At 67.4% G+C, this 57124-nt stretch carries 48 protein-coding genes and 2 tRNA genes (2 of these 50 running past the window's edge); 35 read left to right on the top strand and 15 right to left on the bottom strand.

All coding sequences use genetic code 11. From position 1 onward, the window contains the following. The 11 genes from murF to lpxC form a co-directional block, all read left to right on the top strand. Positions 1 to 1272 carry the end of a bifunctional UDP-N-acetylmuramoyl-L-alanyl-D-glutamate--2,6-diaminopimelate ligase MurE/UDP-N-acetylmuramoyl-tripeptide--D-alanyl-D-alanine ligase MurF gene (murF, locus tag AVE30378_RS02935; protein WP_129239273.1) on the top strand. It extends 1590 nt beyond the left edge of the window, so 1272 of the gene's 2862 nt are visible here — the last part of the coding sequence; its start codon lies off the left edge, out of view; it ends in the stop codon at positions 1270 to 1272. Then, positions 1262 to 2431, top strand: a complete 1170-nt coding sequence (gene mraY, locus AVE30378_RS02930) for a phospho-N-acetylmuramoyl-pentapeptide-transferase (RefSeq protein ID WP_129239272.1) — start codon at positions 1262 to 1264, stop codon at positions 2429 to 2431. Before murF ends, mraY begins: the two co-directional genes overlap by 11 nt. Then, on the top strand, positions 2428 to 3960 hold the full coding sequence (murD, locus tag AVE30378_RS02925; RefSeq protein WP_129239271.1) for a UDP-N-acetylmuramoyl-L-alanine--D-glutamate ligase: 1533 nt from the start codon (positions 2428 to 2430) through the stop codon (positions 3958 to 3960). Before mraY ends, murD begins: the two co-directional genes overlap by 4 nt. Next, entirely contained in the window at positions 3957 to 5150 is a 1194-nt protein-coding gene (gene ftsW / locus AVE30378_RS02920) for a putative lipid II flippase FtsW (protein ID WP_129239270.1), read from the top strand. The genes murD and ftsW overlap by 4 nt, the downstream gene beginning before the upstream one ends. Next, positions 5147 to 6223: an undecaprenyldiphospho-muramoylpentapeptide beta-N-acetylglucosaminyltransferase gene (gene murG / locus AVE30378_RS02915; protein WP_129239269.1), complete on the top strand. Its 1077-nt coding sequence runs from the start codon at positions 5147 to 5149 to the stop codon at positions 6221 to 6223. Before ftsW ends, murG begins: the two co-directional genes overlap by 4 nt. Beyond that, the gene (murC, locus tag AVE30378_RS02910) at positions 6220 to 7626 is read left to right on the top strand and encodes a UDP-N-acetylmuramate--L-alanine ligase (protein ID WP_129239268.1); all 1407 of its coding nucleotides are present in this window, start codon (positions 6220 to 6222) and stop codon (positions 7624 to 7626) included. Before murG ends, murC begins: the two co-directional genes overlap by 4 nt. After that, positions 7623 to 8573 (top strand): D-alanine--D-alanine ligase, encoded by a 951-nt coding sequence (locus AVE30378_RS02905; RefSeq protein WP_129239267.1) that lies wholly within the window; start codon positions 7623 to 7625, stop codon positions 8571 to 8573. The genes murC and AVE30378_RS02905 overlap by 4 nt, the downstream gene beginning before the upstream one ends. 12 nt (positions 8574 to 8585) lie before the next feature. Continuing rightward, on the top strand, positions 8586 to 9410 hold the full coding sequence (locus tag AVE30378_RS02900) for a cell division protein FtsQ/DivIB (protein WP_129239266.1): 825 nt from the start codon (positions 8586 to 8588) through the stop codon (positions 9408 to 9410). A gap of 4 nt (positions 9411 to 9414) precedes the next feature. After that, a complete protein-coding gene (gene ftsA / locus AVE30378_RS02895; RefSeq protein WP_129239265.1) occupies positions 9415 to 10641 on the top strand; it encodes a cell division protein FtsA in 1227 nt (408 codons plus the stop codon). A 188-nt stretch (positions 10642 to 10829) separates the two neighbouring features. Continuing rightward, positions 10830 to 12011, top strand: a complete 1182-nt coding sequence (gene ftsZ, locus AVE30378_RS02890; RefSeq protein WP_129239264.1) for a cell division protein FtsZ — start codon at positions 10830 to 10832, stop codon at positions 12009 to 12011. A 241-nt stretch (positions 12012 to 12252) separates the two neighbouring features. Continuing rightward, the gene (gene lpxC / locus AVE30378_RS02885) at positions 12253 to 13176 is read left to right on the top strand and encodes a UDP-3-O-acyl-N-acetylglucosamine deacetylase (protein ID WP_129239263.1); all 924 of its coding nucleotides are present in this window, start codon (positions 12253 to 12255) and stop codon (positions 13174 to 13176) included. A gap of 197 nt (positions 13177 to 13373) precedes the next feature. Here lpxC and AVE30378_RS02880 read toward each other — a convergent pair whose 3' ends face one another. Continuing rightward, a complete protein-coding gene (locus tag AVE30378_RS02880; protein WP_129239262.1) occupies positions 13374 to 13781 on the bottom strand; it encodes a DciA family protein in 408 nt (135 codons plus the stop codon). 127 nt (positions 13782 to 13908) lie between these two features. Here AVE30378_RS02880 and AVE30378_RS02875 point away from each other — a divergent pair, with 127 nt between their 5' ends. The 9 genes from AVE30378_RS02875 to AVE30378_RS02835 all read left to right on the top strand — a co-directional run bounded on the left by AVE30378_RS02875 (position 13909) and on the right by AVE30378_RS02835 (position 24552). Then, complete coding sequence (locus AVE30378_RS02875) at positions 13909 to 14877, top strand: M23 family metallopeptidase (RefSeq protein WP_129239294.1); 969 nt, start codon at positions 13909 to 13911, stop codon at positions 14875 to 14877. 191 nt (positions 14878 to 15068) lie between these two features. Continuing rightward, positions 15069 to 17804, top strand: a complete 2736-nt coding sequence (gene secA / locus AVE30378_RS02870; protein ID WP_129239261.1) for a preprotein translocase subunit SecA — start codon at positions 15069 to 15071, stop codon at positions 17802 to 17804. Positions 17805 to 17820: 16 nt separating this feature from the next. Next, positions 17821 to 18540, top strand: a complete 720-nt coding sequence (locus AVE30378_RS02865; RefSeq protein ID WP_129239260.1) for a VOC family protein — start codon at positions 17821 to 17823, stop codon at positions 18538 to 18540. Positions 18541 to 18879: 339 nt separating this feature from the next. Continuing rightward, a complete protein-coding gene (locus AVE30378_RS02860; protein ID WP_129239259.1) occupies positions 18880 to 19635 on the top strand; it encodes a GntR family transcriptional regulator in 756 nt (251 codons plus the stop codon). After that, positions 19632 to 20618, top strand: a complete 987-nt coding sequence (locus AVE30378_RS02855) for a tripartite tricarboxylate transporter substrate binding protein (RefSeq protein ID WP_129239258.1) — start codon at positions 19632 to 19634, stop codon at positions 20616 to 20618. Before AVE30378_RS02860 ends, AVE30378_RS02855 begins: the two co-directional genes overlap by 4 nt. Positions 20619 to 20668: 50 nt before the next feature. Next, positions 20669 to 22363: a thiamine pyrophosphate-binding protein gene (locus tag AVE30378_RS02850; RefSeq protein ID WP_129239257.1), complete on the top strand. Its 1695-nt coding sequence runs from the start codon at positions 20669 to 20671 to the stop codon at positions 22361 to 22363. Between the two features lie 103 nt (positions 22364 to 22466). Then, positions 22467 to 23249 (top strand): SDR family NAD(P)-dependent oxidoreductase, encoded by a 783-nt coding sequence (locus tag AVE30378_RS02845; RefSeq protein WP_129239256.1) that lies wholly within the window; start codon positions 22467 to 22469, stop codon positions 23247 to 23249. A gap of 71 nt (positions 23250 to 23320) precedes the next feature. Next, positions 23321 to 23779, top strand: a complete 459-nt coding sequence (locus AVE30378_RS02840; RefSeq protein ID WP_129239255.1) for an Lrp/AsnC family transcriptional regulator — start codon at positions 23321 to 23323, stop codon at positions 23777 to 23779. A 161-nt stretch (positions 23780 to 23940) separates the two neighbouring features. Further along, positions 23941 to 24552: a gamma-glutamylcyclotransferase gene (locus tag AVE30378_RS02835; protein WP_129239254.1), complete on the top strand. Its 612-nt coding sequence runs from the start codon at positions 23941 to 23943 to the stop codon at positions 24550 to 24552. A 17-nt stretch (positions 24553 to 24569) separates the two neighbouring features. Here the strand turns inward: AVE30378_RS02835 and pagP are convergent, their stop codons facing one another. The 4 genes from pagP to AVE30378_RS02815 form a co-directional block, all read right to left on the bottom strand. Further along, the gene (gene pagP, locus AVE30378_RS02830) at positions 24570 to 25124 is read right to left on the bottom strand and encodes a lipid IV(A) palmitoyltransferase PagP (RefSeq protein WP_129239253.1); all 555 of its coding nucleotides are present in this window, start codon (positions 25122 to 25124) and stop codon (positions 24570 to 24572) included. A 136-nt stretch (positions 25125 to 25260) separates the two neighbouring features. Next, entirely contained in the window at positions 25261 to 26733 is a 1473-nt protein-coding gene (gene mgtE, locus AVE30378_RS02825) for a magnesium transporter (RefSeq protein WP_129239252.1), read from the bottom strand. Between the two features lie 10 nt (positions 26734 to 26743). Beyond that, positions 26744 to 27154 (bottom strand): acyl-CoA thioesterase, encoded by a 411-nt coding sequence (locus AVE30378_RS02820; RefSeq protein ID WP_129239251.1) that lies wholly within the window; start codon positions 27152 to 27154, stop codon positions 26744 to 26746. A gap of 106 nt (positions 27155 to 27260) precedes the next feature. Further along, the gene (locus AVE30378_RS02815) at positions 27261 to 28346 is read right to left on the bottom strand and encodes a YeiH family protein (RefSeq protein WP_165360055.1); all 1086 of its coding nucleotides are present in this window, start codon (positions 28344 to 28346) and stop codon (positions 27261 to 27263) included. 114 nt (positions 28347 to 28460) lie between these two features. Between AVE30378_RS02815 and AVE30378_RS02810 the strand changes: the two genes are divergently transcribed. Then, positions 28461 to 29354: a LysR family transcriptional regulator gene (locus tag AVE30378_RS02810; protein WP_129239250.1), complete on the top strand. Its 894-nt coding sequence runs from the start codon at positions 28461 to 28463 to the stop codon at positions 29352 to 29354. A gap of 3 nt (positions 29355 to 29357) precedes the next feature. Here AVE30378_RS02810 and AVE30378_RS02805 read toward each other — a convergent pair whose 3' ends face one another. Beyond that, entirely contained in the window at positions 29358 to 30554 is a 1197-nt protein-coding gene (locus AVE30378_RS02805; RefSeq protein ID WP_129239249.1) for a M20 aminoacylase family protein, read from the bottom strand. Positions 30555 to 30633: 79 nt separating this feature from the next. On the opposite strand from AVE30378_RS02805, the gene AVE30378_RS02800 reads away from it, so the two are divergent. After that, positions 30634 to 32331 carry an AMP-binding protein gene (locus AVE30378_RS02800; RefSeq protein ID WP_165360054.1) on the top strand — a complete coding sequence of 566 codons (1698 nt, stop codon included), beginning with the start codon at positions 30634 to 30636 and terminating at the stop codon, positions 32329 to 32331. 7 nt (positions 32332 to 32338) lie between these two features. Here the strand turns inward: AVE30378_RS02800 and AVE30378_RS02795 are convergent, their stop codons facing one another. Further along, a complete protein-coding gene (locus AVE30378_RS02795) occupies positions 32339 to 33214 on the bottom strand; it encodes an inositol monophosphatase family protein (protein ID WP_129239247.1) in 876 nt (291 codons plus the stop codon). Positions 33215 to 33356: 142 nt separating this feature from the next. On the opposite strand from AVE30378_RS02795, the gene mnmC reads away from it, so the two are divergent. The 7 genes from mnmC to AVE30378_RS02760 all read left to right on the top strand — a co-directional run bounded on the left by mnmC (position 33357) and on the right by AVE30378_RS02760 (position 43957). Continuing rightward, positions 33357 to 35228: a bifunctional tRNA (5-methylaminomethyl-2-thiouridine)(34)-methyltransferase MnmC2/FAD-dependent 5-carboxymethylaminomethyl-2-thiouridine(34) oxidoreductase MnmC1 gene (gene mnmC / locus AVE30378_RS02790; protein WP_129239246.1), complete on the top strand. Its 1872-nt coding sequence runs from the start codon at positions 33357 to 33359 to the stop codon at positions 35226 to 35228. 269 nt (positions 35229 to 35497) lie between these two features. After that, a complete protein-coding gene (locus AVE30378_RS02785; RefSeq protein WP_129239245.1) occupies positions 35498 to 37723 on the top strand; it encodes a glycoside hydrolase family 31 protein in 2226 nt (741 codons plus the stop codon). 209 nt (positions 37724 to 37932) lie between these two features. Next, the gene (locus AVE30378_RS02780; protein ID WP_129239244.1) at positions 37933 to 39021 is read left to right on the top strand and encodes a methionine ABC transporter ATP-binding protein; all 1089 of its coding nucleotides are present in this window, start codon (positions 37933 to 37935) and stop codon (positions 39019 to 39021) included. Continuing rightward, complete coding sequence (locus tag AVE30378_RS02775; RefSeq protein WP_129239243.1) at positions 38978 to 39631, top strand: methionine ABC transporter permease; 654 nt, start codon at positions 38978 to 38980, stop codon at positions 39629 to 39631. The genes AVE30378_RS02780 and AVE30378_RS02775 overlap by 44 nt, the downstream gene beginning before the upstream one ends. A gap of 39 nt (positions 39632 to 39670) precedes the next feature. Next, positions 39671 to 40468, top strand: a complete 798-nt coding sequence (locus tag AVE30378_RS02770) for a MetQ/NlpA family ABC transporter substrate-binding protein (protein ID WP_129239242.1) — start codon at positions 39671 to 39673, stop codon at positions 40466 to 40468. A 132-nt stretch (positions 40469 to 40600) separates the two neighbouring features. Further along, a tRNA-Lys gene (locus tag AVE30378_RS02765) sits at positions 40601 to 40676 on the top strand. 389 nt (positions 40677 to 41065) lie between these two features. Then, positions 41066 to 43957 (top strand): autotransporter family protein, encoded by a 2892-nt coding sequence (locus AVE30378_RS02760; RefSeq protein ID WP_279636171.1) that lies wholly within the window; start codon positions 41066 to 41068, stop codon positions 43955 to 43957. Between the two features lie 20 nt (positions 43958 to 43977). Here the strand turns inward: AVE30378_RS02760 and AVE30378_RS02755 are convergent, their stop codons facing one another. The 3 genes from AVE30378_RS02755 to AVE30378_RS02745 form a co-directional block, all read right to left on the bottom strand. Continuing rightward, entirely contained in the window at positions 43978 to 44265 is a 288-nt protein-coding gene (locus AVE30378_RS02755) for a ClpX C4-type zinc finger protein (protein ID WP_129239240.1), read from the bottom strand. 125 nt (positions 44266 to 44390) lie between these two features. Next, positions 44391 to 44810, bottom strand: coding sequence for a hypothetical protein (locus AVE30378_RS02750; protein WP_129239239.1), 420 nt, complete (start codon positions 44808 to 44810; stop codon positions 44391 to 44393). Next, positions 44807 to 45247, bottom strand: a complete 441-nt coding sequence (locus AVE30378_RS02745) for a Fur family transcriptional regulator (RefSeq protein WP_129239238.1) — start codon at positions 45245 to 45247, stop codon at positions 44807 to 44809. The genes AVE30378_RS02750 and AVE30378_RS02745 overlap by 4 nt, the downstream gene beginning before the upstream one ends. A gap of 103 nt (positions 45248 to 45350) precedes the next feature. Here AVE30378_RS02745 and AVE30378_RS02740 point away from each other — a divergent pair, with 103 nt between their 5' ends. Further along, on the top strand, positions 45351 to 46130 hold the full coding sequence (locus AVE30378_RS02740) for a helix-turn-helix domain-containing protein (protein ID WP_129239292.1): 780 nt from the start codon (positions 45351 to 45353) through the stop codon (positions 46128 to 46130). 37 nt (positions 46131 to 46167) lie between these two features. Here the strand turns inward: AVE30378_RS02740 and AVE30378_RS02735 are convergent, their stop codons facing one another. Then, positions 46168 to 46632 carry a YkgJ family cysteine cluster protein gene (locus tag AVE30378_RS02735; RefSeq protein ID WP_129239237.1) on the bottom strand — a complete coding sequence of 155 codons (465 nt, stop codon included), beginning with the start codon at positions 46630 to 46632 and terminating at the stop codon, positions 46168 to 46170. 188 nt (positions 46633 to 46820) lie between these two features. Here AVE30378_RS02735 and AVE30378_RS02730 point away from each other — a divergent pair, with 188 nt between their 5' ends. Next, positions 46821 to 47426 (top strand): DNA-3-methyladenine glycosylase I, encoded by a 606-nt coding sequence (locus AVE30378_RS02730; protein ID WP_129239236.1) that lies wholly within the window; start codon positions 46821 to 46823, stop codon positions 47424 to 47426. Positions 47427 to 47429: 3 nt separating this feature from the next. On the opposite strand, the gene AVE30378_RS02725 is transcribed toward AVE30378_RS02730, so the two are convergent. Next, positions 47430 to 49337 carry an LTA synthase family protein gene (locus AVE30378_RS02725; protein WP_129239235.1) on the bottom strand — a complete coding sequence of 636 codons (1908 nt, stop codon included), beginning with the start codon at positions 49335 to 49337 and terminating at the stop codon, positions 47430 to 47432. A 349-nt stretch (positions 49338 to 49686) separates the two neighbouring features. On the opposite strand from AVE30378_RS02725, the gene AVE30378_RS02720 reads away from it, so the two are divergent. Continuing rightward, positions 49687 to 51762, top strand: coding sequence for an AsmA family protein (locus AVE30378_RS02720; protein ID WP_129239234.1), 2076 nt, complete (start codon positions 49687 to 49689; stop codon positions 51760 to 51762). Between the two features lie 6 nt (positions 51763 to 51768). Here AVE30378_RS02720 and AVE30378_RS02715 read toward each other — a convergent pair whose 3' ends face one another. Together AVE30378_RS02715 and AVE30378_RS02710 are read right to left on the bottom strand one after the other, a co-directional pair. Beyond that, positions 51769 to 53358, bottom strand: coding sequence for a sensor domain-containing diguanylate cyclase (locus AVE30378_RS02715; protein ID WP_129239233.1), 1590 nt, complete (start codon positions 53356 to 53358; stop codon positions 51769 to 51771). An 11-nt stretch (positions 53359 to 53369) separates the two neighbouring features. Then, a complete protein-coding gene (locus AVE30378_RS02710) occupies positions 53370 to 53996 on the bottom strand; it encodes a TetR/AcrR family transcriptional regulator (protein ID WP_129239232.1) in 627 nt (208 codons plus the stop codon). 116 nt (positions 53997 to 54112) lie between these two features. On the opposite strand from AVE30378_RS02710, the gene AVE30378_RS02705 reads away from it, so the two are divergent. From AVE30378_RS02705 to AVE30378_RS02695, 3 genes are all read left to right on the top strand, one after another. Next, positions 54113 to 54859 (top strand): 3-oxoacyl-ACP reductase family protein, encoded by a 747-nt coding sequence (locus AVE30378_RS02705; RefSeq protein WP_129239231.1) that lies wholly within the window; start codon positions 54113 to 54115, stop codon positions 54857 to 54859. Between the two features lie 152 nt (positions 54860 to 55011). Beyond that, a tRNA-Lys gene (locus tag AVE30378_RS02700) sits at positions 55012 to 55087 on the top strand. A gap of 147 nt (positions 55088 to 55234) precedes the next feature. Next, the gene (locus AVE30378_RS02695; RefSeq protein WP_129239230.1) at positions 55235 to 55930 is read left to right on the top strand and encodes a pentapeptide repeat-containing protein; all 696 of its coding nucleotides are present in this window, start codon (positions 55235 to 55237) and stop codon (positions 55928 to 55930) included. A 24-nt stretch (positions 55931 to 55954) separates the two neighbouring features. Here AVE30378_RS02695 and AVE30378_RS02690 read toward each other — a convergent pair whose 3' ends face one another. After that, a protein-coding gene (locus tag AVE30378_RS02690) for a TonB-dependent siderophore receptor (RefSeq protein WP_244234947.1) crosses the window boundary here: on the bottom strand, positions 55955 to 57124 show its 3' portion. The gene runs 1155 nt beyond the window's last position; only the last 1170 of its 2325 coding nucleotides appear in the window; its start codon lies beyond the right edge, outside the window; the stop codon is at positions 55955 to 55957.

Here is a 57124-nt window from a genome sequence, read left to right as displayed (position 1 = left end):
GTGGCGCTGGTGGGCGAGAATTTCGACGCGCACGATTATCTGGACCAGGCCGAGGCGCGCGGCGCCTGCGCGGCCGTGGTGGCGCACGCCGTGGCCGGCGCCCGGCTGCCGCAGTTGGTGCTGGGCGACACCCGCGTGGCGCTGATGCGCATCGGCGCGGCCTGGCGCGCGCAGTTCTCCCTGCCGGTGATCGCGGTGACCGGCAGCAACGGCAAGACCACGACCAAGGAAATGATCTCGGCCATGCTGGCCGACTGGCGCGGCGAAGCGGGCCGCCTGGCCACCGCGGGCAACCTCAACAACGACATCGGCGTGCCGCTGACGCTGCTGCGCCTGCGCCCCGAGCACCGCGCGGCGGTGTTCGAGCTGGGCATGAACCACCCCGGCGAAATCGCCCAACTGGCCGCGATGGCGGCGCCCTCGGTGGCGCTGGTGACCAACGCGCAGCGCGAGCATCAGGAATTCATGCACAGCGTGGAAGCGGTGGCGCACGAGAACGGCGCCGCGATCGCCGCGCTGCCCGAGGACGGCGTGGCCGTCTATCCGGGCGACGAACCGTATTCCACGGTCTGGGATGCCCTGGCCGAGCCGCGCCGCGTGTTGCGCTTCGGCTTGCAGCCGGGCCTGGACGTCTATGCGGAGCAGATCCTGGCCGACGTGGACGCCACGCGCTGCCGCGTGGTGACGCCGGTCGGCACCGCCGACCTGGCGCTGCCGGTGCCCGGCCTGCACAACCTGCGCAATGCGCTGGCGGCCATCGCCAGCGCCATCGCGGCGGGCGTGCCGCTGGACAGCGCGGTGCGCGCGCTGGCGGGCTTCAGCCCGGTCTCCGGCCGCATGCAGCACAAGAAAATGAGCGATGGAACTTTGCTCATCGACGACACCTACAACGCGAACCCCGATTCGGTTCGCGTGGCCATCGACGTGCTGGCGCGCATCGCCGGCACGCGCGTCCTCGTACTGGGCGACATGGGCGAGGTCGGGGACAACGGCCCCGCCATGCATGTCGAAGTGGGCAATTACGCGCGCGAGCAGGGGCTCGACGCGCTCATCACGCTAGGCGACGCCAGCCGGGCGGCATCGGCCGCATTCGGAGAGGCCGCGCACGCCTGCGCATCGGTAGACGAAGTGGTTGCCGCGTTGCGCGGCTTGCGCCCGTCCTGCGTATTGGTAAAGGGATCGCGCTTTATGCGCATGGAGCGGGTAGTGACGGCTTTTTCCACGAATGAAGGCACGGCGGCCAAGGGGCAGGGAGAGCACGATGCTGCTTGAAATCGCCCGTTTGCTTTCCGATGATGTGCGCGCGCTTGGGGTGTTCGAATACATCACCCTGCGCGCGGTCCTGGCGTGCGCGACGGCGCTGCTGATCGGCCTGGTGGCCGGCCCGCGCGTGATCCGCAAACTGACCGAAATGAAGATCGGCCAGGCCGTGCGCTCCTACGGCCCGGAATCCCACCTGGTCAAGACGGGCACCCCCACGATGGGCGGCGTGCTGATCCTGATCTCGATCGCCATCAGCACCTTGCTGTGGGCGGACTGGACCAACCGCTTCGTGTGGGTGGTGCTGCTGGTGACCTTCGGTTTCGGCTGGATCGGCTGGATGGACGATTACCGCAAAGTGGTCTATCGCGATCCGGAAGGCATGCCGGCGCGGCAGAAGTTCTTCTGGCAGGCCACGATCGGCATGGTGGCCGCGGTGTACCTGGCGTTCGCGGTGTCGGCGCCGGCCAATACCGAGCTGTGGCCCTTGTTCAAGGCGTGGGTGGGCAGCGGCTTCACGATGTCGCTGCCGACGCGCGCCGACCTCATCGTCCCGTTCTTCAAGACGGTGAGCTACCCCCTGGGCGTGCTGGGGTTCGTCGCGCTGACCTGGGCGGTCATCGTCGGCACCAGCAATGCCGTGAACCTGACCGACGGCCTGGACGGCCTGGCCATCATGCCCACCGTGATGGTGGGCAGCGCGCTGGGCATCTTCGCCTACGTGGTCGGCCGCGTGGACTATTCGAAGTACCTGCTGTTCCCCTACATCCCCGGCGCATCGGAATTGATGGTGCTGTGCGCCGCGATCGGCGGCGCCGGGCTGGCGTTTTTATGGTTCAACGCGTATCCGGCGCAGGTCTTCATGGGCGACGTCGGCGCGCTGGCGCTGGGCGGCGCGCTGGGCACCATCGCCGTCATCGTGCGCCAGGAAATCGTGCTGTTCATCATGGGCGGCGTGTTCGTGGTCGAGACGCTGTCCGTGATGATCCAGGTGACTTGGTTCAAGTACACCAAGCGACGTTATGGAACAGGTCGACGCATTTTCCGCATGGCCCCGCTGCATCATCACTTTGAAGTGGGCGGCTGGAAGGAAACCCAGGTGGTCGTGCGTTTCTGGATCATCAGCATGATGCTGGTGCTGATTGGCCTCTCTACCCTGAAGTTGCGATGAATACGATGGAAACCTCCCGTGCCGGCGCGCCGCTCGTCCTGATCCTCGGATTGGGCGAGACGGGCGCGGCCGCCGCAAGCTGGTGCGCCCGCCAGGGTGCCCGCCTGCGCGTGGCCGACACGCGCGCCGAACCGGGCGGGCTGGCCGCGCTGCGCGAGACGCTGGCGCAGAGCGAGGTGGAATACCGTCTGGGTTGCGACGAGTCCTTCGACACGGCGCTGCTCGATGGCGTGGACCAGGTGGTGCTGAGCCCCGGCCTGGCGCCGGCGCAGGCCCCCGCCGCGAATCTGCTGCGCGAGGCCGAAGCCCGCGGCATCGAGATCGTCGGCGAGATCGAACTGTTTGCGCGCGCCCTGGCTGAATTGGCCGAGACGCGCGAGTACCGGCCGCGCCTGCTGGCCGTGACCGGCACCAACGGCAAGACCACCGTCACCGCGCTGACGCGCCAGTTGATCGAGGCCAGCGGCCTGTCGGTCGTGGCGGCGGGCAATATCAGCCCCGCGGCGCTGGCCGCGCTGATGGCGGCGCTGGATGCCGATTCGCTGCCGCAAGTCTGGGTGCTGGAGCTGTCCAGCTTCCAACTGGAAACGACGCGCTCGCTCATGGCCGACGCGGCCGTCGTGCTGAACGTCACGCAGGACCATCTGGACTGGCATGGCGGCATGGAAGCCTATGCGCACGCCAAGGCGCGCCTGCTGAAGATGGCCCGCGTGGCCATCGTGAACCGCGAAGACTCGTACACGGTCGGCATGGTGCCCGCCCTGAACGCCATGAACGTGCGCAGCTTCGGCCGCGACGTGCCGGAACTGGTCGGCGACATGGGCCTGGAGCTGGGCCAGGGCGTGGCCTGGCTGGTGGCAAGCGAGCCGAACGACTTCGACGAGCCCGCGCCGCCTCCGCGCCGCAAGAAGGACGCGCCCGAGCCCGTGCGGGCCAAGGGCCGCATGAGCCGCCTGATGCCGGTGGATGCCCTGCGCATCCGCGGCATCCACAATGCCTTGAACGCGCTGGCCGCCCTGCAGCTTGCCCGCTGCCTGGACCTCGGCTGGGGCGCCATGCTGCGCGCGCTGCGCGAATACGCCGGCGAACCGCACCGCGCCGCGTTCGTGCGCACCATCGGCGGCGTGGACTACATCAACGACAGCAAGGGCACCAACGTCGGCGCCACCGTGGCCGCGCTGGAAGGCCTGGGCCAGCCGGTCGTGCTGATCGCCGGCGGGCAGGGCAAGGGCCAGGATTTCTCGCCGCTGATTCCCGTGGTGTCGCGCCATGCGCGCGCCGTGATGCTGATCGGCGTGGACGGACCCGAGATCGGGCGCGTGCTGGCTTCGACGGGCGTGAATTGCGTGGCGGTCGATACGCTGCGCGACGCCGTGCGCGGCGCCGCCGACCTGGCGCAGCCCGGCGACGCCGTGCTGCTGTCGCCGGCCTGCGCCAGCCTCGACATGTTCCGCAACTACCCGCATCGCGGGCAGGTGTTCGTGGAAGAGGTCGAAGACCTGGCCCGCGACCGGGGAGAGGTGGCATGAGCCTCATCGCCGATCTCACCGCCAGCGTCAACGCCGTACGGCCCGGCCGTACCCGCATGCGCAACTTCGATCTGCCGCTGGTCATCGCGGCGTCGACGTTGCTGCTGCTCGGCTTGCTGATGGTGTATTCGGCGTCGATCGCGCTGGCCGACGGCCCGCGCTACGCGTCCTATGGACGCTACTATTTCGTGATCCGCCATGGCTTGTTCATCAGCGCCGGCCTGGTCGGCGCGGCCGTGGTGCTGGCGATTCCCATCCGCGTCTGGCAGCGCATGGCGGTGCCGATGTTCGTGCTGGCCATCATCCTGCTGGTCGCCGTGCTGATCCCGGGCATCGGCCGCGAAGTGAACGGCGCGCACCGCTGGATCCCGCTGGGGCCGCTCAACTTCCAGCCTTCCGAACTGATGAAGCTGGCCGCGCTGCTCTACGCCGCCGACTACACCGTGCGCAAGCAGGAACACATGCAGGCCTTCGCCCGCGGCTTCCTGCCCATGGCGTTCGCGCTGGCCGGCGTGGGCATGCTGCTGTTGCTGGAGCCCGACCTGGGCGCCTTCATGGTGATCGTGGCGATCGCCATCGGCATCCTGTTCCTGGGCGGGATCAACGGCAAGTACTTCAGCAGCCTGCTGGCCGTGCTGGTCAGCACTTTCCTGATGCTGATCTGGCTGTCGCCCTGGCGCCGCGCGCGCCTGTTCGCGTACCTGGATCCCTGGAACGAAGACAACGCCTACGGCAGCGCCTACCAGCTATCGCATTCGCTGATCGCGCTGGGCCGCGGGGAATGGCTGGGCGTGGGCCTGGGCGCCAGCGTCGAGAAACTGCACTACCTGCCCGAGGCGCACACCGACTTCCTGATGGCCGTGGTGGGCGAGGAACTGGGCTTTGCCGGCGTGATGCTGGTCATCACCCTGTTCGCCATCATCGTGTACCGCGGCTTCGACATCGGCCGCCAGGCCATCGCCATGGAACGCACCTTCGCGGGCCTGGTGGCGCATGGCGTGGCCATGTGGTTCGGCGTGCAGGCCTTCATCAACATGGGCGTCTGCCTGGGCCTGCTGCCCACCAAGGGCCTGACCCTGCCGCTGATGAGCTATGGCGGCTCGGGCGTGGTGATGAACCTGTGCGCCCTGGCCATGCTTATCCGGGTCGACGTGGAAAACCGCATCATGATGCGCGGAGGACGGGTATGACCGCGTCTCGCACCATCCTGATCATGGCCGGCGGCACCGGCGGGCACATCATGCCCGGCCTGGCCGTGGCTGACGTGCTGCGCGGGCGCGGCTGGCGCGTGCTGTGGCTGGGCAATCCCGACAAGATGGAAGGCAGGCTGGTGCCGCCGCGCGGCATCGAACTGGTGCCGCTGCGCTTCCAGGGCGTGCGCGGCAAGGGCGTGTCCGCCCTGCTGAAGCTGCCGTTCCTGTTGCTGCGCGCCTTTGCGCAAGCCTGGTCGCGGCTGTCCGAGGTGCGCCCGGACGTGGTGCTGGGCATGGGCGGCTATGTGGCCTTCCCGGGCGGCGTGATCGCCGCGCTGCGCGGCACGCCGCTGGTCGTGCACGAACAGAACGCCGTGGCCGGCACCGCCAACAAATGCCTGGCCAGGATGTCGCGCCGCGTGCTCAGCGGATTCCCCGATGTATTGCCCAAGGGCGAGGCCATGGGCAACCCGGTGCGCGCCGAACTGTGCGCGCTGCCGGATCCGGCGCGGCGCTATGCGGCGCGTACGGGTCCGCTGCGCATGCTCGTCGTGGGCGGCAGCCTGGGGGCGCAAGCCCTGAACACGATAGTCCCGCAGGCGCTGGCGCGCATGCCGCAGGACAGCCGCCCGACGGTGATCCACCAGGCCGGCGAACAACATTTGCCCGCGCTGCAGCAGGCCTACGCCCAGGCGGGCGTCCAGGCCGACTGCCGCGCGTTCATCGACGACATGGCCGGTGCCATGGGCGATGCCGATCTGCTGATCTGCCGCGCGGGCGCCATGACGGTGTCGGAAGTGGCCGCGGCCGGCGTCGCGGCGCTGTTCATGCCGCTGCCGCATGCCATCGATGACCACCAGACCGCCAACGCGCGCTTTCTGAGCGACGCGCAGGCCGCTTGGCTGCAGCCGCAATCCGCGATGACGCCCGAGTGGCTGGCGGATTGGCTGGGCCAGCGTTCCCGACAAGAACTGCAAGCCGTCGCAGAACGGGCCCGCGCGCATGCGCGCCCCGAAGCGGCGGCCCATATCGCCGACGTCTGTGAACAAGCAGCGGGGCGTTCATCATGAAACACAGAATTCAACATATTCATTTCGTAGGCATCGGCGGCTCGGGCATGAGCGGCATTGCCGAGGTGCTGCTCAACCTGGGCTACGCGATCAGCGGCTCCGACCTGAACGAGTCGGCCGTGACGCGCCGCCTGGCCGGCCTGGGCGTGAAGATCGCCATCGGCCACGCGGCCAGCAACGTCACCGGCGCCGGCGCCATCGTGACGTCCACCGCGGTGGCCGGCGACAACCCCGAGGTGATCGCGGCCCGTTCGGCGCGCATCCCGGTCGTGCCGCGCGCCATCATGCTGGCCGAGCTGATGCGCCTGAAGCGCGGCATCGCCGTTGCCGGGACCCACGGCAAGACGACCACGACCAGCCTGGTGGCCAGCGTGCTCGCCGCCGGCGAACTGGATCCGACCTTTGTTATCGGCGGCCGCCTGAATTCGGCCGGCGCCAATGCGCGGCTGGGGCAGGGCGACTACATCGTGGTCGAGGCCGACGAATCCGACGCTTCTTTCCTGAACCTGCTGCCGGTGATGGCCATCGTGACCAACATCGACGCCGATCACATGGATACCTACGGGCACGACGTGGCGCGCCTGAAGAGCGCCTTCATCGAGTTCACGCAGCGCCTGCCGTTCTATGGCAGCGCCGTGCTCTGCTCGGACGACGCGAACGTGCGGGAGATCATGCCCTTCGTGTCGCGTCCGATCACGACCTACGGCCTGAACGAAGACGCGCAGGTGCGGGCCTATGAAGTGCAGCCGGCCGGCACGCGCATGCGCTTCAACGTGCAGCGCACCTATATGGACACGCTGCTGCCGCCGCTGGAAGTGGAACTGAACCTGCCGGGCCTGCACAACGTGCGCAACGCGCTGGCGGCGATCGCGGTGGCGACCGAACTGGGCGTGTCCGACGACGCGATCCGGGACGCGCTGGCCTCGTTCAAGGGCGTGGGCCGCCGTTTCACCCAGACGGGCGAGTTCCCGGTGCCGGCCAGCCACGGCGGCGGCACCTTCACGGTGATCGACGACTACGGCCACCATCCGGTGGAGATGGCGGCCACGCTGGCCGCCGCGCGCGGCGCCTGGCCCGACCGCCGCATCGTGCTGGCGTTCCAGCCGCACCGCTACACGCGGACGCGGGACTGCTTCGAGGATTTCGTGCGGGTGCTGGGCACGGCGGACGCCGTGCTGCTGACCGAGGTGTACGCCGCGGGCGAGCCGCCCCTGGTGGCGGCCGACGGCCGGGCCCTGTCGCGCGCGCTGCGCGTGGCCGGCAAGGTCGAGCCGGTGTTCGTCGAAGACGTGGCGGAGCTGCCGCAGACCGTGGTGGACTTCGTGCGTGACGGCGACGTCGTGATTGTCATGGGGGCGGGTTCGATCAGCAAGGTCCCCGCCCAGGTAGGAGAGCTGGCATGAGCACGCAATTCGGCAAAGTGGGTGTGTTGTACGGCGGGCGTTCCGCCGAGCGCGAGGTGTCCCTGATGTCGGGCGCGGGCGTGCACCAGGCGCTGCTCAGCGCCGGCGTGGACGCGCACCTGTTCGACACCGGCGAGCGCAGCCTGTCCGAACTGGCGGCGCAGGGCTTCGACCGCGTGTTCATCGCCCTGCACGGCCGCTATGGCGAGGACGGCACGATCCAGGGCGCCCTGGAGCTGCTGGGCATCCCCTACACCGGCAGCGGCCCGCTGGCCTCGGCGCTTGCCATGGACAAGACCATGACCAAGCGCGTGTGGCTGCAGCACGGCCTGCCCACGCCCGCATTCGAAGTGCTGGACGCGGACACCGAACTGCGCCTGGTGCCGGACCGCCTGAACCTGCCGCTGATCATCAAGCCGCCGCACGAGGGCTCGACCGTGGGCATCACCAAGGTGGTGGGCTATTCCGACATGAAGGAAGGCTACGCCGCGGCCGCGCGCTTCGACAGCGAGGTGCTGGCCGAGCAGTTCATCACCGGCCGCGAGCTGACCGTGGCGGTGCTGGGCGGCGGCAAGACCGCGCGCGCGCTGCCCGTGATCGAGATCGCCGCGCCCGGCGGCAACTACGACTACGAGCACAAGTACTTCTCCGACGATACCCAGTACTTCTGCCCGGCCACCCTGCCGCCCGAAGTGGCGGAGGAAGTCGCCGAGATCGCCGTCAAGGCGTACCGGGCGCTGGACTGCGAAGGCTGGGGCCGCGCCGACTTCATCCTCGACCGGGACAACCGGCCGTGGCTGCTTGAAATGAATACCTCGCCTGGCATGACCAGCCATTCACTCGTGCCCATGGCCGCCAAGGCGGTGGGGATCAGCTATGCCGATCTGTGCGTGGCGATTTTGTCCGAGGCTGCGTGCAAGGTGCGCAGCCCCGCCCGCAACGCTTGACCTGGATACTCTGTGTGGAACGACGCTCGCACTACCAACCTGATCGCCAACACGCTGGCCGTGCTGGCGGTTTGCGCCATGCTCATCGCGGGCGTGGTGTGGGTAGCGCAACGCCCGTTCTTCACGCTGTCGGCCATCGAGCTGGAGTCCATGCCGGACACCGAGCTGCACTATGTGTCGCCGGGGGCGGTGCGATCGGCGATCGCCGGCCGCTTCAGGGGCAACTTCTTCACGGTGGACCTGGACGACGCGCGGGAGATCTTCGAGTCGGTTCCGTGGGTCCGGCATGCCACCGTGCGGCGGATCTGGCCGAACGTGCTGCGCGTGCGGATCGAGGAACAGCAGCCTTTGGCGCTGTGGAACGAGAACCAGATGATCAACACCTGGGGCGAGGCGTTCACGGCCAATACGGGCGAGGTGGACGACGAGACCGTGCTGCCGCAGTTCTCCGGCCCCGAGGGCACCGAGTCGCTGGTCGTGCAGCGCTATGCCGAACTGGCGCGCTGGTTCGCGCCGCTGGACATGCACGTCAAGCAGTTGGAGCTGAGCCCGCGCTACGCCTGGCGCGTCGTGCTGTCCAACGGCATGTCGCTGGACCTGGGACGCGATCCGGGCGCCGATGCGCCCGACCCGCATGGCTTGCCGGGCGCATTGCCGTTCGCGGCCCGTATTCAACGCTTTGTGCAGGCGTGGCCCGCCGTGGCGGGGCGCCTGGAAGGGCGCACCGTGACGCAGGCCGACCTGCGCTATCCGAATGGTTTCGCCCTGGCGCTGGCCCCGTTGCCGCCGTCGGAAACCAAAACCAAATCCACACCGAAACCTCCCAAGAAACGCTAACGCCATGACCCGTGACATCAAGGACCTTATCGTCGCCCTCGATATCGGCACCAGCAAGGTGGTGGCTGTGGTGGCTGAAATCCTGCCTGAAGGGCGATTCGAAGTGCTCGGCCTCGGCCAGCACGAATCGCGCGGCATGCGCAAGGGCGTGGTCGTCAATATCGAGACCACTGTGAATTCCATCCAGCGCGCGCTTGAAGAAGCCGAGCTGATGGCAGATTGCAAGATTCGCGACGTCTACACCGGCATTGCCGGCAGCCATATCCGCAGCTTCAATTCCAGCGGCATGGTCGCCGTGAAGGACAAGGAAGTCACCGCCACCGACGTCGCCCGCGTCATCGAGACCGCCAAGGCGGTGAACATCCCCACCGACCAGCAGGTGCTGCACGTGCTGACGCAGGAGTTCATCGTCGACGGCCAGGAAGACATCCGTGAGCCCATCGGCATGAGCGGCCTGCGCCTGGAAGTGCGCGTGCACATCGTGACGGGCGCGGTCAGCGCCGCCCAGAACATCGTGAAATGCGTGCGCCGCTGCGGCCTGGAAGTGCAGGACCTGATCCTGCAGCCCCTGGCCTCCAGCCTGGCCGTGCTGACGGCCGACGAGAAGGAACTGGGCGTCGTGCTGGTCGACATCGGCGGAGGCACCACCGACGTGGCGATCTTCACCGGCGGCGCGATCCGCCACACCGCCGTGCTGCCCATCGCCGGCGACCAGATCACCAACGACATCGCGGCGATGCTGCGCACGCCGACGCCCGATGCCGAGGAAATCAAGCTGCGCTACGGCGTGGCCAAGCAGGTCCTGGCCAGCCCGGACGAATCCGTGGAAGTCCCGGGCCTGGGCGACCGCGGCCCGCGCCTGGTCAAGCGCCAGGCGCTGGGCGCGGTGATCGAGCCGCGCGTGGAAGAGCTGTTCACGCTGGTGCAGCAGGTGGTGCGCGACTCCGGCTACGAGGACCTGCTGGCTTCCGGCGTGGTCCTGACCGGGGGCTCGGCGCAATTGCCCGGCATGATCGAACTGGCCGAGGACGTGTTCCTCAAGCCGGTGCGCGTGGCGGTGCCCGAATACGAAGGCAGCCTGGCCGACGTGATGCGCAATCCGCGCTTCTCGACGGTGATGGGTCTGTTGCAGGAAGCGCGGATGCAGCGGGTGCGCGGCCGCAAGGTCGCCGCCCAGACGGGCAACTTCAAGACCCTGCTTGCGCGCATGAAGGAATGGTTCATGAATTAGGTAGAGGGGGGCAGGTTGGGGCCTGCTCCTTGGGTCGGCCGGCAGCGGCACCGCTGGCCGTACCAAAAAGAGGGGAGGCGCTTCAAACCCGTTGCGGGCCAGGCCGGCGACGTGTTTGAGGCGATTCACAAGAAATAGGTTGTTGGGGAATTTTGTGATTTGCAAATCGGACTTGTGAGGGAGTCATCATGATGAACTTTGAGATGCTTGAGAACACCACCAAAGGGACCGTAATAAAGGTCGTTGGTGTGGGCGGTGCGGGCGGCAATGCCGTGGCGCACATGATTCGCAGCGGCGTGAATGGCGTGGATTTCGTCTGCGCCAACACCGATGCGCAGGCACTGGCGGCGACCAACGCCCCGGTGCAGATCCGCCTGGGCCGCACGGGCCTGGGCGCGGGCGCCAAGCCCGAGCAGGGACGCGCATCGGCCGAAACCGCGCGCGAGGAGATCCGTGCCGCGCTGAACGGCGCGCACATGGTCTTCATCACCGCCGGCATGGGCGGTGGCACCGGCACCGGCGCGGGTCCGGTCGTGGCCGAAGTGGCGAAGGAGCTGGGCATCCTGACCGTGGGCGTGGTCACGAAGCCTTTCACCTTCGAAGGCAACAAGCGCATGAAGATGGCCGAGGACGGTATCTCGGAACTGGCCAAGCACGTGCATTCGCTCATCGTGGTGCTCAACGAGAACCTCTATGAACTGATGGACGAGGACGCGACGCAGGAAGACTGCTTCCGTTCCGCCGACGACATCCTGCACAACGCCTGCGCGGGCATCGCCGAAATCATCAACGTCGAAGGCAACGTCAACGTCGACTTCGAAGACGTCAAGACGATCATGGGCGAACAGGGCCAGGCCATGATGGGCACGGCATCGGCTTCCGGCGCGGACCGCGCCCGAGTCGCCGCCGAGCACGCCATTGCTTGCCCGCTGCTGGAAGGCGTGGACCTGAACGGCGCTCGCGGCGTGCTGGTCAACATCACCGCCAGCCGCTCGCTGAAGATGCGCGAAACGCGCGAAATCATGGAAACGATCCGCAGCTACGCTTCGGACGACGCCACCGTGATCTTCGGCACCGCCTACGACGAGTCCATGGGCGAGAACCTGCGCGTGACCGTGGTCGCGACCGGCCTGGGCCGCGCGCAATCGCGTCCGCAACTGGTGCAGAACACCGCTGAAGTGCTGCGCACGGGCACCGACAACCTGCCCATGGGCGGGATGCCGGCCGGCCAGGGCGACTACCGCAACCTGGACATGCCTTCGGTCATGCGCAATCCGCGCAGCCAGGCTTCGGCCCAGGTGCGCGCGCTGGAAAGCTCGGGCATGGATCATTTCGACATCCCGGCGTTCCTGCGCAAGCAGGCGGATTGAACCAAAGAGCCGGCCACAGGCTCTAAAACGCACTCCCTCATCTCCGGCTCGCCTGTCCCCTCGGGCGAGCCGGAGGCGGAGCGGTCCGTGTTTCCCTTGCACGGTATAAATAGGGGACGGAGGTATAGGGCGGCCCGGACGCCAGATGGCGCCAGGGATCGTACAGAGTTACAATACGTCAGTTACGCCGGCAATTTGTTCGCTATCTTGCCGGCTTCCTGGCTCAAATCACCCAAGTCTCATGTTCCGACAGCGCAGCATCCAGAATCTCGTCCGCACGACAGGCGTCGGCGTCCACTCCGGACGGCGGGTCGAGCTCACCTTGCGCCCGGCACAGCCCAACACGGGCATCGTTTTCCATCGCGTCGATCTGCCCCAGGTCGTGGACCTGCCTGCCCAGGCGGCCGGCGTGGGCGACACGCGCATGGCGTCCGTGCTGCAGCAGGGCAACGTCCGCGTTTCCACGGTTGAACACCTCATGTCGGCGCTGGCCGGCCTGGGTATCGACAACCTGCACATCGACCTGACGGCCGAAGAAGTCCCGATCATGGACGGCAGCGCGGCGACGTTCGTCTATCTGCTGCGCTCGGCGGGCATCGTCGAACAGAACGCGCCCAAGCAATTCATCCGCGTGCTGAAGCCCGTGGAAGTGCGCGAAGGCGAAGGCCGCAATGAAAAATGGGCGCGCCTGGAACCCCATGAAGGTTTCGCGCTGGCGTTCTCCATCGACTTCCGGCACCCGGCGATCGACTCCACGGCCAATTTCGCCGAGATCGATTTCGCGACGCACTCGTACGTGCGCGAGATCGCCCGCGCGCGCACCTTCGGTTTCGTGAACGAAGTCGAGGCCCTGCGCTCGATGGGCCTGGCCCGCGGCGGCAGCCTGGACAACGCCATCGTCATGGACGAGTACCGCGTGCTCAACAGCGACGGGCTGCGCTACGACGACGAATTCGTGAAGCACAAGATCCTGGACGCCATCGGCGACCTGTATCTGCTGGGCAAACCCTTGGTGGCGCGCTACGTGGCGTGCAAGTCGGGCCACGGCCTGAACAATCAGTTGGCCCGCGCGCTGCTGGCGCAGCGCGATGCCTGGGAACTGATCACCTATGAATCGCAGGCGGAGGCGCCGCAGGCCTTCCGCCACGAGTGGCAACTGGCCTGATCGGCCCACCCCCTACCCGCGGCGCCTGCGCTGTCATTGTGCGAGGTTAGGCCTCGGACAACTTCCAGAGGATGAGGTGGTCGTCATCCTCTCGCGCTTAAGGCGCAAACCAGCGGCAAACCATAGTATCGATCCGTCCGAGAACTTGGTTTCGCTTCGTTTCCGGGTGCGATTGCCGCCGGACAAGCCTCGCGGCTTCAGCTACTCTTGTGGTGCTTCAGAAGTTTGGCGACCGCGTCGGCCAGCGGCCCGGGACGCAGCTTGTCATGCAGCGTCTCGAACGCGCCCAGGGCGGTTTCGCCCAGGGGCTGCGCCTCTTTGGGAGGGCGCGCCTGGCGGGAGCCGGGTTTGGGCAAACCCGCTTGTACCTTGACGGCGATTTCGTTAAGGTTCCAGCCTTGGTCCGCCAGGGTCCGCGCGATGCGCGGCGCCAACTGACGCATTTTGGCCGCATGAGCGGCACTCGGCACCACCAGGTGCAGGCACTGGTTTTCCAGCTTGCCCACCTGGCACACGGCGCCCAGCGGGGCGGGCAGAACCGCCGCCACCGCGTACTGGATTTGCAAGTGCTTGCGGGCGGTCGCCAAGACGCCGGCGCCCCGCATGTCATGACCCAGCCATCCCAGGGCGGTATTTTCTTTCCGCCGGCTGGAACTGGAACGTTGACGGTATGAAGTGGGTCTATTCATCCCGGCTCTAAGAATTAGGAAGCAAACCTTGAAGATCGTGATTATGCACGCCCGCGACGGGCAGGACGGGCATTTCACCCTGGGCGGCGGGCACCTTGCGCTGTTCCTGGGGCTCGCCTTGATCACGGCGGCCATCTGCGGCGCCGCGCTGCAACGATACCTTACTCCCATCCTGCCGGCCGTACACACCGTGGGCTGGCCTTTGTCGAACCAACCGGGGCGCGACGCCGACTTCCTGCGCGGAAACATGAACCTGCTGGCGGCCAAGGTGGGGGCCCTGCAGGCCAAGCTGGTGAGCATCGACGGCCTGGGCCAGCGCGTGGCCAAGGTCGCCGGCGTGGCCTATACCGATCCCGAGCTGGCCAAGCAACTGGCCCTGGCGCAGCCGGAGGCGCTGATCCAGCCCGAGGCCACCCAGGTCATGGACGACCTGTTCACCGACCATCCGCCGCCCAGCGCGGCGTCGGCCGAGGCCCTGGGCCGCCAGCTCGACGACATCCAGGCCAGGCTGTCCCAGCAGACCGACAACCTGAAGCTGCTGGATGCGGCGCTGACGCGGCGCTCGGCCGACCAGGCCCGCATGCCGACCGCCATGCCCATCACCGATTACCCCTACCTCAGCTCGTCCTACGGCTGGCGCCGCAATCCGGTGACGGGCCGCAGCGCCATGCACGAGGGGCTGGATTTCGCCGCGCCTCCCGGCACGCCCATCCTGGCGGCCTCGGGTGGCGTGGTGCTGGAATCCAAATTCCAGCCGGGCTACGGCAATATGGTCGAGATCGACCATGGCGATGGCCTGGTCACCCGCTATGCCCACGCCTCGTCCCTGCTGGTCAAGCAGGGGCAACTGGTCGAGCGCGGCCAGCAGGTCGCCCGCGTGGGCAGTTCCGGCCGGTCCACCGGTCCGCACCTCCACTTCGAGGTGCGACTCGCGGGGCAGCCCCTCGACCCCCGCCTGTTCCTGGGGCCGCAGCAGAACGCGCCGCCCGCCGTGGCCCACGCCGCGCAGTGAACGGCCGGCGCGCGGGCCGGTCAAACCGGCCAACAGTGCTACCCTGGTGATAGATCCAGGCTATTGCGCTCCATGTGCGTTAAACTGGTTCGTTTCCCAGCGGACCCCCGCTCAACCAATAACATCAAGTCACGGGCGACGCTGCCCAGCCCTTACGCGAGGGTGGCGTGTCCCGTGCGGCCGACATACGCATGGTTTCTCTGCTCAAAAAACTCATAGGTAGCCGCAACGACCGGCTGCTTAAGCAGTATCGCAAGCTGGTAACCCAGATCAACGGGCTCGAGCCCAAGATCTCCGCGCTCTCCGATGAGGAGCTGGCGGCCAAAACCGAGGAATTCCGTTCCCGCCACGCGCAGGGCACGTCCCTGGACGACCTGCTGCCCGAAGCCTTCGCCGTCGTGCGCGAGGCCGGCAAGCGGGTGTTCGGCATGCGCCACTTCGACGTGCAGATGCTGGGCGGCATCGCCCTGCACAACGGCAAGATCGCCGAAATGCGCACGGGCGAGGGCAAGACGCTCATGGCGACGCTGCCCGTCTACCTGAACGCGATCGCCGGCAAGGGCGTGCACGTGGTCACGGTGAACGACTACCTGGCCCGCCGCGACGCGGAATGGATGGGCCGCCTGTACCGCTTCCTGGGCATGAGCACGGGCGTGGTGGTGCCGCAGCAGCCCAACGAAGAGAAGAAGGCCGCCTACGTTGCCGACATCACCTACGGCACCAATAACGAATTCGGCTTCGACTACCTGCGCGACAACATGGAATACCGTGTTGAGGACCGCCGCCAGCGCGGGCTGTTCTACGCGATCGTCGACGAAGTGGACTCGATCCTGATCGACGAGGCCCGCACGCCGCTGATCATCTCCGGCCAGGCCGAGGACCACACCGAACTCTACATCCGCATGAACGCGGTGCCGCCCCTGCTCAAGCGCATGGCGAGCGAGCCGAAGCCGCAGGAGCCGGAACCCGAAGGCGACTACTGGGTCGACGAAAAGAGCCAGCAGGTCTACCTGTCCGAAGCCGGGCACGAGAACGCCGAGGGCATCCTGGCGCGCCTGGGCATCCTGCCCGAAGGCGAATCGCTGTACGACCCGCGCCATATCGCGCTGATGCACCACCTGATGGTGGCGCTGCGCGCCAACACGCTGTTCTTCCGCGACCAGCAGTACGTGGTGCAGGACGGCGAAGTGGTGATCGTCGACGAATTCACCGGCCGCCTGATGGTGGGCCGCCGCTGGTCCGACGGCCTGCACCAGGCGGTCGAGGCCAAGGAAGGCGTGAAGATCCAGCACGAGAACCAGACGCTGGCCTCGATCACGTTCCAGAACTACTTCCGCATGTACGAAAAGCTGTCCGGCATGACCGGCACGGCCGATACGGAAGCGTACGAATTCCAGGAAATCTACGGGCTCGAGACGGTCATCATCCCGACCAACAAGCCCATGGTCCGCAAGGATCAGAATGACCAGGTCTTCAAGACCGACCAGGAAAAGTACAACGCCATCCTGAACGACATCCGCGATTGTCACGAGCGCGGGCAGCCGGTGCTGGTGGGCACCACCAGCATCGAGAACTCCGAGCTGCTGTCGGGCCTGCTGAAGAAGGCCAAGCTGCCGCACGAAGTGCTGAACGCGAAGCAGCACGCCCGCGAAGCCGAGATCGTCGCCGAGGCCGGCAAGCCGGGCCACATCACCATCGCCACGAACATGGCCGGCCGGGGCACCGACATCGTGCTGGGCGGCAGCGTCGACAAGCAGGTCGACCTGATCCGCGCCGACGAGTCGCTGTCCGAGGACGAGAAGAACGCGCGCATCGAGCAGGTGCGCGCGGAATGGAAGCCGCTGAACGAGCAGGTCAAGGCCGCTGGCGGCCTGCGCATCATCGGCACCGAACGCCACGAATCGCGCCGCATCGACAACCAGTTGCGCGGCCGCGCCGGCCGCCAGGGCGACCCGGGCTCTTCCCGCTTCTACCTGTCGCTGGAAGATTCGCTGATGCGCATCTTCGCGGGCGACCGCGTGCGCGCCATCATGGAGCGTCTGAAGCTGCCCGAGGGCGAGCCCATCGAGGCCGGCATGGTGACGCGTTCGATCGAGACCGCGCAGCGCAAGGTGGAAGGCCGCAACTTCGACATCCGCAAGCAGTTGCTCGAATACGACGACGTGGCCAACGACCAGCGCAAGGTGCTGTATTCGCAGCGCAACGACGTGCTGGAAGCCGCCAGCGTGGGCGAAACCGTGCAGAATCTGCGCGACGCCGCCGTGACCGACATGTTCAACGTCCACGTGCCGCCGGAATCGGTGGAAGAACAGTGGGACGTGCCGGCGCTGCAGAAGGCGCTGGAGGCCGATTGGCACCTGCAACTGCCGCTGATGGAGATCCTGGAAAAGGAAACCAGCCTGACCGACGACGACCTGCGCGAACGCGTGGTGGCCGCCGCGCGCGGCGCCTACCAGGCCAAGGTCGACCAGGTCGGCCTGGAATCGTGGTCGCAGTTCGAGCGTTCGATCATGCTGCAGGCGATCGACACGCACTGGCGCGAACACCTGTCCGCGCTGGACTACCTGCGCCAGGGCATCCATCTGCGCGGCTATGCGCAGAAGAATCCCAAGCAGGAATACAAGCGCGAGGCCTTCGAACTGTTCTCGGGCATGTTGGACCGCATCCGCGACGACGTGGTCCGGGTCTTGATGACGGTGCGCGTGCAGTCCCAGGAACAAGTGGACCAGGCCGAAGCCGAAGCGGCGCAGTCGCACGTGCAGAACGTGCAGTACCACCACTCCGACTACGACGAAGCGTTGGCCCAGCCGGAATCGCAAGGCGGCGCGCAACCCGTGCGCAACGCGATGCCCAAGGTCGGCCGCAACGATCCGTGCCCCTGCGGCAGCGGCAAGAAGTACAAGCAGTGCCACGGCAAGCTGGTCTGATCAGGTAGAAGCCATCATGCTGCATTCCGTCGGCCGCACTGAATTCGATCACGCCGTGGTCATGGTGCGCGACCGGCTGGATGCGCTGGCCCCGCATTTCGAGCGCCAGGGTTTTCACCTGAGCGACAAGGCGGTGCACAACCTGGGGTCGTGCAACCGCCTGATCGTCCTGGAAGGGACGTACGTCGAACTGCTGGGCTGGCCGCCGGGCGCGCCGCCCGCGCGCAAGGAAATCGCCGATTCGCCCTTCGGGCTGGAAGCCCTGGTGTTCCGCACCCATGACGCCGAGGCCACCTACCAGCGCCTGCTGGCCGCCGGCTTTGCCGTCAATCCCGTCCAGGAGCTGACCCGCCCGGCGATGCTGGACGGCGAGGAAGTCCAGGCCCGTTTCCATACCGTGCGCTTCGCCGAGCAGCCCCTGCCCGGCATCCGCATGTATTTCTGCCGTCACCTGACGCCGGAGTGCGTGTGGTCGCCGGCGCTGATGGCGCATCCCAACGGCGCGCGCAGCCTGCTGCGCATCGATGCCCGGGCGTCCGACGCCCGCGCGGTCGCGGAGCGGCTGGCGCGGGTGGCCGACGTGGACGCCGAGCCCGCGGGCGACGGCTGGGACGTTCCGCTGGCCAACCTGCGCATCCACGTGAGCCACGACGCGTCGGCCGCCACGCCCGCGCTTTCCACCCTGACCCTGGAAAACCGGGACGGCGCCCACTACACGCTGGATACCGGGTCGTAGGACGGGTAAAGCGCGAGACAACTCGCGCAAAAACCCAATTGCCCATCGCGCGAAACCCATGCGGCCGTGGGCAGACAGTGCCTGGCCGCGGCTGGAAAACACGCTCTTGCGGCCGCATGGGTTTCGCGCGTTGAGCACCTAGGTTCTTACCTGGGAACTGCCGCGCTACACCCATCCTACCCATCCCACGCATCCCACACGGCCCACACGGCCCACACGGGGCCCGCCCATCCCTCGTCACCCTTCGGATTCCGGGCAAACCCTGCTTGCCCACGAAGTGTATGCACTTTAGTATGCACTTCATCTTCCGTTGGCGAACCCTGACACTTTCAGTCCGGTATGACGCAATCTTCCCCCGCTATCCGTCCCGCGGCCCGCACGTCGGCGGGCCAGGCCGAGCTGTACGGCGCCGTCAAGGCGATGGCCGTGCGCTTCGAATTCAAGCCCGGCGAACGCATCAACGAGGTGGACCTGGCCCGCCGGCTGAACGTCAGCCGCACGCCCTTGCGCGAAGTGCTGAACCAACTGATGGTCGAGGGTTTCCTGACCCGCTCGGTGAACCGGGGCTTCATCGCCCGCCTGCTCGACGCCAAGCAGATCCACAGCCTGTACGAATACCGCGCGGTGCTGGAGGCCGGCATCGTGCGCGCCGCCTGCGAGCGCGCCACCGATGAGGAGCTGGCCAGCTTGCGGGCGTTCGTGGAGCGTTCGCGCGACGAACCCGAGGACAGCGAGGCCACGCGCCTGCTGGAGTTGGACGAAGCCTTCCACCTGACGCTGGCCCGCTATTCCCGGAACGAGGAATTCGTGCGGGCGCTGGAAAGCGTCAACGCCCGCATCCATTTCGTGCGCTGGATCGACATGCAGCAGGGCCGCCGCGGCCATACCCAGGGCGAGCACCTGCGCATCGTCGAGGCGCTGCAGCGCCGCGATATCGAGGTCCTGCCCGGACTGATGAATGCGCACATCGGCCGCCGGCTGGACCAGATCACCGACGTCATACGCACCGGTTTTTCCACGATTTACATGCGGGACCAGGCCGAACCCGCCTCGGCAGTGCCGGCCAACACCATATCAGCAGGGGAAAATCTATGAACCACAAGTTGAAACGCGGGCTGGCGGCGCTATGCGTGCTGGCCGCCGCAGGGGGCGCTTTTGTCGCGGCGCCCGCCATGGCGGAGGAACGGCCGCTGGTGCTGGTCGTGCCGTATCCGCCGGGAGGCAGCACGGACATCCTGGCCCGCATTCTGCAGCCGCGGCTGTCCGAACAGCTCGGCGGCCGCGCGGTCGTGGTCGAGAACCGGCCTGGCGCGGCCAGCCAGATCGCGACCGCCTTCGTGGCGCGCGCCGAGCCTGACGGCAACACGCTCCTGGTCAGCTTCGACAACCACGGGATCAATCCCGCCGTGAAGCCCAAGCTGCCCTACGACACGTTCAAGGATTTCGTGGCGATCTCGCAGACGGTGCGTTTCCCGCTGGTGATCGGGGCGAATCCGGGCGTGCCCGGGGACAACCTGAAGGAATTCCTGGCCGCCGCCGCCCAGCAGCCGCCGAACAAGTTCAACTATGCGTCCACCGGCGTCGGTTCGCTGAATCACCTGGCGCCCGAAGAACTCAAGCGCCTGTCCAAGGTCGAGCTGCTGCACGTGCCTTACGGCGGCGGCGGACCGGCCATCCAGGCCGTGGTGGGCGGGCAGGCCAACATGACGTGGCTGAGCTTCGCGGCGCTGCGGGGCCAGATCCAGGGGGGCAAGATCAAGCCGCTGGCCGTGGCGGGCGACAAGCGCCTGCCGGAATTGCCCAACGTGCCCACGGTGGCCGAATCCGGCTTCCCCGGCTTCGTCGCCTATTCCTGGAGCGGCATGTTCGCCCCGAAGGGCACGCCCGAAGCCACGGTGAAAAAGCTGACCGCGGATTTCCAGGCCGTGCTGGCGGATCCTGAAATCCGAAAGAAGGTGACGGAGGCGGGGTTCGAGATCGTGGCCTCGGACGGCGCGGCGCTGGATGCCTACGTGAAGTCGGAATACGAGCGCTGGAGCGCCTTCATCAAGAGCAGCAACATCAATCTGGACAACTGAACGGCGCGCGGCCGGGCCGCCCGGCCGCGCAAGCAACACGTGGAGATGACATGGAAAACCTGACCGGCGCCGAAGCCATGGTGCGGATGCTGCAGCACAACGGCGTCAAACATATTTTCGGCCTGTGCGGCGACACCAGCCTGCCGTTTTACGACGCGCTGTACCGCCTGGACCACGGCATGCGGCACATCCTGACGCGCGATGAACGCAGCGCCGGCTACATGGCTGACGCCTACGCCCGCGTCACCGGCAAGGTCGGCGTGTGCGAAGGCCCCAGCGGCGGCGGCGCGACCTATCTGCTGCCCGGCCTGGTGGAGGCCAACGAGTCGTCCGTGCCCGTGCTGGGCATCACCTCGGACGTGGCGGTGGGCTCGCGCGGCAAGTATCCCCTGACCGAGCTGGACCAGGAGGCGCTGTACCGCCCGCTGACGAAATGGAACCGCACGATCGACCGCGCGGACCAGATCCCCGGCATGGTGCGGGCGGCGTTCCGCGCGATGACGACCGGCAAGCCCGGCTCGGCCCACCTCTGCTTCCCGTACGACGTGATGAAGCAGCAGGTGGACGCCTCCGACATCTGGGCCCAGCCCGAGCACGGCCGCTACCCGGCGATGCGCTTCGCCCCGGACCCCGCCGACGTCGCGCGCGCCGCGCGGCGGCTGGTCGGCGCGCGTTCGCCGGTGATCATCTGCGGCGGCGGCGTGGTCATCGCCGAAGCCAGCGCCGCCTTGCAGCAACTGGCCGAATCGCTCAAGGCCGCGGTCTGCGTGACGGTGAGCGGGCAGGGCAGCCTGGCCGACACCCATCCCCTGAACGCGGGAGTGGTGGGCTCCAACGGCGGCGTGATGGCGACGCGCGACGTGGTGGCCGCCGCGGACGCGGTGCTGTTCGTGGGATGCCGCGCCGGATCGACCTCGACCGAGCATTGGCGCTTCCCCAACCGCGACGTGCCCATCCTGCACATCGACATCGACCCGATGGTGATCGGCGCCAACTACCTGACGGAAGTGGGCATGGTCGGCGACGCCAGGCTGGCGCTGGAGGCGCTGGGCGCCGAAGTGGCCGAGCGCCTGGCGCACCGCCCCTCGGACGCCGTCGACGGCGCGGTGCTGGCCGGCCGCGCCAAGGAGGCCCGCCGGGCGCAACTGGAGCCGCTGGCCAGCAGCCTGGACACGCCCATCCGTCCCGAGCGCGTGGTGCAGTCCCTGAACCGCCTGCTGCCGGACGACGCCGTGGTCTGCGCGGACCCCGGCACGCCTTGCCCGTACTTCTCGGCCTACTACGACGTGTCGCGGCCCGGCCGCCACTTCATCACCAACCGGGCGCACGGCGCGCTGGGCTTTTCCATGTCCGCCGCGCTGGGCGCGTGGGTGGGCAGGCCCCAGTCCAAGTGCGTGTCGGTGATGGGCGACGGCAGCTTCGGTTTCACGGTGGGCGAGCTGGAAACCATCGTGAGGCACAAGGCGCCGCTGCTGATGGTGGTGTTTTCGAACTCCGTCTACGGCTGGATCAAGGCCAGCCAGAAGGCGGGCTACGACAAGCGCTACTACAGCGTGGATTTCGAGCGCACCGACCATGCCCGCATTGCCGAGGCCTACGGCGTGAAGGCATGGCGCGTGGAGGATCCAGCCAAGCTGGACGCCGCCATCAAGGCCGCCATGGAGCACGATGGTCCGGCGCTGATCGACGTGGTGGCCCAGCCGTTGCAGGACGCCGCGGCGCCGGTCAGCCAGTGGATGGGCTGATCCCGCCCGGGGGCGCCGCCTTTCCGGGCGGTGCCGTCCTATACTGATCCGCTAGCGCAGGGCGAGCCACCGGGGCCTGCCCGCAGCGACAGGAGAGTCGGGCATGGATCTGGGGATCGGCGGCAAGACGGCACTGGTGTTTGGCGGCAGCCGCGGCATGGGCCGCGCGTGCGCCCTGCAATTGGCGCGGGAGGGCGTGGCCGTCACGATAGCGGCCCGCAATCCGGCAACGCTGGAACAGGCCGCCGCCGAGATCTCGCGCGAGACCGGCACGGGCGTGGGCTGGGTATCGGCCGACCTGACGCTGCCGCGGGGTCGGGACTCCGCCATGGCCGCCTGTCCGCATCCCGACATCCTGGTCAACAACGCCGACGGGCCGCTGCCGGGCGATTTCCGGAATTGGTCGCACGAGGACTGGGTCGCGGCGCTGGACGCCATGATGCTGGGCCCCATCGACATGATCCGGCGAGTCGTCGACGGAATGATCGAGCGGCGCTTCGGCCGCATCGTGAACATCGTCTCCCGCAGCGTGAAGGCGCCGCATGCCGAGCTAGGGCTGTCCAACGGCGCGCGTTCGGGCCTGATCGGCTTCGTGGGCGGGCTGGCGCGGCAGACCGTGAGGCACAACGTCACTATCAACAACCTGCTGCCCGGCGCTTTCGCCACCGACGCGCAGGTCAGGCACATCCAGGGCATGCTGGAGCAGTCCGGCGGCAAGAGCTTCGAGCAGCTCTGGGACGAGCGCGGACGTTCCAATCCGGCCGGCCGCTACGGCCAGCCCGAGGAACTGGGCGCGCTGTGCGCCTACGTCTGTTCGGCGCATGCCGGCTACCTGACGGCGCAGAACATCCTCATCGACGGCGGCGGCTACCCCGGCACGTACTGACCGGCAGGCTGATGGCTGGACGCGGCCGGGCCGAACAGGCAAGATTGGGGCCGATCGCGTGAGGACTCCCGATGGACCAGACCGACATCAAGATACTGGCCTTGCTGCAAAAGGACGCCACCTGCTCGGTCGCCGAGATCGCCGAGCAAGTGCACCTGTCCGTGACGCCCTGCTGGCGCCGCATCCAGAAACTGAAGGACGACGGCGTCATCGCGCGCAACGCCATCCTGCTGGATCCCCGCGCCCTGGGCCTGAACCTGACCGTCTTCGTGTCCATCAAGACCAGCCAGCACAACGAGAAGTGGACGCAGAGCCTGATCAACGCCGTGATGGCCCTGCCCAACGTGGTGGAGTTCCACCGCATGGCGGGCGACGTCGACTACCTGCTGAAGGTCGTGGTCGAGGACATGGCGGCCTACGATCGCTTCTACCGCCGCCTGATCGGCGCCGTCGACCTGCTGGACGTCAGCGCCAGTTTCTCGATGGAAGTCATCAAGAGCACGACCGAATTGCCGCTGGACTCGGTGTAGGCGCGGGGCGCGCAATTTTATTTCCGCGGCGGCCGCCGCCGGGGATGCAAATTCCGTTCGCGGCCTTGAAGGCCCTTTATCTCGCAATTCTTTTGCGCGCGCCAGGGCGTAGGATATCCGCCATTCCAGCCATGGAACGAACCGGGATATCAGAGGACCCTATGTCGTTGGCAGTACCCGCCGGCTGCGCCGGCCCGGCAAGAACGCGGCACGCGCTTTCGGTGGATGACCTGTTGGCCGAGTGGAACGGCGCCGACGATCTGTGGGTCTTCGCCTACGGCTCCCTGGTATGGCATCCCGGTTTCGCGTGGCGCGAACGCCGCCTGGCGACGGTGCGCGGCTACCACCGGTCCTTGTGCCTGTGGTCCCACGACCATCGCGGCTCACCCGACAATCCCGGCCTGGTGTTCGGCCTGGATCGCGGCGGCTGCTGCCGCGGGGTGGCTTTCCTGGTGGCGGCCCGCGATGTGCCGGCGGTGTTCCAGGCGCTGTGGCGCCGGGAAATGGCCGCGGGCGCCTATACGCCCCGCTGGCTCACCTGCCACACCGAGGCCGCGCCGGTGCGGGGGCTGGCGTTCCTGCTGAACCGGACCTGCCAGGAATACGCCGCCGGCATCAGCGACGACCGCCTGCTGGCTTCCGTGCGCAACGCCGTGGGGCAGTCGGGGCCTTGCCTGGATTACGTGGTGGAAACGGCGCGCGCGCTGCGCGCGCATGGCATCGACGACTGGCGCCTGGGCGACCTCGTCCGCCGGCTGGGCCTGGCCTGCTGAGGCCTGGCGCCCGCCGTTCAGAACTGCCAGCGGCCGAACATGAACAGCACGTTGCCCGCGCCGCTCGAACCCGGGATGTAGGTCGCGTAGAGCATGGCGTCCTTGTAGCCCGCGCCCACCAGCGGCAGGATGCCGGGGAACGGCACGTAGCTCATGATGTCGTGGCGCGCCGTCAGGAAGACGGTGTAGCCCGCGCCCAGGCGGAAGTTGTCGCTGACCTGGCCGATCTTCAGGAAGCCGTAGCCGGCGATGGGTTCGACCTTGCTGTGCGAATCCAGGAAGGCCATGGCGTACAGGCCCTGCCAGTCGCCGTCTTCGTCATAGATGCTGCGGCCATAGCCGCCGCCCCAGGCCAGTTCGTTGAAGCTGTCGATCTTTTCACGGCTGTAGGTGGCGCGGTTGTGCCACGAATAGCCGGTCAGGTAGAGGTCGTTGCCGCCTTCGGTCCAGATCTGGTCCAGGCGGCTGCACGCCGATCGCGCCCACGAGGGCAGGTTGTCACAGGCTTGAACGGCGGGGGCGAAGGGTAAGAGCAGCAGGCAGAGAATCGCTGCCCGGAGTCTGGGGGTCATTGCGGGCACTGAAGGGAGGAAGATGACAATCCCATTACTGTAATGGAACAGTCCCCATCTTCCCTGTCAGTTAGCTGTCAGGCGCGCCGTCCCCGGAGGAACAGGACGAAGCGCGCCAGCGCCTGTTGCGGTCAGACTACAGCAGGAAGATCGTGGCCAGGCCCAGGAAGATGAAGAATCCCAGCGAATCCGTGGCGAAGGTGAGCAGCACCGACGAACCCATCGCCGGATCCTTCCCGAAGCGGGCGCGCACCATCGGCACCAGCACGCCCACCGACGCGCCCACGAGCATATTGCAGACCATGGCGGCCATCATCACCAGCGCGATGGACACCGAATGCGAGATCGCCCAGGCGAACAGGGCGGCCACGAGGCTGCCGCACAGCCCGACCATCAGGGTCACGAAGAGTTCGCGCTTGACCAACTGCCAGAGATTGCGCCCGGTGATGCGGCCCATGGCCAGCGCCCGGATGATGAGCGTCATGGTCTGGTTGCCGGAGTTGCCGCCGATGCCGGCCACGATCGACATCAGGAACGCCAGGATGACGATCTGGCTGACCGTGCCCTCGAACCGGGAAGCCACGAAGGATGCCGTGGCGGCGGTACAGAGGTTGAAGAGCAGCCAGGGCGCGCGGTTGCGCAGGGCGGTGGCGACCGGCGCGAAGATGTCCTCTTCCTGCAGGCCGGCGCGCGACAGGGCCTGTTCCTGCGAGTCTTCGCGCATCACGTCCACCACGTCGGCGATGGTGACGCGGCCGATGAGCCGGCCCTGGTCGTCCATCACGGGGGCGGACACCAGGTCGTAGCGTTCGAAGGCGCCGGCGGCGTCGGCGTCGGAGTCCAGCGGGTTCAGCGCCAGGAAGTCCGAGTTCATGACGGCGCGCACTTCGGTTTCGGGTTCGCTGACCAGCAGGCGCGACAGGGGCAGGATGCCTTGCAGCCTGTCCTGGCGGTCCACCACGAAGATCTGGTCGGTGTGGTCGGGCAGTTCGTGCAGCCGGCGCAGGTAGCGCAGCACCACTTCCAGCGTCACGTCCTCGCGCACCCGGACCATTTCGAAGTCCATGATCGCGCCCACGCTGTCTTCCGGATAGCCCATGGCTTCCAGCAACTGCGCGCGTTCCTCTTCGGTCAGGCCCTTCTGGACTTCGGCCACCACGTCGGGCGGCAGGTCGGGCGCCAGGTCGGCCAGCTCGTCGGCATCCATGTTGCCGGTGGCGGCGACCAGGTCCTGGCGGTCCATCGCTTCGATGAGCGATTCCCGCACCCAGTCCTCGACCTCCAGCAGGACGTCGGCGTCGTGCTCGGGGCTGACCAGCGCCCAGATGGCCTGCCGTTCGTCCTTGGGCAGCGATTCCAGGATGAAGGCGATGTCGGCGGGGTGCAGGCCGTCCAGCAGGGTCTTGAGTTCGGCTTCGTGCTGGCGGTGCACCAGGTCTTCGACCAGCGAGGCCTTCGAGTCGCCTTCTTCCTGGCGATGCACGAGGTCGGCGACCAGTTGCTGGCGGCGCAGGCGTTCCTGCACTTCCGCCAGGGCGTGCTGGGCGTCTTCCGGGTCGAGGCGGCGGGGCGTCGCGGGCGGTTTCTGCGCGGCGGCGGACTGCGTCATGCGTTACGGCTCAAAGGGTGGGGAGGGGGCGGCCGCGCCGCGCTTCGTCGGTGGCGACGTAGGTCAGCGTGGCTTCGGTGACCTTGACGATCTCGGCGTCCAGGCGCTGGCGTTCCGCGTAGACCTCGACCGACACCGTGATCGAGGTCGTGCCGGTCTTGACGATGGAGGCGTAGAAACTGAGCAGGTCTCCCACGAACACGGGCTGCTTGAACTGGAAGGCGTTGACCGCGACGGTGGCCACGCGCCCGGCGGCGCGGCGCGCCGCGGGAATCGAACCAGCGATGTCCACCTGGGACATGATCCAGCCGCCGAAAACGTCCCCGTGGATATTGGCGTCCGCCGGCATCGGCATGACGCGCAATACCGCGTCGCGGTCGGCGGGCAAAGTCGTGAAAGGGGTTTTGGTGCTGGAGGTCATGCGGCCGACTCCACTGCAAGAGAACCAGCCGATTATGCAGGAAAAACGAGACAGCCGCGTGCGTGCGCGAGGTCCGCCGAGGCGCTTTGCCGCGGCGGACCGGGGATCAGTAGGCCAACTTGACGATAGCGTAGCCGCCAACCAACAGCCAGGCGTACAGAATCAGGCCCAGCGCCATCACGCGGGGACCGGCCTTCCGGATCTGGGCGAAGCGGGTTTCGATGCCCAGGGCCGTCATGGCCATGGTCAGCGCGAAGATGTCTAGGCGGCGGATGGCGGCCACGGCGTCGGCGGGGATGATATTCAGCGAATTGACGATGGCCAGCACCAGGAAGCCGACCGCGAACCAGGGGATGGGCAGCTTGGCGCCCTTGCCCTGTCCGCCGGCGTGCGAGGCCGCGCTGCGCAGGTACATGCCCAGCACCAGCAGGACCGGCACCAGCAGGGCGACGCGGGTCATCTTCACGATGGTGGCGACTTCGGTGGTGGCGGGGTCGATGTTGCTGGCGGCGCCGACGACCTGGGCCACCTCGTGGATCGTGCCGCCGATGTAGATCCCCAGCGCCTGGGTATCGAAATTCAGCCAGCCCGCGTGGTAGAGCACGGGGTACAGGAACATCGACAGGGTACCGAAGAGCACGACGGTCGCGACCGCCACCGCGCTCTTGTGCGGGGCGGCCCGCAGCGTGGGTTCGAAGGCCAGGACGGCGGCGGCGCCGCAGATGGCGCTGCCGGCGGCGGTGAGCATGGCGGTGTCGCGATCCAGCCCCAGCAGGCGCTGGCCGACTACCGTGCCGATCAGCAGGGTGCCCAGCACCACCGCCACCGAGACGGCCAGGCCGGGCAGGCCGACGGCGGCGATCTGCTGGATGCTGATGTTCAGGCCGTAGAAGGCCACGGCGATGCGCAGCAGGCGCCGGGCGGTGAAATTCACGCCCGCGCCCCAGTCGGCGGGCATGGTGCCGCGCAGGAAATTGCCGTAGAGCATGCCGCAGACGATGCCCACGACCAGCGGCGAAAAGCCCAGTTGGCGGATGGCGGGCAGGTCGGCGAGCTGCATCACCGCGCCGGCCATCAGCCCGACGAACAGCACCCCGTTGAGCTTGTCCCGCCAGGGCGTCGCGGCCGGCGGCGAGGCGGGGGTGGCCGGGGTGGCGGGCAGGGGGACGGCGGTGCTGGAGGAATTGCTCATGGTTGGCCTTGGGGCATATCTAAATAACTACACGAAATATTAATTTCCGGCCTACTATTTGAAAAATTGTTATTTCAGATATGTAATATCAGGAATTACGATAATTAGCCCGATATGACCCCAGACCAGCTACTGACCTTCGCCTGCGTGGCCGATACCGGCAACATCAGCCGCGCCGCCCAGGTCCTGAATCTGTCCCAGCCCGCGGTATCCGGCCAGTTGCGCATGCTGCAGGAATGGTTCGGAGAACCCCTTTACCGCCGCAGCGGCCACGGCATCGCGCTGACGGAGGCCGGCGAGCGCCTGGCCGAGCAGGCCCGGCAACTGCGCCAGGTGTACCGGCAGGCGCAGGCCGTGCGCGAGTCCTGGCGCGGCCTGGAGACGGGCGCCCTGCGGCTGGGCGCCAGCACCACGCCCGCCAGCTACCTATTGCCCGGCCTGGTGGCGGATTTCCGCCACGCCTTTCCCGCGGTCAGCCTGCATCTGTCCGACGGCAACACGCGCGAGATCGTCGAGCGCCTGCCGGCCCTGGACCTGGCGTTCATCGAGGGGGACGTGCCGGCGGGCCTGCCCGCGGACACGGCGGTGCACGCCTGGCGGCAGGACGAAGTAGTGGCGATCGTGCGGGCGGACCATGCCCTGGCGGGCAAGGGGGCGGTGACGCTGCGCGACCTGGCCGCTTCCGCCCTGGTCATGCGCGAACCCGGCTCGGGCGTGCGCCGGCTGGTGGAGCGCGCGTTCGCCGACGCCGGGCTGGCGCCGTCGGTGGGCCTGGAACTTGCCGGGGTGGAAGGTGTGAAGCAGGCGGTGCGCGCGGGCCTGGGGGTGGGCTTCGTGTCCGTCATGTCGATGCGGCACGAAGACGGGGCGCTGGCGGCCCTGCGCCTGCTGCCCAAGCCGCTGACGCGCACCTTGAGCATCCTGGTGCCGCACGCGGACGCCGCCGCCCGCGCCGCCGAGCGCTTCCTGGCGATGTGCCTGGCGGTCGGCGCGCCGGACGGCGCGTAGCGATCAGGCCTTGGCCAGGCGCTTGAGGGCCAACTGGACCCAGTACGTGCCGCCCAGCGGCAGCAGTTCGTCGTTGAAATCGTAGCTGCCGTTGTGCAGCATGCAGGGGCCCAGGCCGTGGCCGCTGTCGCGGTGCTCGCCCATGCCGTTGCCGATCCAGACGTAACAGCCCGGCAGTTCCTGCAGCATGAAGGCGAAATCCTCCGCACCCATGGTCGGCTGCACGTGATCGTTGACGTTGGCCTCGCCGACGATGTCGCGCAGCACGTCGGCGCAGAACGCGGCTTCTTCGGGATGGTTGATGGTGGGCGGATAGTTGCGCTGGAATGTGAATTGCACTTCGCAGTCCATGGCCGCGCAGGTATGGCGCGCGATCTCTTCCATGCGGCGTTCGATCAGGTCCAGCACGTCCAGCGTGAACGTGCGCACGGTGCCGCGCAGTTCGGCGTGGTTGGGCACGACGTTGTCGGCGCTGCCGGCGTGAATCTGGGTGATGCTGAGCACGGCCGCGTCCAGCGGATTGCGGTTGCGCGTGATGATGGTTTGCAGCGATTGCGCCAGTTGCACCGCCGCCATGACCGGGTCGATGCCCAGGTTGGGCATGCCGGCGTGCGTGCCCTTGCCCTTCACGACGATGGAGAATTCGTTGCTGGACGCCATGATGGGGCCGGGGGTCAGGCCGAACTGGCCGGACTTCATGCCGGGCCAGTTGTGCATGCCGAACACGGCCTCCATGGGGAAGCGCGTAAACAGGCCGTCGTCGATCATGCGCCTGGCGCCGCCGCCGCCTTCCTCGGCGGGCTGGAAGATCACGTAGACCGTGCCGGCGTAGTCGCGGTGCTGCGACAGGTAGCGCGCCGCGGCCAGCAGCATGGCGGTGTGGCCGTCATGGCCGCAGGCGTGCATCTTGCCGTCGTTCTTGCTGGCGTGCGCGAAGGTGTTGGCCTCTTGCATGGGCAGCGCGTCCATGTCGGCGCGCAGGCCCACGGCGCGGTCGCCGGGGAGGTTGCCGCGGATGATGCCGACCACGCCCGTGCCGCCCAGTCCGCGATGGATCTCGATGCCCCATTCTTCAAGCTTCGCGGCCACCACGTCGGCCGTGCGGAATTCCTCGAAGGCCAGTTCGGGATGCGCGTGGATGTCGCGCCGGATCGTGGAAATGTCGCGATGCCACGCGACGATGGGTTCGAGGAGTTTCATGGGCGCGTGCTCGGGCGAAAATAAGGGAACGCAACAAGGGTATCATCAATCAAAAACCAATTTAATGGAGACAACTACCATGACGCGTCCGTGGCTTGCTCATTACCCGCAAGGCGTTCCGGCGGAGATCTCGACCGAGAAATACTCCTCCCTGGCCGACCTGCTGGACCGGGCCTGCAAGCAATACGCCTCGCGCATCGCGTGCACCGCGATGGGCAGCGACATCACCTACGCGCAACTGGATGCCCATGCCCGGGCGTTCGCCGCCTGGCTGCAAAGCCTGGGCCTGCCCAAGGGCGCGCGGGTGGCGTTGATGATGCCCAACGTGCCGGCCTACCTGGTCTGCATGCTGGGCACGCTGCGCGCCGGCCTCGTCGTGGTCAACGTGAATCCCCTGTACACGGCCGAAGAGCTGCAGCGGCAGTTGCTCGACAGCGGCGCGTCCGCCATCGTCATCCTGGAGAACTTCGCGCATACCCTGCAGCGCGTGGCGGACCGGGGGCAGCTCGAGCACATCGTCGTGACCGGGCCCGGCGACCTGCTCGGCGGGCTGAAGGCGCCGCTGGTCAACCTGGCCGCCCGCTATATCAAGAAGATCGTTCCCGCCTGGCGCATCGACGGCGCCCGCATGCTGCCCAAGGTGCTGCGGGACGGCGCGGGCCGGGCGTTCACGCCGCCGGCCCTGTCGATGGACGACGTGGCGGTGCTGCAATACACCGGCGGCACCACCGGCGTGCCCAAGGGCGCCATGCTGTCGCATCGCAACCTGACGGCCAATGTCCTGCAGACCGAGGCGGTGGCGCAACCCGTCGTGCACGACCTCGCGAGCCAGCAGCTCACCATCATCAGCGCGCTGCCGCTCTACCACGTGTTCGCGATGACCGTGTGCGGGCTGTACGGTTTGCACGCGGGCATGCGCAACGTGCTCATCATCAATCCGCGCGACCAGCCCTCGCTGATCAACGCGTGGCGCAAGGTGCCCATCAACGTGTTCCCCGGCGTCAATACGCTGTTCAACGCGCTGGCGCACAACGAGGATTTCGCGCGCCTGGACTTTTCCGCCCTGCGGCTCACGCTGGGCGGCGGCATGGCGGTGCAGCGCCAGGTGGCCGAGCGCTGGCTGGAAATCACGGGCAGGCCGCTGGTCGAAGGCTACGGCCTGTCCGAGACCTCGCCCGTGGCGACGGTGAACCCCACCAACGCGACGGCGTACTCGGGATCCATCGGCCTGCCGCTGCCGTCCACCGACGTGGCGATCCTGGACGACGAGGGCCGCGAGGTGCCGCTGGGAGAGCGCGGCGAAGTGTCCATCCGCGGGCCGCAGGTCATGCTGGGGTACTGGCAGAAGCCCGAGGAAACGCGGCAGTCCATGACGGCCGACGGCTACTTCCGCTCGGGCGACATCGGCATCATGGACGAGCAGGGCTACACCCGCATCGTCGACCGCAAGAAAGACATGATCGCCGTGTCCGGCTTCAAGGTCTATCCGAACGAAGTCGAGGCGGCCGTGGCGCAGCATCCGGGCGTGCTGGAGTGCGCGGCGATCGGCGTGCCGGACGAGCATTCCGGCGAGGCCGTCAAGGTGTTCGTGGTGAAGAAGGACCCGTCGCTGACCGAGGCGCAGATCCAGGATTGGTGCCGGGAGAAGCTGACGGGCTACAAGCGCCCGCGCTTCGTGGAATTCCGCGACGAACTGCCCAAGAGCAACGTGGGCAAGATCCTGCGCCGGGAATTGCGGCCCGACGCCGCCGCGCCCGAGGCGGGCAAGCCGGCGTAACGTCCGGTCAGTCTTTCTTGTCGAGGTGCGGCGCGATCATCTCGTGCAAGGCGCGTTCGATGGCCCGGTTGCCGGCCACGACGCGCCCGCCGATGGGCCAGGGGTCCTGCTGGTGCATGTCCGAGCAGGCGCCGCCCGCTTCGCGCAGGATCAGCGTGCCGGCGGCCACGTCCCAGGGCGCCAGCCCCATTTCCCAATAGCCGTCATAGCGGCCGCAGGCGGTCCAGGCCAGGTCGAGCGCGGCCGCGCCCATGCGGCGCACGCCCCGGGCGCGGTTGATGGCGTCGTGCAGCATGGGCATGTACTGCGCGGCGAACGAGAAGTCCCGGAACGGAAACCCGGTGGCGAGGACCGCGTCTTCGATCGTCTGCGTGAGCGAGCACTGGATGCGCCGGCCGTTGAGCCAGGCGCCGAGCCCATGGACCGCGGTGAAGAGTTCTTCGCGGCTCGGGTCGTAGACCACGCCGACCACGGGCGTGTCTTCCGCGAGCGTCTCGTCGGCCGAGACAGCGGAGCCCGCGTGCGCGATCAGCGCGATCGACACCGCGTAATGCGGGATGTCGTGCAGGAAATTGGTGGTGCCGTCCAGCGGGTCGATGTACCAGGTGGCGGCGCCTTGCGCCTTGCCGCCGGTTTCCTCGGCGACGATGCCGAACTTGGGAGTGCGGGCTTGCAGTTCCTGGATGATCGCGTCCTCCGCCTCGCGGTCCGCCTGGGAGACGAGATCGTTGCGCGCCTTGCGGTCGATCACGAGATCCGAGCGGCGATGCGCGTAGGATTGCAGGATGGCTGCGCCGGCATGGGCCGCTGTGACGGCCGCGTCGATCGCGGCGCACAGGTCGATGGGCGAGGCCAGCGAACGGGGCTGATCGTAGGTATCCATGAAACCAGTGTAAGCCCATGTATGCGTCAAACTCGTGGCAAAGGCCCGAAAACCGCCTTGCCGCGTGGCGTCCATCCAACGCAGGCGCGCCCGCCATCCGATAATTCGCGCTTGTTCCGATTCCGTTTGTTTTTGCCCCCCCATGTCCGTTACCTATGTTCCCCTGACCCCCGCGGTGGCCGAATTCGATGCTGACGGCCGGCTGTACAGCCCCGCCTACGGCGACGTCTATCACTCGCCGTCCGGCGCGCTGGGGCAGGCCGAGCACGTGTTCCTGCGCGGCAACGGCCTGCCCGGGCGCTGGCGCGGCCGCGGCGCCTTCACCGTCTGCGAGACGGGCTTCGGCCTGGGGCTGAATTTCCTGGCGCTCTGGAAGTCCTGGCGGGACGATCCCGAGCGTCCCGCTGCCCTGCACGTGGTGTCGATGGAAGGGCACCCGTTCGCGCGCGAGGACCTGGCCGCCCTGCTCGGGCGATACGCGCCCGAACCGCTGGCCGAACTGGGGCGGCTGCTGGCGGCCCAGTGGCCCGACCTGCTGCCGGGCCTGCACCGCCTGGAGTTCGAGGACGGGGCCGTCACGCTGACGCTGGGCTTCGGCGACGCGCAGGTCCTGGCGCCCCGGGTGAGCGCGCGCGTGGACGCGTTTTTCCTGGACGGCTTCGCGCCCGAGTGCAATCCCCGGATGTGGGCGCCGTCGCTGCTGCGGGACCTGGCGGGGCTGGCCGCGCCGGGCGCGACGCTGGCCACCTGGGCCTGCACCGGCGAACTGCGCCGGGCCCTGCAGGAGGCCGGGTTCAACGTGCGCCGAGCCCCGGGCTATGGCGGCAAATGGCACATGACGGCGGGGGAGGCCGCGGCGGAGGGCCGCGTGGCCGGGGCCCTGCGGCTTGCGGACGCCGGCCATGCCGTCGTCGTGGGCGCGGGACTGGCCGGGGGCGGCATCGCCGAGGCGCTGGCGCGACGCGGTTGGCGTGTGACCGTGATCGACGCGGGCCGGGCGCAGGGCGCGCCCGCGCACGTGGGGCATATCGCCGCGGCGCTGACGCCCGTGGTGGCGCGGGACGACAATGCGCGGGCGCGCCTGTCGCGGGCGGGGAGCCAGCGGGCCCTGGCGCGCTGGCTGGGCCTGGCCCCGGGGGCGGCGCCCCGCGTCTGCGGCACCGTCCAGCTCGAGCGCGACGCGGGCCGGTCCGCGGCGATGGCCGGCACCCTGGAGGCGCTGGCGTTCCCGGCGCAATGGGTGCGCCAGGTAAGCCGAGGCGAGGCCAGCGAACTGGCCGGCCTGCCGCTGGCGCGGGGCGGCGTGTTCTTTGCGCGGGGCATGCTGGTGCAGCCGGGCCGCCTGATAGAAGCCTTGCTGGCGACGCCCGGCGTGACGGTGCTGCCCGGCGTGGCGGCGCGCGTCGAACGGGCCGGGCAGGGCTGGCGCGTGCGGGACGCGTCGGGCGCCGAACTCGCGCAGGCGGATACCGTCATCCTGGCCAATGCGGCGGGCGCGCAGGGCGTCCTGTCCGCCAGCGGCCTGCTGGATCCGCTGCCGCGCGTGGCGCAGATGCATGCGCTGGCCGGGGAGGTCACGCTGGTGCCGGCGGCGGTCCTGGCGGGCGGGCCGCGCTGCATTGTCGGCGGGGAGGGCTATCTGCTGCCGGATACCGGCGAGGGTTGCGTCGCCGGCAGCACCTACGTGCATGGCGCCAGCGAGGCGCGGGTCGGCGCCGAGGGGCAGCGCGTCACTCTGGACAAGGCGGCCGGCCTGCTGGGCGGCAGCCATCCGGACTTCGACGCCCTGGTGCCCGGCAGCCTGCCGGGGTGGGCGGGATGGCGGGCGGTGCTGCCCGGACGCCTGCCGGCCGTGGGCGAGCTGCCGCACGCGCCCGGCCTGTGGCTCGCCATCGGGTACGCGTCGCGGGGCCTGTCGTGGTCGGCGCTGATGGGGGACGTGATCGCCGCGCGTTTGCAGGGCGAGCCGTCGCCGCTGGAAACGGACTTGGCCAAGCTGGTTGCCCCCCGCTGAAAAAAGCCGGGACGGACAGGGGGACGGGGTGCCAGGTGGCGTAGAATGCAGGAATTGCCAGGATTTGGCGCCAATTGGGCCTGAATTTGTGCCCGACCCGGCGTTTCGGCGGCCCGGCCGGCCTCTGCGCCCAGGGGCGATTGCCGGGGCTTTAGACCCCTTTTTTGGATGAGATGGCCGTCCAAAAGAGGGACCGAGTTTATTTCAAAGCCCAAATCCGTCAAAATAGCGTCTTTTGATGGTTTTTGGCTTAAGCCGGGGGATGCTCTGTGCCGCCCAAGTTCGACTTTGCCCATACTACCCAGCTCGATACCGTCGAGCTGCTGACGTCCCGCCCCAGTCGCATCGATTTCGACGCGGGCGATGGGTTGCACCTGGTAGTCGAGGCGCATGCGCCTGGTGTTTTTCGCCTGCGCTGCGGCGAGGCGAACCACCTTACCGATGACAAGCCCGGCGCGCGAGCGCGCGCCGTGGCGGAAATGCTGCTCGCGCGCCAGGAGGCCGTGGGCGAGGCGGCCATTTCCCCGCGCGACGACGGCGACGGCTGGCGGATCGCCCAGGGCGACGTCGTCCTGGAGATACTGTCCAATCCCGTGCGCGTGGCGCTCTACCGCAACGAGGAACGGGTGTTCGAGTCCGAGGTTTCCGCGCATACGCCCGCATTCGGGCACAACGCGCTGGACCAGGCCGAGGACGCCGTCTGGACGGCGGGTTTCGCGCTGCGGGCCGAAGAGCGCGTGTTCGGCCTGGGCGAGACCCCGGGCGACCTGAACCGCCGCGAGGAATCCGTGGTGTCCGACGACCCGGAACACCGCGCGCTGCCGCTGGCCTGGAGCCCGCGCGGCTGGGGCGTCTATGTGAACACGATGCGCCGCGTCGAGCATTCGGTGGGCGTCGCGCCCGCGGATTCGGCGTACCTGCTGACCGTGGACGACGCCGTCCTCGACCTGTTCCTGTTCGTGGGCGAACCCGGTGAAATCCTCAATCAATACACCGCGCTGACCGGCCGCGCCGGCCAGCCCTCGCTCTGGGCGATGGGCGCGTGGCTGCAGCAGGCCGCGGGCCAGATGCCCACCGAGACGGTGGCCCTGGTGGCGCGCATGCGTGAAAACCAGATTCCGGTCGACGCCGTGACGCTGGCGCAGCCGGCGGCCTGGGGTTTCCAGGCGGACAAGACGGTTTTCGAATGGGACGCCCAGCGCTTCCCGGACGCCAAGCAGATGCTGGCGCTCTTCCACAAGCACAACGTGCACGTCGCCGCGTCCGGCTTCCCCGGCGTGCTGAAGACCAGCCCGCTGTTCGAGGAACTGGAAGACCGCGGCTGGCTGCTGGCCAAGGACGACGGTTCGGCCCAGGTGTTCGACGGCAATGCCGCCACGTCGGGGCAGCCCTACGGCCTGCTGGACCTGACCTACCGCGACATCTACAACCTGTGGGTGGAGCGCCATCGCCAACTGGTGGAAGACGGCCTGGACGCGCCCGCGTGCGACGCCCAGATCGCCATTCCCGACGGCGTGACGGCCCGCAACGGCGAAACCGGCCCCGCGCTGCGCAGCATGTATCCGCTGCTGGTGCGCCGGGCGCTGTTCGACGCGGTCGCCGGCCTGAAGGTCCCGCCCGAGGGCGTGGTGCCCAGCTCCGATCTGTTCCCCGCCGCGCAGCGCCTGCCGTGGCAGGTGGGGCCGCAGGTCGAGAACAACTGGGAAGGCCTGCGCCATACCTTGCGCACGGCCCTGTCGATCGGCGCGAGCGGCCTGCCCGTGCAGGTGCACGGGATCGGCTCGGCTTCGCGCGACCGCGCCGGCATGACCCCCGAACTCTACCTGCGCTGGCTGACCGTCGGCGTGTTCTCGTCCAACTTCTCCTTCCAGGGCGTGGAAGGCTTGATGCCCTGGGACTTCGGCGAAGACACCCTGGCGCAGGCCAGGACCTGGATGCAGTGGCGCTACCGCCTGGTGCCCTATGTGCTGGGCGCCATCGAGGATTCGGCGCGCACCGGCCTGCCGGTGCAGCGCTCCATGGCCCTGTCGTTCCCGAACGACCCCCATTCGCACGACTGGGACCTGCAATACCTGCTGGGCCCGGCGCTGCTGGTGGCGCCCGTGACCGAGCCCGGCAAGCAGGTGCGCGTCTACCTGCCCAAGGGCGAAGCCTGGTGGGACCTGAACACGGGGCACCGCTACGAAGGCGGCACCACCTGGACGATCGATTGCGAACTGGGCCAGTTCCCGGTGTTCGGCCGCGAAGGGCACATGCTCTGTCTCGGACCGGCGGCCCAGCATACGGGCGAGTTCAATTCCGCCCGCATCCTGGACGAAGTCTGGATGTTCGGCATGCCGGTGCACAATCCGGTCGTCATGCGCAACAAGATCCGCGTGATGCAGATGCAGGGTTCCAGCTACATCAAGGGACTGGAGGGCTTGCGCATTTCTCCGTCCGAGGGGCTGGAGGTCAAGCGCCGCGGCGCGGAAGTCCGCATCTCGCGCGCGCGCTGAACACGCGTTAAACACGGCGCGGCCAGCCTGGAAAAACAGGTGGGCAGCCGGGAAGGTTCTCCTTCCCGGCTGCCCATTTCCGCGTTCTGGCCGGCCCCTTCCGGCGAGGCCGCCCGGCGGGAGTTCGAGCCTCTATATTACTTAAAGTTATTAAAAATGGAAAAAACGGTCGTTCTCTTTAGAAGAGAGAAGAGACAAAATCGCTTGCCATGATTCACATCGAGAACCTATCCAAGACCTATGCCACGCCGCATGGACAATTCCAGGCGCTGCGGGGCATCAACCTGCACATCGAGCAGGGCGAGGTCTTCGGCATCATCGGCCCCAGCGGGGCCGGCAAAAGCACGCTGGTCCAGTGCATCAACCTGCTGGAACGGCCCAACGAAGGCACGATCGCCATCGGCGGCCAGCCGCTGACGGGCCTGGGCGAAGCGCAGTTGCGGGCCCAGCGCCGCCGCATCGGCATGGTGTTCCAGGGGTTCAACCTGCTGTCGCGCCGCACGGTGTACGGCAACGTGGCGCTGCCGCTGGAAATCGCGGGCGTCGACAAGGCCGAGATCCCGGCCCGCGTCGAGCGCCTGCTGGCGCTGGTGGGCCTGGAGCATCTGCGCGACCGCTATCCCAGCCAGATCAGCGGCGGCCAGAAGCAGCGCGTCGGCATCGCCCGCGCCCTGGCCAACAACCCCGACGTGCTGCTCAGCGACGAAGCCACCTCCGCGCTGGACCCTGAAACCACGCACAACATCCTGGCCCTGCTGCGCGACATCAACCGCAAGACCGGCGTGACCGTGGTCATGATCACGCACCAGATGGAAGTGGTGCGTGAGGTCTGCGACCGCGTCGCCGTGCTGTCGCAGGGCGAAGTGGTGGAAATGGGCAGCACGCGCGAAGTGTTCGCGCAGCCCCGCCATGAAGTGACCCGCGCCATGGTGTCCGCCGCCACCGCGTCCGACCTGACCGACGCCACGCTGGCCGCGGTCAAGCAGCGCATCCAGACGCTGGCGTCGGACAGGCCGGGCCAGGCCCTGCGCCTGCTGCGCCTGTCGCTGGCCGGCAACGACGCGTCGGGCTCGTTCCTGTCCGACCTGTACAAGCAGTTTTCGCTGGACGTGGACCTGATCCAGGCCCGCGTCGAAGACATCCAGGGCGTGGCCGTGGGCACGATGTTCGTGCTGGCCCAAGGCGCGCCCGCCGCGGTCAAGGACGCGATCGCCGCCTTGACCGCCCGTGACATCACCGTAGAAGAAATCGCCCATGAGCCCGCAACTGATCGACCTGCTTATTACGTCGCTGCTTGACACCCTCCTGATGGTGGGCGTGGCCAGCGCGATCGCGGTGGCGGTCGGCATTCCGCTGGGCGTGGTCCTGACCGTGACCGCGCGCGGCAACATGCTCGAGAACCATTCCGTCAACCACGTGCTGGGCGCGGTCATCAACGCCACGCGTTCGGTGCCGTTCGTCATCCTGATGGTCGCCATCATTCCGTTCACGCGCTTCGTGGCGCAGACCTCGATCGGCACGACCGCCGCCATCGTGCCCTTGTCGGTCGCCGCCATTCCGTTCATGGCCCGCATCGCCGAGAACGCCATGCGGGAAGTCGACCCCGGACTGATCACCGCGGCGCGGGCCATGGGCGCGTCGCCCGTGCAGATCATCCTCAAGGTGCTGCTGCCCGAGTCCCTGCCCGGCCTGGTGGCCGCCACCGTCGTAACGGTCGTCAGCCTGATCGGCTATTCGGCGATGGCCGGCGCCATCGGCGGCGGCGGACTGGGCGACCTGGCCATCCGCTATGGCTACCAGCGCTTCCAGTCCGACGTGATGGCCGCGGTCGTCATCGTGCTGATCGTTCTGGTCCAGGTGATCCAGAGCCTGGGCGACCGCTACGTGCGCCGCATTTCGCATCGCTGAGCTTTCCTCCCCCCTTCCGTCATTCGGGATATTCGCAACATGAGCATCAAGGTTTTGAAGTCGCTGGCCGCGTTCGCCCTGGGCGCCGCCGTATTCGCCCAGCCCGCGCTGGCTCAGGACAAGCCGCTGAAGATCGGCGTCACCGCCGGCCCGCACGCCCAGATCTTCGACGTGGTGAAGCAGGAAGCCGCCAAGCAGGGCCTGAAGATCGAGGTCATCGAGTTCTCCGACTACGTGCAGCCCAACGTGGCGCTGGCCGCGGGCGACCTCGACGCCAACAGCTACCAGCACCAGCCCTATCTGGACAACGCCAATGCGGACCGCGGCTACAAGCTGGTCAGCATCGCCAAGACCGTGATCTTCCCCATCGGCATCTACAGCAAGAAGATCAAGTCGCTGTCCGAACTGAAGGAAGGCGCCCGCTTCGCGCTGCCGAACGACCCGACCAACGGCGGCCGCGCGCTGTTGCTGTTGCAGGCCAACGGCCTGATCAAGCTGCGTCCCGACACCGGCCTGAAGGCGACCCCGATCGACGTGGTCGAAAACCCGAAGAAGCTGCGCTTCATCGAACTGGATGCCGCCCAGTTGCCGCGCTCGCTGGATGACACCGACGCGTCGGCCGTGAACACCAACTTCGCGCTGGAAGCGGGCCTGAACCCCGCCAAGGACGCCATCGCCCAGGAGTCGCCCGACTCGCCGTACGCCAACGTGCTGGTCGTGCGCGAAAAAGACAAGGACCGTCCCGAGTTCGCCAAGCTGGTCAGCATCTACCACAGCCCGGCCGTGAAGCAATTCATCGAGACCAAGTACAAGGGCGCGGTGGTGGCCGCCTGGTAATCCCGGGCCTGCCCTCGCCATCCTGAAGAACGGCCGCCGCTGGCGGCCGTTTCGTTTGCCGCCCGGACCGCGCGTGTTGCATCCTTTTTTTGACAAAAGGCTTCAAGCACGCCATAATGTTTGGCTTCGGTCGGGCTGATAGCTCAGTCGGTAGAGCAGCGGACTTTTAATCCGTTGGTCGCGAGTTCGAGTCTCGCTCAGCCCACCACCCCCCGCAATACCTTGCAGCACCCAGAATCTACGCCGCCCTATCAGCGGCGTTTTTCTTTTCCGGCGCCAAATGCACGGCGCGTCCCGATGATATGCAATAGATTGCAATATTATTCGCCGCGAATCTGTAAAAATGCAATAAATGCATTCGCACGCTTTTATTAAGCGAGGTGCGCTCGCACCGACTTTGCGAATAGCGCTGACCGCGCTTCGCCCGCAATACGAAGTTTTTGCTTGATCGACGTTTTCTAGCAGCAGTACTGGCGGAAATATGGAGAGAGCATGAAACCCACTAAGCGGTCTTTTGGCGGATTCCCCACTCGAACGATACTTGGCGCGGCGCTATGCGCGGCCTTTGCAAATGCGCAGGCCACTGATTATCCAGGCTTGAACCTGACCACCGGCACGACAACGCTCGACGGTGGCGATAATGTCATCGTCGGCAGCGGAACCGCCATTCGAATAGGCGACGCGGCCTTGAACTTCGGGCCCGGAGCCATCAATGTGGACAGCGTGGCCACAGCCATTTTCAGTACCAACGGGGCGGCGGCAAATCTGGTTTTCCAGCCGGGCAACACCACCACCATATCGACGACCGCCACCACGTCCACCACCTACGGGATCCAGGGCAGCAACAACTCCAATACCACCGTCGATCTCCAGCAGAACTCCAACGTGACCATCCGGTCCGTCAACGGCATCATGCTGGGGCCAACGATCTCTGGCACCGCGAATCGTTTGCAGGTTGGCGACGGGGCGACGCTCAAGATAGAGGCGTCGGGCGGAACGTCGCCCAAGGGGCTGATGATCAACACCAACAATTCCGCCAGCATTGCCTCGGGCGGAACGCTGGACATCGACGTGGACGCGGGGAATTGGGCGCGCGCCCTGGAACTGTCGCTGCACATGACCTATGTGTCGGACAGCCCCGACAAGTTCACAGCGGCCGCGGGCTCCACGGTCCGGCTCCACACGGTGGGGACCAACGCGCAGGGGCTGTACATGCTGGGCGAGGGCAATGCCGTATTCAACGGGACGACCCGCATACATACCGAAGGCGCCGACAGCGCCGGTCTTTACGTATATCGCTACCTGAGCCCGGTCAGTGTGCTCACGGTCAACCCGCAGGGCGCCGACAACGCCACGATCACGACCGAGGGCGACCGCAGCTACGGCCTGCTGGCCATCAACGGCAGCCAGGTCACGCTTGGGAACGCCGTATTCACGACCTCCGGCCAAGCTGCGATGGGACTGTTCGGGACCACGGACAACGGAGCCGTCGCCACGCGGATCATCGCAAACCGGGTCGGCACGACCACCACCGGCGCGGGTTCCTTCGGCATTCTGGCCGACGGCGACGGCACTCACATCAGCTATGACAACGGCACGGTCAGCACCAGCGGCCAAGGCGCGCACGGCGTCGTGCTGACCGAAAACTCGGTCTTCGATGCCCAGAACAGCACCATCGCGGCCTCCGGCGCCGCCGCGTCGGGCCTGCTCTTGCTCGGCGCAACCGCGGGCTCGCAGCGCGCGGACATCGTGGGCGGTTCGATAACCAGCAGCCAGGCCTCCGCGATAGGCGTGGACGGAGGATCCGCAACCATCAATTTGACGGGCGCCCAGGTCTCGGGCGCGACCAACTGGCTGTACGTGACGCCAGGCGGCGTGCAGTCGACTTGGGGCGGGCTGCCCGTGGCTGCGCCGGATCCCACGCTGGATCCCGACATTCCGCCGCCGACTCTTACGCGGCCGGCCCGTTCTACTTTCGGTCCGGCGAACCTGACGCTGACCGCCACCAATAGCACGCTGACCGGCGCGGCGGTAACGCAGGCGGGTTCGACCTCCACCGTCAACCTGGTGAATTCGGTCTGGAATATGACCGGGAGTTCGAACGTCACCAATCTGCTCAATGACCCCAGCCTGATCGATTTCGCCGCGCCGGCCGGAGGCGTATATAAAACGCTTACGGTCGCCAACTACAGCGGCGACGGGACGATCGCGCTCAACACCTACCTCGGTACGGACGGCTCCCCCTCCGACAAACTCGTCGTCGACGGCGGCACGGCCACCGGATCCAGCAAGCTGCGCATCAAGAACACCGGAGGGCCAGGCGCGCTGACCCACGCCAATGGCATTCAGGTGGTGGACGCGATCAATGGCGGCAGCACGGACAATGGCGCGTTCTCGCTCGAGTCCCCGGTCACCGCCGGCGCGCATGAATACAAGCTCTATCGCGGCGGCGTGAGTCCCGCGGATGCCTCGAATTGGTATCTCCGGTCGGCCGAACTGGTGATAGACCCGGACACCGGCGAAGTCGAGGAAGTCCCCCTCTATCGCCCGGAGACGGCGCCGGCGGTGATCGCCCCGGAAGTCGCGCGTCAAATCGCAGGACGCATGCTGGATACTTTCCATGACCGGATGGGCGATCAATACGCCCTGCTGAGTTCGGCGGAACGCAAAGCCGGCTGGGCGCGCGTCATCGGGCAACGGATGAAGCAGGAATGGGCCGGCAGCGTGGAGCCCAAGTTCAGCGGGAATATCTGGATAGGCCAGGCCGGCGCCGATCTCCTGGAGCGGCAGCGCGACGACGGGCTGTCCGACCGGCTGGGCTTTTTCGGCTCTTACGGCCAGGCAAGCGGCAATGTCAGCGGCTTCGTCGAAGGCCGGCACGGGAATTCAGCGGGCTCGCTGCGGCTGAACGCCTACGGCCTGGGTCTTTATTGGACCCGTCTCAAGCGCACCGATTGGTATTGGGACAACGTGCTGATGGCCAACTACTACGACGGACGATCGCGTTCGGACCGCGGCGTGGGCGCCGACATGGATGGCTGGGGCCTGACCGCCTCCACCGAGTTCGGCTATTCGTTCCATCCGAGCCCGGACATCATGATTCAGCCTCAGGCCCAGTTGTTCTATCAATACACGGATATCGGCAATGCGAAGGACCAGTATTCAAGCATTCGATTCAGCGGCTCGGGAGCGGTGACCGGCCGGCTGGGTATCCTGGTGCAAGGCAATGCCGATAATCCGGACAAGATCCGGCCCTATGCGCGGTTCAACCTCTGGCGGCGGATGGGGCATGGCGAGACCGTCGTTTTCGGCGATTCCGACACGCTGCGCACGGAGTACGGCTCCACCTCGGCCGACGTCAGGGTGGGCCTGGTGGCTCCCGTCTCCAAACAGACCCAGCTCTATGCGTCGGCCGGCTACGGCTTCGACCTGGACGGAAACCAGCGCCAAGCCTATTACGGCAATATCGGGGTGCGCTACAAATGGTAGTTTGACGCCGGGGATTCCGGTCAGGACAGCTTGCGCGCCGGCATGGCCGACAGTTCGTTCAGGCTCAGGCCGCAGCCGCGGGCGCGCTCGGCCAGGGCTTCGCTGTGCGCCAGGGCGCGGTGGCTTTCGTCCAGCAGAACGTCCAACTGTTCTTGCAGGGTCGCCGCCATGGCCCAGGCGCGTTCGGCGAACAGGGCCGAGAAGCTGTCGACGCAGGTCTTGCAGATGGCCGTGCCGTTTTTCTCTAGCAGCGGCGCGCCCTGGGCGAGCGTCGATCGGCAGAATATACAGGCGAGGGCGCGGTTCATGCTTCTGGCGGCTCATCAACGGGTGGGCGGGAACGCGGACGCCGCGGAAACCGGCGTCCTGCCATGGACAACGGCGCGGATGGCGAACTCTTAAGCCGGACCGGAGGTTGCGGCCGCCGCGGGCCCTAGTCCACGAGGAAACCTCCCGGTCCGGAATGGCCCAGCAGCTCGCGGGCGCACTGCGCGGCCTGGCCGACGGTCGCGACCGCGAGGAACGGCAGGCCGAACGCGCGCGTCATTTTCTCGCCGCGCTTGCGGATCTTGTCCAGGGCCTCCGCGTTGGCCTCCACGGCGATGAACGCCCGGCAGCGGGCCTTCAGGCGCGGCATATTGGCGGTCTGCCATTCGATCATGGCCTTGCGGTCCGCCGGCCCGGCTTCCTGCCGTATGTCGGGCACCACCATGACGAAGGTCTGGGGGTTTTCCACCAGCATTTCCATTTCGCGGATCCAGGTGGCCGAGTAGCCTTCGGGCGCGCCGCCATGCCTGGACGTCACAATGGGGAACTGGGACAGGTCGTGGAAGAAAAACGCTTCGTGGTTCATTCGAATTCTCCTTTGGGGGGAATGGGCTCGAGCTGGCGGCAGCCGCAGCCGCCATAGAGCACGAGGCTGTAGGAATCCAGCAGGAAGCCGCTGCGCTTGGCGATTTTCCTGACCAGTTGCGCCATGGCGGGATCGCTGGATTCCAGGATCCGCCCGCAATGCGTGCAGACCAGATGGTCGTGATGGCCTTTGTCGTTGAGCTCGTACACGGTGGTGTGCGCGTCGAGCTGCGTCCGTTTGAGCAGGCCGACGCTTTCAAGTTGCGTAATGACGCGGTAAACCGTGGCCAGGCCGATATTGCTGTGGTCCGAGATAAGATTGCGGTAAATGTCCGCCGCGCTCAGGTGCAGGCCGGCGTGCTCGTGGAAAATGTCCAGGATCTTCATCCGGGGAAAGGTGGCCTTGATGCCGGCATGGCGCAGCCATGAGTGATCCATGAGGGGTCTCCGTCGGGGGCTGATGTCCTAGTGAGAATGATGTACATTTTCAAGAAGCTCCGCTCCGCGGAAACCGACAACCTGTAGCTCAAACTTGCCAACCATGCTTCACGTGGCTATTGCGCCCGCCTTGCCGGACGTCCTGCTGACGCCTTTCAGCGTCCAGGGGCGCCGCGAATCCAAAGGGATTGCCGTGCCCTCGCATGTCCATGACGAGGGCATGCTGGTGCTGGTGCACGCAGGGCTGGTGGTGGTGCAGGCGGGAGCCGAGGTCTGGACGGTGATGCCGGGCAGCCTGGGCTGGATTCCCCCGGGCGTGCGGCATGGGGCGAGGTGGTTCGGCGAGGCCCGCGGATCGTTCCTGTACGTGCGCCAGGATGTCTGCGCGCGCCTGCCGGCCCGCTGCCGCTCCTGGCCGTCGTCCAAGCTGATCGAGGCCCTGGTCGAGCGTTTCACGGGGGCGGGCGTGGAGACGGTGTCGCCGGCCTACCAGGCGCAGTTGTTCGACGTGCTGCTGGAAGAGCTCAAGCACCGCGAACACGAGGCCCTGCCGCTGCCCATGCCGGCCGATCCGCGCCTGCAGGAGCTGGCCCATACGCTGCTGGACACGCCGGACGATACCGCCGGCATCGACGAATGGGCGCAGCGGCTCAATATGTCGTCGCGCACGCTCATGCGCCGGTTCCGCCAGGAGACCGGGGTGACGCTGGGGCAGTGGCGCCAGCAGGCCCGCCTGTTGCGCGCCCTGGAACTGCTGTGCCGCGGCGGCTCGGTCACCGAAGCCGCGCTGTCCGTGGGATACGAGAGCACCAGCGCGTTCATCGGCAGCTTCCGCGCGGCCTTCGGCGCCACGCCCACCCGCTACCTGGCGGGCCGCGGATAGCGGAGGCCGCCGGTTCCTGGCCGGTTGAACGGCGGCGTCAGGCCGCGGCGGGCTGGTTGGGATGCATGGGAGGGCCCTGCGGGTCGTTCTCGGCATCCGGGCGGGGCGGCACCGGCGGCAGCCCCAGGGCCAGCCGCAGCCGCTGGCAGTCGGGGTTGGGCGAGCCGTCGGGCATCCAGATGTCGAATTCCCGGCAGGGCGTGGGGCGGTTTTCGTAGATGGCGCAGTGGATGCCGGGCCGGCCGAGTTCTCCCCGCAGCGAGATGCAGCGGCCGCCGCCGGTTTCGGTGCCTTTCATGCAGGCGCGCAGCGGACTCATCTGGGAGACCAGCTCCACGAGCACGTGGCCGCCGTTTTCGCCCGCCAGTTCGCCGCAATAGAACGATACGCGGAAGTGCGAGCAGCATGCTCCGCAGTCCAGACAGGGATTGGCGGCCGGGTCGTCGCCTGCCAGGACGGCGGGCGAGACGAAGGTGACGAGGCTGGAGTCGAGCAGGGACATGGCGCGAGGCGGTGCGAAAAACCTGTCCGGCCCCGGCCAGGGAGACGCAAGGCCCCGCGAGGCGCCGGAGCGCGCGCGGTCACGGCCGGCGCGGGATCAGGGCTGCAAATATTAGCTGGACATGAACCGCGGCCGCCACGTTTTTTTTGCGGTAGCATCGATGGCCCGACTGCGGCCAGGAGCCTGAATTGAACGCGAAAACCGAATTCCCGGACGGCCTGGCCCGTTGCGGCTGGGTGGATACCTCCGCCGAGTACATGGCCTATCACGATACCGAATGGGGCTATCCGGAAGCCGACGACCGCGCGCTGTTCGAACAGCTCTGCCTGGAAGGTTTCCAGTCCGGGTTAAGCTGGCGCACCATCCTGGCCAAGCGCGAGGCGTTCCGGCGCGGCTTTGCCGGCTTCGATCCCGCCCGGGTGGCGCGGTTCGGCGAAAAGGAGGTGCAGGCGCTATTGGCCGACGCCGGCATCGTGCGCCATCGCGGCAAGATCGAGGCCGTGATCAACAACGCGGCCCGGGCGCTTGAAATGATCGAGCGCGAAGGATCGCTGGGCGCCTACCTGTGGCGTTTCGAAGCCCCGTCGGGCGCGCCTTCCACCTACGGCGCGTCCACGTCGGCGCAATCCGAGGCGCTGTCCAAGGCGCTGAAGAAGCTGGGCTGGAAGTTCGTCGGGCCCACCACGGTCTATGCGTTCATGCAGTCCGTGGGCATGGTGAACGACCACAGCCCGGACTGCCATTGCCACCCGGCCAGCGCCAAGGCCCGCAAGGCGTTCAAGCGGCCGGCGTAGGGCTCAGCCCGCCTGTTCCTCCGGGACGGCTGCCCCCGGCAGGCAATAGCGCCCTTCCCGGTAGGCCCAGCTTGGCCACAGCGCATGCGCGAGCGCCTCGGCGGCCAGGGCGGGGTCCAGGGCCGCGGGCGCGTAGTCTTCGGGAGCGGTGTAGCGGTACTGCAAGGGCGTCTTGTTGGGCGCCAGCACCAGCAGGTCGTCTTCCTTCAGGTACCCGTAGGTGTTGTCGTACTGCATGATGGCCCGGCCCGGCGTGCTGCGGGTGAGGTCGTGCCCGATCATCGGGTGCTCGGTGTCCACGCCGATCAGCGACAACAGGGTCGGCGGCAGGTCGATCTGGCTGACCAGGCGGTCGTCGCGGCGCGCCGGGATGCCGGCCCCCAGGATCACGGCCGGGATATGGAAGTGCCGCACCGGCACCAGGCTGGCGCCGAAGACCCGGGAATCGTGGTCGGCGGCGATCAGGAACACTGTGTTTTCCCAGTAGGGCGCGGATTTGGCGCGTTCGAAGTAGCGGCCCAGCGCCCAGTCGGCATAGCGGACGGTGTTTTCCACTGTGGCCGGATTGCCTTCGGTCTGGATGCGGCCGGCCGGGTATTCCCACGGCGAATGGTTCGACACGCTGAAGGCGAGCGTGAAGGTGGGCCGGTCGCCGTCTTCGCGCAGCAGCCGGTCCAGTTGGTTGAACATGTCCTCGTCCGAGGCGCCCCAGGTGCCGACGAAGGCCGGGTCGACGAAGTCGGCGCGGTCCACGATCTCCCGGAAGCCATTGCCCAGGAAGAAGCCCTTCATATTGTCGAAGTGCGATTCGCCGCCGTAGATGAAGCGCGAATGGTAGCCGTGGCGGCCGAGCAGGTCGGCCAGCGAGAAGAAGCCCCGCTGCGAACGGGGCAGTTTCAGCACGGCTTGCGCGGGCGTGGGCAGGAAGCCGGTGACCACCGCCTCCAGGCCGCGCACCGAGCGCGTGCCCGTGGCATACGCGCGCGTGAAGGTCCAGGCGTCCCGCGCCAGCGCATCCAGCTCCGGCGTCAGGTTGGCGCCGCCCAGGGCGGCGCTGTACTGCGCGCCCAGGCTTTCCTCCAGGATGATCACCAGGTTGAGCGGCCGGGCCGTCTTGCGGGTGGCCGGCTGGCGGTGCAGGCTGGGGAACTCCGGGTTGGCGGGGGGATCGGGCAGGCCGGCCTGCGCCAGCACCAGTTCTTGCATCCTGTCGTCGTCCATGCCGCCGTAGACGTCCGAGGCGGACTTCTCGTTTTTCATGCTGTAGACGGCATAGAAGACGTTGTAGAGCGAATTCAGCGCCAGGGTGTTGAGCATGCCGTCCGAGCAATAGGCCACCGACGACGGGTTGATCGGACGGTGGCCAAGCGTGCCGCGGATGGCCAGGATGACGACCGCCAGGATCGCGATGCTGGCGATCGGCATCTGCCACCAGGCGAGCTGCGCATCCGGCTGCGCGTGGCCGAACAGGCCGTAGGCGCCCCAGCCGATGAGCGCCAGGGCGCCCAGGCCCCCCAGCAGCGCCGTCTTGTAGCCGCGCCAGAGCATGCCCGAGACTTCGCGGGGGTGCTTCAGGTATTCGACGAACAGGCGGTTGGGGCGGGTGTCGTATTCCAGGATGAAGGGCGGCGTGGCCACTTCCAGGAAGGCCAGCAGGATGAACGCGATCAGGTACCAGAACCCGGTCACGGCGGCGGCCAGCGGAAAGTGTCCCAGCAGCGGCGACAGCACGGCCGGCAGCGCGGCCAGCACGGCGATCTGGTGGGCGTCGATGCGCAACCCGCCCAGCAGCAGCGGCAGCAGGCCCCGGGCGTTGCGGACGCGCTGGAACTGCCAGGCGGCCAGCGCCAGGCGGCTGAGCGTCAGCAGCGCAAATGCCGCCGCCACGAAAATCAAGGTCGAATGCCGCATCGGGCCTCCAGGTTGTTCAGCGATCCGGCATGCAGGGCCGGCCGTTTCTTTCGTTCGGGCATTTGAACCGAGCCGGCGTCGAAAATTCGCTCAATGCCGGCGTGCCGCCCGTATCCCGTCGTCCGCAGCTATTTCGTTTTGTAACCGGCCGCCTTGCGGCCGGGCACGCGACATGCTGCGCAAACGCCGGGCGAGGCAAGCCGCGCGGCGCCGCCGGGGGAAACGGCTTGGAAAGATCCGCATACATTATGGGGCCGGAAAGCCCGGCCGGCGCTGCGGGCCGCGATACCCTTGACGAGTAGAGATGGCCGGCCGCGGTACGCCGGCCGCAATGGCAAGGATCATAACCATGACGCGCTCGAGAAAAATAGCGATCGGGATTGTAGGGGGAGCGGCGCTCCTCGTGGCGGTGCTGGCGGTGGGAATCGCCACTTTCGACTGGAATCGGGCCAGGCCCATGATCAACGAACGGGTCAGCGCCGCCATCGGACGCCCCTTCGCCATCAATGGCGATCTTGACGTCCAATGGCAGCGGCAGCCGGAAGAGGGCGGCTGGCGCGCCTGGGTGCCCTGGCCGCGCGTCATCGCCAACGATATCTCGGTGGGCAACGCGCCCTGGGCCAAGGCGCCCCGGTTCGCCACGCTCAAGCGCGGCGAGTTCAGCCTGGCGCCCTTGCCGCTGCTGCGCCAGCGCGTGGTCATCCGGCGCATCCAGTTGACCGAGCCCGCCGCCGATCTGGAACGGCTGGCCGACGGCCGCGCCAACTGGGAGTTCACGCTGCCCGAGACCGGCGAGCCGTCGCCCTGGGTCCTGGACATCAATGAAATCGGCTTTGACAAGGGCCGCGTGGGGCTGGTCGACGAGGTCCTCAAGGCGGATCTGGCCGTGCAGGTGGATCCGCTGGGCAAGCCGGTGCCGTTCGCGGACGTGGCGGGCGCGGCCTTCGCGGACGAAGAAGGCGCGAAAACCGCGCCGCGCGACTACGTGTTCGGCTGGACGGTGGCGGGCAAATACAAGGGGCTGCCCATCAAGGGCGAAGGCAAGGTCGGCGGCATGCTGGCCCTGCAGGACGACAGGCAGCCGTTTCCGGTGCAGGCGGACGTGGCGATCGGCGGCACCCGCGCGGCGGTCGCCGGCACCTTGACCGACCCCGTCAATCTGGGCGCGCTCGACCTGCGGCTGAAACTGTCGGGCGCGTCGATGGCCCAGCTATATCCGCTGACCGGGGTCACCCTGCCGGACACGCCTCCGTATTCCACCGACGGCCATCTGGTCGCCAAGCTGCGCAATCCAGGCGGGGCCGTATTCGACTACAAGGGGTTCAACGGCAAGGTGGGCAACAGCGACCTGCACGGCGACATTTCGTTCGCCCTGGGCGCGCCCCGGCCCAGGCTGACCGGCAAGCTGTCGTCCAGGCAATTGCGCATGGCGGACCTGGGGCCGCTGATCGGCGTGCCCTCGGGCAAGGTGGCGGGGGCGGAAACGGACAAGGCCAAGGACGCGCCCGCCAAGCCCAAGGGCGGCAAGGTGCTGCCCACCCAGGCGTTCCGCACGGACCGCTGGCGCGACATGGACGCCGACGTGTCGCTGGACGCCGGCCGCATCGTGCACGACAGCAAGCTGCCGCTGTCCGACCTTTCCGTGCACGTGGTGCTGCAGGACGGCAAGCTGACGCTGGATCCGCTGCGCTTCGGGATGGCGGGGGGAAGCATCGCCTCCACGATTCGCCTGGACGGCTCCGGCGCGTCCCTGACCGGCCGCGTCGAACTGCATGCGCGCCGCCTGAGGCTCAAGCAGCTCTTCCCCGCGACGGCCGCCATGCAGAAGACGCTGGGCGAATTGAACGGCGACCTGGCGGTGAGCGGCGCGGGCAACTCGGTGGCCGCGCTCCTGGGCACGGCCACGGGCGACGTGAAAATGCTGGTCAACGACGGCGTGATCAGCCGCAGCCTGATGGAGATCGCGGGGCTGAACGTGGGCAACTACGTCGTGTCCAAGCTGTTCGGCGACGACGAGGTCAAGATCAATTGCGGCGCCGCCGACCTGGAAATGAAAAACGGCGTCATGACGCCGCGCATCTTCGTGTTCGACACCGAGAACGCGCTGATCAGCATTACCGGCACGGCCGACTTCAAGAACGAGCAGGTGGACATGGACATCACGCCGGACAGCAAGGGCTTCCGCATCTTTTCGCTGCGTTCGCCGCTGTACGTGCGGGGCACTTTCGGTTCGCCCGACGTCGGCGTGCACGTGCTGCCGCTGGCGGCGCGCGGCGCGGGCATGGTCGCCCTGGGCGTGCTGCTCACGCCGGCGGCCGGCCTGCTGGCGTTGATCGCGCCCAGCACCACCGACGAGAACGCCTGCGGACCGCTGCTGGAGCAGATGCGCAAGCCGCCCAGGGCGCCGGCCCCGGCGAAGAAGTAGGCGGCTTCAGGCCGACGAGGCAATCCGCGAGCCGGCCTGGGTATTGTCGTCCGCCACGCAGACGGCGTTGCGGCCGTGGTTCTTGGCGTAGTAGAGCGCCTGGTCCGCGCGCTGGTAGACGGCGTCCAGCGTCGCGCCATGGTCCGGGTAGGCGGCCACGCCCGCCGAAATAGTGATGGGGGCGGGAACCGCGCCGTGCTGCGCGGCCATCCGCCGGCGCAGGCGCTCGACGATGGCGATCGCGGCAGCCATGGGCGCGCCCGGCAGCAGCATGACGAATTCTTCGCCGCCGGCCCGCGCCAAGGTATCGCCGCTGCGGGAGCCTTCGCTCATCAGCGTCGCCAGCGCCTGCAGCGCGCGGTCGCCGGCCGCATGGCCGTAGCGGTCGTTGATGGTCTTGAAATGGTCGATATCGATGGCCACGATCGCCACCGGCTCGTCCTCGGCCTGCAGCAGCGCCAGCGCCTCGTCCAGGCCGCGGCGGTTCAATAGGCCGGTCAGGGTGTCCGTCGTGGTTTCGCGGCGAAGGTCGCGGATCTTGTGATGCAGCGAGGCCAGCCCCATGAGCAGCGCGCGCTTGAGCTGGGCCGCCTCGAAGTACCACGAGCGCACCTTGCGGATCCGGTCGGCGGAATCGGGGTTCTGCATGTGCTTGGCGATGCTCGCCAGTTCGCCCAGGGGCCGGGCGATCCAGCGCGACAGCAGCCAGATGGACGCGACGGAAATCAGCAGCAGCGGCAGGGTGTTGCTGGCGGTGGCCATGAGCAGGGCGCGCAAAGGTTGCAGGGTGTCGTCGACGGGGCGTTGCGCAATGATGCTCCAGCCCGTGCTCGGCACCGGCGCGTAGCCCGCCAGCATCTCGCGGCCCTGGTCGTCGGCGTAGCGCATTTCGCCGGTCTCGCCGCGCCGGGCGGCGGCGAGGGCGTCGTTGTCGGGACTGGCGTGTCCCAGCCGGCTGCGGTCGGGGTGATAGATCAGCGTGCCGTTGCGGTCCACCACGTACAGCGAGGAATCGTCGCGGTAGAAGTGCTGGCCCAGCAGCCGGTCCAGCACATTGTCCTCGTGCAGGTACAGCGTGCCCGCGATGTAGCCGAGGTAGCGGTAGTCAGGGGAAAAGATGGGATGGGTGTACAGGATCAGCCAGCGGCCGTTGCGGGTCTGGAACGGTTCGCTGATGGTCGGGCGCCTGGCGGCCAGCGCGTCCCTGAAGGCGTCGCTGAGCAGATTCTGGCCCAGCAGTTGCGGGGACGACGTGGACACGGCCAGCACCTTGCCCTGCGGCGATACGACGTAGCTGGAATTGAAGTGGCCTAGCTGTTGTTCCTGGCGGCGCGTCTCCGCGTCCATCAGTTCCGGCCGGCTTTCCATGCCGGCCAGCATGTCTGCGCTATACGACAGATAGCGCTGCAGATCGGTCAGGAAGGTGTCGGTCGCGCTGGCCAGCTTGGACGCATAGGCCCGGTTGACCTCCAGCGTGTTGCGCAGCAGCAGGTCGCGCTGCACCAGATAGCTGGCGTGCAGGCCGCCCGCCAGCACCAGGATGACCGACAGCAGGCTGATCCACAGGATGAGGCGCCGCAGGTCGATGCGGAACATGACGCGGTCCGTCAGGAGCGGGCGCGGTCCGGCGGCGGCCCGGCCAGCGCGTCCCAGGCGCACATCGCCTGCCTGGCCACGGCCTGCAAGGTCTTGCGGGTCGCGCCGTCGCGCGCCTGGATCGACATGCCGTGCAGCACGGTGGCGTAGAACGCGGCCAGGCCCTTCAGGTCCGTGCCCGCCGGCAGCTCGCCGTCGGCGGCGCCGGCATGGAGTCGGGCCAGGATTCGGCCCTGCATGTCGCGGCGGTTGTCGCCCAGGAAATCGCCCACGCTGGCGTGGTTCACGCAACCCGAGGGCGCGCCCAGCACGATCAGGCAGCCGGGCGGATGGCCGGGCGCGGTGAAGCGTTCGGCCGAGGCCAGCAGCATGGACTGGATGCCCTCGCGGGCGGTGGGCGCATCCTGCAGCGCGCGCCTGCCCGAACTGCCTTCGGTTTCGCGGTAGAGCTCGACGGCTTCGCGGAACAGGCTTTCCTTGGATCCGAAAGCGCCGTAGAGGCTGGGCGAATTGATGCCCATCGCTTCCGTCAGATCGGTCAGCGATGCTCCTTCATATCCCTTCGACCAGAAGACATCCATGGCCTTGCGCAAGGCCTGGGCTCGGTCGAAGTTCCGGGGACGCCCACGTTCTGCCATGGCGATGATTTTACTCGCGGCGTGATTTTTGTGTTGATCATTAAAAAAATGATTGACGACCGCGATCCCGGTCGGCGAATATATTTGTACCGATCACTACAAATATGGAACCGATCATGCAGAACCTGACAGGGAAAGTGGCTTTCGTCACCGGCGGCAGCCGTGGCATCGGCGCGGCCATCGCGCGGCGCCTCGCGGCCGACGGCGCCGACGTGGCGTTTACCTATGTGAGCGCGTCTTCCGCAGCCGGCGCGCAGGCGCTGGCGCAGGAACTGTCCACGGACGGCCGCCGCGCGCTCGCCATCCAGGCCGATTCGGCGGACGCCGTCGCCGTGAGGCGGGCGGTCGAACAGGCCGTCGCGGAACTCGGGCCGGTGGACGTGCTGGTCAACAACGCCGGCGTCTTCATCGCGGGCCCCATCGGCGACGCGACCCTGGACGACTACGAACGGACGATGGACGTCAACGTCCGCGCGCCGTTCGTCGCGATCCAGGCGGCCCAGGACTCCATGCCCGATGGCGGGCGCATCATCAACATCGGCAGTTGCCTGGCCGCCCGCGCCGGCCGGCCGGGCGTGGCGCTGTACGCCGCGAGCAAGGCGGCGCTGGTCGGCCTGACCCAGGGCCTGGCCCGCGACCTGGGCGCGCGCGGCATCACCGCCAACGTGGTGCACCCCGGCCCGATCGACACCGACATGAACCCGGCCGACGGCGAACGGGCGGGAGACCTGGTCGCGGTGTTGTCCCTGCCGCATTACGGCGAGACCCGCGACATCGCCGGCATGGTCGCTTTCCTGGCCGGCCCCGAAGGCCGCTATGTCACGGGCGCGAGCCTGGCGGTGGACGGCGGCTACGCCGCCTGACGCGCGGCGCCCTGAAGTTTTTTTGGGGTGACTTGCACAAACCAAAAAAGCTACATATAATCTTGCTTCTTCGCACTACACACATAACGAAACGCAGCGGCGGCGGCAGTAAAAAGCGCTAGTCAAGCGGATCGGGATTGAGTGGATTGCAAGGGCTGTTAGCTCAGTTGGTAGAGCAGCGGACTCTTAATCCGTAGGTCGAGTGTTCGAGCCACTCACAGCCCACCAAATTCAAAACGCCGGAAATCCTGATTGGGTTTCCGGCGTTTTTCATTTTGGGTCGGGCTCGGTTCCTGGCTTGGTATCCTGGTGATTGCTACGCCGGGCGCGGCACTTTCCTGCCCCGCGCCCGGGCATCGAACCGAGACCAGAAGCATGACGCAAGACGCAATTGAAACCGTGACGGACCTTGAAGTGGACCGCAAGGCGATGGAGGCCTTGATCGAACGCGCGGGGGACAATCCGCTGTCGTTCCAGGACTGCGACTTTCAGGGCGCCGACTTTTCCCGGCTGGATTTGCGCGGCGCGCGTTTCACGGCCTGCGCCATTGCAAATGCCTCGTTCCAGGGCGCCACGCTTGCCGATACGTCGTGGGTGCGCTGCCGCGGCGGGCAGGTCGACTTCGCCTCGGCCGACGCCAGCGACGCCGTGTTCCAGAACTGCGACCTGAACAACGCCAACTGGCGCCGGGCCCGGCTGGCGGCGGCCCGGTTCCAAGGTTGCAAACTGACCGGCTCGGATTTCGACGGCATCGCCTGCCTGGGCTGGACCGTGGAGGAATGCCTGCTGGTGGGCGCGCTGCTGCGCGGCGTGTCGTTCCGCAAGTCCAACATCATGCAGTTGGACTTCTCGGACGCCGACCTGGCCGGCAGCGATTTCCGCGACACCGTGTTCCATGGCGGCAGCCTGCGCAACGCCAATTTGAAGAACGTCCGCTTCGAAGGCGCCGACCTGCGCGAAGTGGACTTGAGCGGCATCGACCTGACGGTTGCCGCGCGTCTGGCCGGCGCCACCATCTCCAAAACGCAGGCCGCCGTGCTGCTGGCGGAACTGCGCATCAGCGTGGTCTGACGCGCCCGCTCCCGGGTACCTGCGCTAGAACGTGCCGCGCACGGTCAGCGTGGCGTTGCGGGGATCGCCATAGAAGCTGCCCCACCCCGGCGCTCCGATGGTCTGGTAGTAGGTCTTGTCGAAAATATTGTTCACGTTCAACGCCGCCGACCAGTGTTTGTTGAACTGGTAACCGACCCGCGCATTCCAGACCGCGAACGGCCCTTGCGAAACCCGGACGGAACGCGTTTCCGTATAGCTGCCAGTCTGGTAGTTGACGCCCGCCCCCAAGGTCCATGCGGACCATTCGCCCGGCAAGCGGTAATCGGCCCACAGGCGCAGCATGTGTTTGGGCGTGAAGGTGCGGCCAAAGTTGGTGTTCAACACGTCAGTGTCGTCCAGGAATTTCAGCGTGTTGAAGGTGTAGCCGGCGAACACCTGCCACCCCTTGGCCACTTCGCCGCTGATCTCGGCATCCACCCCCTGGCTGCGCAATTTTCCGCTTGAAACGTAGCATATATCGCCAATGGCGCAGCCACCGGCAAGGTCTTCCTGCGCCTGGTTCTTCTGGTCGATGCGGAACACGGCCAGGGACGTATTGACCTTCCCGTCGAGCAGTTCGCCCTTGATGCCGACTTCATAGTTCTTGCCAACGATGGGGTCCAGCACCTTGCCCGAAGCGTCCAGGGCATTCTGCGGTTCAAAGATCTGCGCGAAGCTGACGTAGCCGGACCACTGCGGATTGAAGGCGTAGATCAGGCCGCCATAGGGCGTGACGACGCCATTTTCTTTGTAGGGATCGGAATACTGGTCACCGGTGTCGCGGTAGCGCGTGGTGTTTTCGTACCAACTGACGCGCGCGCCGGCCACGAGGGTCAGCGGGTCGGCCAGGCTGAAACGTCCCACGCCGTAGACGCCGGTCTGCTTCATCTTCACGACCGTCGCATCGCCGCGGTAGGCGTTCTCGCGCAGCCAGTCATCGGACGGCTCCGGCACGTGATGGTCCGGATCCCATACATTGGACGCGCGGTTCAGGCGAGCCAATGCGAAATCGTCTTTGCTGGTCAGGTGATTGAGGCTGGCGCCGACGCTTACCGAGTGCTTGCGCCCCAGCGCCTGGAATGTGCCGTCCACCTCAAGGTCCAGCGCCTTGTTGTGCGTCGAAAGATCGAAGATGCCGGCGTATAGCGAAGGACCCAGCAGCGTCGAGGGATT

This window comes from Achromobacter veterisilvae, from assembly GCF_900496975.1.
GTDB classification, from domain to species: Bacteria; Pseudomonadota; Gammaproteobacteria; order Burkholderiales; family Burkholderiaceae_B; genus Achromobacter; species Achromobacter veterisilvae.
The sequence above is the reverse complement of the archived record's forward strand: the minus strand, read 5'-3'. Positions and strand labels throughout refer to the sequence as shown.

Bases quoted from the DNA above. Each gene is read 5' to 3' on its own strand.
- AVE30378_RS02770 (WP_129239242.1), top strand. From the start codon at position 39,671: ATGAGCATCAAGGTTTTGAAGTCGCTGGCCGCGTTCGCCCTGGGCGCC.
- AVE30378_RS02775 (WP_129239243.1), top strand. From the start codon at position 38,978: ATGAGCCCGCAACTGATCGACCTGCTTATTACGTCGCTGCTTGACACC.
- AVE30378_RS02755 (WP_129239240.1), bottom strand. From the start codon at position 44,265: ATGAACCGCGCCCTCGCCTGTATATTCTGCCGATCGACGCTCGCCCAG.
- AVE30378_RS02795 (WP_129239247.1), bottom strand. From the start codon at position 33,214: ATGGATACCTACGATCAGCCCCGTTCGCTGGCCTCGCCCATCGACCTG.
- AVE30378_RS02820 (WP_129239251.1), bottom strand. From the start codon at position 27,154: ATGACCTCCAGCACCAAAACCCCTTTCACGACTTTGCCCGCCGACCGC.
- AVE30378_RS02850 (WP_129239257.1), top strand. From the start codon at position 20,669: ATGGAAAACCTGACCGGCGCCGAAGCCATGGTGCGGATGCTGCAGCAC.
- ftsZ (WP_129239264.1), top strand. From the start codon at position 10,830: ATGATGAACTTTGAGATGCTTGAGAACACCACCAAAGGGACCGTAATA.
- AVE30378_RS02725 (WP_129239235.1), bottom strand. From the start codon at position 49,337: ATGCGGCATTCGACCTTGATTTTCGTGGCGGCGGCATTTGCGCTGCTG.
- AVE30378_RS02840 (WP_129239255.1), top strand. From the start codon at position 23,321: ATGGACCAGACCGACATCAAGATACTGGCCTTGCTGCAAAAGGACGCC.
- AVE30378_RS02705 (WP_129239231.1), top strand. From the start codon at position 54,113: ATGCAGAACCTGACAGGGAAAGTGGCTTTCGTCACCGGCGGCAGCCGT.
- mnmC (WP_129239246.1), top strand. From the start codon at position 33,357: ATGTCCGTTACCTATGTTCCCCTGACCCCCGCGGTGGCCGAATTCGAT.
- AVE30378_RS02855 (WP_129239258.1), top strand. From the start codon at position 19,632: ATGAACCACAAGTTGAAACGCGGGCTGGCGGCGCTATGCGTGCTGGCC.
- lpxC (WP_129239263.1), top strand. From the start codon at position 12,253: ATGTTCCGACAGCGCAGCATCCAGAATCTCGTCCGCACGACAGGCGTC.
- AVE30378_RS02800 (WP_165360054.1), top strand. From the start codon at position 30,634: ATGACGCGTCCGTGGCTTGCTCATTACCCGCAAGGCGTTCCGGCGGAG.
- mraY (WP_129239272.1), top strand. From the start codon at position 1,262: ATGCTGCTTGAAATCGCCCGTTTGCTTTCCGATGATGTGCGCGCGCTT.
- AVE30378_RS02695 (WP_129239230.1), top strand. From the start codon at position 55,235: ATGACGCAAGACGCAATTGAAACCGTGACGGACCTTGAAGTGGACCGC.
- AVE30378_RS02715 (WP_129239233.1), bottom strand. From the start codon at position 53,358: ATGTTCCGCATCGACCTGCGGCGCCTCATCCTGTGGATCAGCCTGCTG.
- AVE30378_RS02865 (WP_129239260.1), top strand. From the start codon at position 17,821: ATGCTGCATTCCGTCGGCCGCACTGAATTCGATCACGCCGTGGTCATG.
- mgtE (WP_129239252.1), bottom strand. From the start codon at position 26,733: ATGACGCAGTCCGCCGCCGCGCAGAAACCGCCCGCGACGCCCCGCCGC.
- ftsW (WP_129239270.1), top strand. From the start codon at position 3,957: ATGAGCCTCATCGCCGATCTCACCGCCAGCGTCAACGCCGTACGGCCC.
- AVE30378_RS02805 (WP_129239249.1), bottom strand. From the start codon at position 30,554: ATGAAACTCCTCGAACCCATCGTCGCGTGGCATCGCGACATTTCCACG.
- AVE30378_RS02880 (WP_129239262.1), bottom strand. From the start codon at position 13,781: ATGCGGGGCGCCGGCGTCTTGGCGACCGCCCGCAAGCACTTGCAAATC.
- AVE30378_RS02845 (WP_129239256.1), top strand. From the start codon at position 22,467: ATGGATCTGGGGATCGGCGGCAAGACGGCACTGGTGTTTGGCGGCAGC.
- murC (WP_129239268.1), top strand. From the start codon at position 6,220: ATGAAACACAGAATTCAACATATTCATTTCGTAGGCATCGGCGGCTCG.
- AVE30378_RS02875 (WP_129239294.1), top strand. From the start codon at position 13,909: ATGCACGCCCGCGACGGGCAGGACGGGCATTTCACCCTGGGCGGCGGG.
- murD (WP_129239271.1), top strand. From the start codon at position 2,428: ATGAATACGATGGAAACCTCCCGTGCCGGCGCGCCGCTCGTCCTGATC.
- murG (WP_129239269.1), top strand. From the start codon at position 5,147: ATGACCGCGTCTCGCACCATCCTGATCATGGCCGGCGGCACCGGCGGG.
- AVE30378_RS02905 (WP_129239267.1), top strand. From the start codon at position 7,623: ATGAGCACGCAATTCGGCAAAGTGGGTGTGTTGTACGGCGGGCGTTCC.
- AVE30378_RS02740 (WP_129239292.1), top strand. From the start codon at position 45,351: ATGCTTCACGTGGCTATTGCGCCCGCCTTGCCGGACGTCCTGCTGACG.
- AVE30378_RS02710 (WP_129239232.1), bottom strand. From the start codon at position 53,996: ATGGCAGAACGTGGGCGTCCCCGGAACTTCGACCGAGCCCAGGCCTTG.
- secA (WP_129239261.1), top strand. From the start codon at position 15,069: ATGGTTTCTCTGCTCAAAAAACTCATAGGTAGCCGCAACGACCGGCTG.
- AVE30378_RS02750 (WP_129239239.1), bottom strand. From the start codon at position 44,810: ATGAACCACGAAGCGTTTTTCTTCCACGACCTGTCCCAGTTCCCCATT.
- ftsA (WP_129239265.1), top strand. From the start codon at position 9,415: ATGACCCGTGACATCAAGGACCTTATCGTCGCCCTCGATATCGGCACC.
- pagP (WP_129239253.1), bottom strand. From the start codon at position 25,124: ATGACCCCCAGACTCCGGGCAGCGATTCTCTGCCTGCTGCTCTTACCC.
- AVE30378_RS02720 (WP_129239234.1), top strand. From the start codon at position 49,687: ATGACGCGCTCGAGAAAAATAGCGATCGGGATTGTAGGGGGAGCGGCG.
- AVE30378_RS02780 (WP_129239244.1), top strand. From the start codon at position 37,933: ATGATTCACATCGAGAACCTATCCAAGACCTATGCCACGCCGCATGGA.
- AVE30378_RS02735 (WP_129239237.1), bottom strand. From the start codon at position 46,632: ATGTCCCTGCTCGACTCCAGCCTCGTCACCTTCGTCTCGCCCGCCGTC.
- AVE30378_RS02810 (WP_129239250.1), top strand. From the start codon at position 28,461: ATGACCCCAGACCAGCTACTGACCTTCGCCTGCGTGGCCGATACCGGC.
- AVE30378_RS02745 (WP_129239238.1), bottom strand. From the start codon at position 45,247: ATGGATCACTCATGGCTGCGCCATGCCGGCATCAAGGCCACCTTTCCC.
- AVE30378_RS02835 (WP_129239254.1), top strand. From the start codon at position 23,941: ATGTCGTTGGCAGTACCCGCCGGCTGCGCCGGCCCGGCAAGAACGCGG.
- AVE30378_RS02860 (WP_129239259.1), top strand. From the start codon at position 18,880: ATGACGCAATCTTCCCCCGCTATCCGTCCCGCGGCCCGCACGTCGGCG.
- AVE30378_RS02815 (WP_165360055.1), bottom strand. From the start codon at position 28,346: ATGAGCAATTCCTCCAGCACCGCCGTCCCCCTGCCCGCCACCCCGGCC.